General features: G+C 68.1%; 46 protein-coding genes. 27 read left to right on the forward strand and 19 right to left on the reverse strand.

Annotation, left to right across the window (positions count from 1 at the left end; genetic code table 11):
- The 3 genes from G3N64_RS17405 to G3N64_RS17415 form a co-directional block, all read left to right on the forward strand.
- The coding region (locus G3N64_RS17405; protein WP_205785043.1) for an ATP-binding cassette domain-containing protein at positions 1–516 on the forward strand (516 nt) is incomplete at its 5' end.
- A complete protein-coding gene (locus tag G3N64_RS17410) occupies positions 513–1,217 on the forward strand; it encodes an ABC transporter ATP-binding protein (protein WP_205785044.1) in 705 nt (234 codons plus the stop codon). The genes G3N64_RS17405 and G3N64_RS17410, both read left to right, overlap by 4 nt.
- 167 nt (positions 1,218–1,384) lie before the next feature.
- Positions 1,385–2,131 (forward strand): glucose 1-dehydrogenase, encoded by a 747-nt coding sequence (locus G3N64_RS17415; RefSeq protein WP_021162382.1) that lies wholly within the window; start codon positions 1,385–1,387, stop codon positions 2,129–2,131.
- Positions 2,132–2,166: 35 nt separating this feature from the next.
- Here the strand turns inward: G3N64_RS17415 and G3N64_RS17420 are convergent, their stop codons facing one another.
- The 5 genes from G3N64_RS17420 to iolC all read right to left on the reverse strand — a co-directional run bounded on the left by G3N64_RS17420 (position 2,167) and on the right by iolC (position 8,480).
- Positions 2,167–2,661, reverse strand: a complete 495-nt coding sequence (locus G3N64_RS17420; protein ID WP_205785045.1) for a heme-degrading domain-containing protein — start codon at positions 2,659–2,661, stop codon at positions 2,167–2,169.
- A gap of 82 nt (positions 2,662–2,743) precedes the next feature.
- Positions 2,744–3,562 carry a 5-deoxy-glucuronate isomerase gene (iolB, locus tag G3N64_RS17425; protein ID WP_205785046.1) on the reverse strand — a complete coding sequence of 273 codons (819 nt, stop codon included), beginning with the start codon at positions 3,560–3,562 and terminating at the stop codon, positions 2,744–2,746.
- Positions 3,563–3,606: 44 nt separating this feature from the next.
- Positions 3,607–4,536, reverse strand: a complete 930-nt coding sequence (gene iolE, locus G3N64_RS17430) for a myo-inosose-2 dehydratase (protein ID WP_205785047.1) — start codon at positions 4,534–4,536, stop codon at positions 3,607–3,609.
- A gap of 61 nt (positions 4,537–4,597) precedes the next feature.
- Positions 4,598–6,481, reverse strand: coding sequence for a 3D-(3,5/4)-trihydroxycyclohexane-1,2-dione acylhydrolase (decyclizing) (gene iolD, locus G3N64_RS17435; RefSeq protein WP_205785048.1), 1,884 nt, complete (start codon positions 6,479–6,481; stop codon positions 4,598–4,600).
- Between the two features lie 40 nt (positions 6,482–6,521).
- The gene (gene iolC / locus G3N64_RS17440; protein ID WP_205785049.1) at positions 6,522–8,480 is read right to left on the reverse strand and encodes a 5-dehydro-2-deoxygluconokinase; all 1,959 of its coding nucleotides are present in this window, start codon (positions 8,478–8,480) and stop codon (positions 6,522–6,524) included.
- A 317-nt stretch (positions 8,481–8,797) separates the two neighbouring features.
- Here iolC and G3N64_RS17445 point away from each other — a divergent pair, with 317 nt between their 5' ends.
- From G3N64_RS17445 to G3N64_RS17480, 8 genes are all read left to right on the forward strand, one after another.
- Positions 8,798–9,724, forward strand: a complete 927-nt coding sequence (locus G3N64_RS17445) for a sugar ABC transporter substrate-binding protein (protein WP_205785050.1) — start codon at positions 8,798–8,800, stop codon at positions 9,722–9,724.
- A gap of 68 nt (positions 9,725–9,792) precedes the next feature.
- Positions 9,793–11,367 (forward strand): sugar ABC transporter ATP-binding protein, encoded by a 1,575-nt coding sequence (locus tag G3N64_RS17450; protein WP_205785051.1) that lies wholly within the window; start codon positions 9,793–9,795, stop codon positions 11,365–11,367.
- 26 nt (positions 11,368–11,393) lie between these two features.
- A complete protein-coding gene (locus tag G3N64_RS17455) occupies positions 11,394–12,419 on the forward strand; it encodes an ABC transporter permease (protein WP_205785052.1) in 1,026 nt (341 codons plus the stop codon).
- A gap of 37 nt (positions 12,420–12,456) precedes the next feature.
- On the forward strand, positions 12,457–13,371 hold the full coding sequence (locus tag G3N64_RS17460) for a sugar phosphate isomerase/epimerase (protein ID WP_205785053.1): 915 nt from the start codon (positions 12,457–12,459) through the stop codon (positions 13,369–13,371).
- Between the two features lie 63 nt (positions 13,372–13,434).
- Positions 13,435–14,448, forward strand: coding sequence for a Gfo/Idh/MocA family oxidoreductase (locus G3N64_RS17465; RefSeq protein ID WP_205785054.1), 1,014 nt, complete (start codon positions 13,435–13,437; stop codon positions 14,446–14,448).
- Between the two features lie 32 nt (positions 14,449–14,480).
- Positions 14,481–15,407, forward strand: a complete 927-nt coding sequence (locus G3N64_RS17470) for a TIM barrel protein (protein ID WP_205785055.1) — start codon at positions 14,481–14,483, stop codon at positions 15,405–15,407.
- Positions 15,408–15,473: 66 nt separating this feature from the next.
- Positions 15,474–16,646, forward strand: coding sequence for a Gfo/Idh/MocA family oxidoreductase (locus tag G3N64_RS17475; protein ID WP_205785056.1), 1,173 nt, complete (start codon positions 15,474–15,476; stop codon positions 16,644–16,646).
- A 271-nt stretch (positions 16,647–16,917) separates the two neighbouring features.
- Positions 16,918–17,802: a MurR/RpiR family transcriptional regulator gene (locus G3N64_RS17480; protein WP_205785057.1), complete on the forward strand. Its 885-nt coding sequence runs from the start codon at positions 16,918–16,920 to the stop codon at positions 17,800–17,802.
- 59 nt (positions 17,803–17,861) lie between these two features.
- Here the strand turns inward: G3N64_RS17480 and G3N64_RS17485 are convergent, their stop codons facing one another.
- Positions 17,862–19,382: a CoA-acylating methylmalonate-semialdehyde dehydrogenase gene (locus G3N64_RS17485; protein WP_205785058.1), complete on the reverse strand. Its 1,521-nt coding sequence runs from the start codon at positions 19,380–19,382 to the stop codon at positions 17,862–17,864.
- A 108-nt stretch (positions 19,383–19,490) separates the two neighbouring features.
- Between G3N64_RS17485 and G3N64_RS17490 the strand changes: the two genes are divergently transcribed.
- From G3N64_RS17490 to G3N64_RS17520, 7 genes are all read left to right on the forward strand, one after another.
- The gene (locus tag G3N64_RS17490; protein WP_205785059.1) at positions 19,491–20,426 is read left to right on the forward strand and encodes a LysR family transcriptional regulator; all 936 of its coding nucleotides are present in this window, start codon (positions 19,491–19,493) and stop codon (positions 20,424–20,426) included.
- Between the two features lie 111 nt (positions 20,427–20,537).
- Positions 20,538–20,765, forward strand: a complete 228-nt coding sequence (locus G3N64_RS17495; protein ID WP_006402122.1) for a sulfurtransferase TusA family protein — start codon at positions 20,538–20,540, stop codon at positions 20,763–20,765.
- A 195-nt stretch (positions 20,766–20,960) separates the two neighbouring features.
- Positions 20,961–21,383: a peptidase gene (locus tag G3N64_RS17500; protein ID WP_205785060.1), complete on the forward strand. Its 423-nt coding sequence runs from the start codon at positions 20,961–20,963 to the stop codon at positions 21,381–21,383.
- 268 nt (positions 21,384–21,651) lie between these two features.
- On the forward strand, positions 21,652–22,356 hold the full coding sequence (locus tag G3N64_RS17505) for a response regulator transcription factor (protein WP_006490421.1): 705 nt from the start codon (positions 21,652–21,654) through the stop codon (positions 22,354–22,356).
- Positions 22,353–23,714, forward strand: coding sequence for a FecR domain-containing protein (locus G3N64_RS17510; protein WP_205785061.1), 1,362 nt, complete (start codon positions 22,353–22,355; stop codon positions 23,712–23,714). The genes G3N64_RS17505 and G3N64_RS17510 overlap by 4 nt, the downstream gene beginning before the upstream one ends.
- A gap of 10 nt (positions 23,715–23,724) precedes the next feature.
- Complete coding sequence (locus tag G3N64_RS17515; RefSeq protein ID WP_205785062.1) at positions 23,725–26,112, forward strand: CHASE2 domain-containing protein; 2,388 nt, start codon at positions 23,725–23,727, stop codon at positions 26,110–26,112.
- 37 nt (positions 26,113–26,149) lie between these two features.
- Entirely contained in the window at positions 26,150–26,764 is a 615-nt protein-coding gene (locus G3N64_RS17520; protein WP_205785063.1) for a DUF4136 domain-containing protein, read from the forward strand.
- Between the two features lie 52 nt (positions 26,765–26,816).
- On the opposite strand, the gene galU is transcribed toward G3N64_RS17520, so the two are convergent.
- On the reverse strand, positions 26,817–27,701 hold the full coding sequence (gene galU, locus G3N64_RS17525) for a UTP--glucose-1-phosphate uridylyltransferase GalU (protein ID WP_205785064.1): 885 nt from the start codon (positions 27,699–27,701) through the stop codon (positions 26,817–26,819).
- Between the two features lie 87 nt (positions 27,702–27,788).
- Positions 27,789–30,656 carry a valine--tRNA ligase gene (locus G3N64_RS17530; protein ID WP_205785065.1) on the reverse strand — a complete coding sequence of 956 codons (2,868 nt, stop codon included), beginning with the start codon at positions 30,654–30,656 and terminating at the stop codon, positions 27,789–27,791.
- Between the two features lie 213 nt (positions 30,657–30,869).
- On the opposite strand from G3N64_RS17530, the gene G3N64_RS17535 reads away from it, so the two are divergent.
- Both G3N64_RS17535 and G3N64_RS17540 read left to right on the forward strand, forming a co-directional pair.
- Complete coding sequence (locus tag G3N64_RS17535; RefSeq protein ID WP_205785066.1) at positions 30,870–33,233, forward strand: UvrD-helicase domain-containing protein; 2,364 nt, start codon at positions 30,870–30,872, stop codon at positions 33,231–33,233.
- Positions 33,230–34,027, forward strand: a complete 798-nt coding sequence (locus G3N64_RS17540) for a 5'-methylthioadenosine/adenosylhomocysteine nucleosidase (RefSeq protein ID WP_205785067.1) — start codon at positions 33,230–33,232, stop codon at positions 34,025–34,027. Before G3N64_RS17535 ends, G3N64_RS17540 begins: the two co-directional genes overlap by 4 nt.
- A 78-nt stretch (positions 34,028–34,105) precedes the next feature.
- Here the strand turns inward: G3N64_RS17540 and G3N64_RS17545 are convergent, their stop codons facing one another.
- Positions 34,106–35,344 (reverse strand): MFS transporter, encoded by a 1,239-nt coding sequence (locus G3N64_RS17545; RefSeq protein ID WP_205785068.1) that lies wholly within the window; start codon positions 35,342–35,344, stop codon positions 34,106–34,108.
- A gap of 423 nt (positions 35,345–35,767) precedes the next feature.
- Between G3N64_RS17545 and G3N64_RS17550 the strand changes: the two genes are divergently transcribed.
- Complete coding sequence (locus tag G3N64_RS17550; protein WP_205785069.1) at positions 35,768–37,441, forward strand: methyl-accepting chemotaxis protein; 1,674 nt, start codon at positions 35,768–35,770, stop codon at positions 37,439–37,441.
- Between the two features lie 21 nt (positions 37,442–37,462).
- Here G3N64_RS17550 and G3N64_RS17555 read toward each other — a convergent pair whose 3' ends face one another.
- Genes G3N64_RS17555 through G3N64_RS17570 form a run of 4 tightly spaced genes read right to left on the reverse strand, consistent with a single transcriptional unit; the run spans position 37,463 to position 42,359 of the window.
- Complete coding sequence (locus G3N64_RS17555) at positions 37,463–38,338, reverse strand: HlyD family secretion protein (protein WP_011351755.1); 876 nt, start codon at positions 38,336–38,338, stop codon at positions 37,463–37,465.
- 12 nt (positions 38,339–38,350) lie between these two features.
- The gene (locus tag G3N64_RS17560) at positions 38,351–38,554 is read right to left on the reverse strand and encodes a DUF1656 domain-containing protein (RefSeq protein WP_011351756.1); all 204 of its coding nucleotides are present in this window, start codon (positions 38,552–38,554) and stop codon (positions 38,351–38,353) included.
- The gene (locus tag G3N64_RS17565) at positions 38,551–40,752 is read right to left on the reverse strand and encodes an FUSC family protein (RefSeq protein ID WP_205785070.1); all 2,202 of its coding nucleotides are present in this window, start codon (positions 40,750–40,752) and stop codon (positions 38,551–38,553) included. The genes G3N64_RS17560 and G3N64_RS17565 overlap by 4 nt, the downstream gene beginning before the upstream one ends.
- Positions 40,753–40,766: 14 nt before the next feature.
- Positions 40,767–42,359: an efflux transporter outer membrane subunit gene (locus G3N64_RS17570; RefSeq protein ID WP_205785071.1), complete on the reverse strand. Its 1,593-nt coding sequence runs from the start codon at positions 42,357–42,359 to the stop codon at positions 40,767–40,769.
- A 157-nt stretch (positions 42,360–42,516) separates the two neighbouring features.
- On the opposite strand from G3N64_RS17570, the gene G3N64_RS17575 reads away from it, so the two are divergent.
- Together G3N64_RS17575 and G3N64_RS17580 are read left to right on the forward strand one after the other, a co-directional pair.
- Entirely contained in the window at positions 42,517–43,458 is a 942-nt protein-coding gene (locus G3N64_RS17575; protein ID WP_205785072.1) for a LysR family transcriptional regulator, read from the forward strand.
- Positions 43,459–43,575: 117 nt separating this feature from the next.
- Positions 43,576–43,728: a hypothetical protein gene (locus G3N64_RS17580; protein ID WP_006476208.1), complete on the forward strand. Its 153-nt coding sequence runs from the start codon at positions 43,576–43,578 to the stop codon at positions 43,726–43,728.
- Positions 43,729–43,788: 60 nt separating this feature from the next.
- Here the strand turns inward: G3N64_RS17580 and G3N64_RS17585 are convergent, their stop codons facing one another.
- From G3N64_RS17585 to wrbA, 4 genes are read right to left on the reverse strand one after another with little or no spacing between them, the layout of a single operon-like run.
- A complete protein-coding gene (locus G3N64_RS17585; protein ID WP_205785073.1) occupies positions 43,789–44,619 on the reverse strand; it encodes a metallophosphoesterase in 831 nt (276 codons plus the stop codon).
- Positions 44,620–44,644: 25 nt separating this feature from the next.
- Complete coding sequence (locus G3N64_RS17590) at positions 44,645–46,066, reverse strand: FAD-binding oxidoreductase (RefSeq protein WP_205785074.1); 1,422 nt, start codon at positions 46,064–46,066, stop codon at positions 44,645–44,647.
- Positions 46,067–46,084: 18 nt separating this feature from the next.
- On the reverse strand, positions 46,085–46,477 hold the full coding sequence (locus tag G3N64_RS17595; RefSeq protein ID WP_205785075.1) for a DUF2069 domain-containing protein: 393 nt from the start codon (positions 46,475–46,477) through the stop codon (positions 46,085–46,087).
- The gene (wrbA, locus tag G3N64_RS17600) at positions 46,474–47,094 is read right to left on the reverse strand and encodes an NAD(P)H:quinone oxidoreductase (protein WP_205785076.1); all 621 of its coding nucleotides are present in this window, start codon (positions 47,092–47,094) and stop codon (positions 46,474–46,476) included. Before wrbA ends, G3N64_RS17595 begins: the two co-directional genes overlap by 4 nt.
- A 146-nt stretch (positions 47,095–47,240) precedes the next feature.
- Here wrbA and G3N64_RS17605 point away from each other — a divergent pair, with 146 nt between their 5' ends.
- Positions 47,241–48,572 carry a YihY family inner membrane protein gene (locus G3N64_RS17605; protein WP_205785077.1) on the forward strand — a complete coding sequence of 444 codons (1,332 nt, stop codon included), beginning with the start codon at positions 47,241–47,243 and terminating at the stop codon, positions 48,570–48,572.
- A gap of 16 nt (positions 48,573–48,588) precedes the next feature.
- Here the strand turns inward: G3N64_RS17605 and G3N64_RS17610 are convergent, their stop codons facing one another.
- On the reverse strand, positions 48,589–48,906 hold the full coding sequence (locus G3N64_RS17610; protein ID WP_174912726.1) for an Mpo1-like protein: 318 nt from the start codon (positions 48,904–48,906) through the stop codon (positions 48,589–48,591).
- A 159-nt stretch (positions 48,907–49,065) separates the two neighbouring features.
- Here G3N64_RS17610 and G3N64_RS17615 point away from each other — a divergent pair, with 159 nt between their 5' ends.
- From G3N64_RS17615 to aroC, 3 genes are all read left to right on the forward strand, one after another.
- On the forward strand, positions 49,066–49,521 hold the full coding sequence (locus G3N64_RS17615; RefSeq protein WP_006755543.1) for a CBS domain-containing protein: 456 nt from the start codon (positions 49,066–49,068) through the stop codon (positions 49,519–49,521).
- Between the two features lie 139 nt (positions 49,522–49,660).
- Positions 49,661–51,595 carry an MFS transporter gene (locus G3N64_RS17620; RefSeq protein WP_205785078.1) on the forward strand — a complete coding sequence of 645 codons (1,935 nt, stop codon included), beginning with the start codon at positions 49,661–49,663 and terminating at the stop codon, positions 51,593–51,595.
- Positions 51,596–51,887: 292 nt separating this feature from the next.
- Positions 51,888–52,988 carry a chorismate synthase gene (gene aroC, locus G3N64_RS17625; RefSeq protein WP_205785079.1) on the forward strand — a complete coding sequence of 367 codons (1,101 nt, stop codon included), beginning with the start codon at positions 51,888–51,890 and terminating at the stop codon, positions 52,986–52,988.
- Between the two features lie 138 nt (positions 52,989–53,126).
- Here aroC and G3N64_RS17630 read toward each other — a convergent pair.
- Positions 53,127–53,253: 4Fe-4S dicluster domain-containing protein (locus tag G3N64_RS17630; protein WP_131931286.1), on the reverse strand; the 127-nt coding region annotated here is incomplete at its 5' end.

Raw genomic sequence — 53,253 nt, forward strand, 5'->3', positions numbered from 1 at the left:
CTCGGCATCGGCCGCAGCTTCCAGCAGACGAGCGCGTTCGCGCGACTGACCGTGTTCGACAACCTGCGCTGCGCGGCGCTGCATGCGCCGGCCGAACGGCGGCGCTGGTGGAACCGGCTGCGCGAATCGGCGGCGGTCGATCGCGCGGCCGGACGCGTGCTGCACGACATCGGCCTCGATGCGCTCCGCGACACGCCGGCCGCCGAGCTGAGCTATGCGGAACAGCGCGCGCTCGATCTCGGGATCGCACTCGCGAGCGGGGCGCGCACGCTGCTGCTCGACGAGCCGACGGCCGGCATGAGCCGTGCGCAGGCGGCGCGGATGATCGCGCTGATTCGTACGACGACACAAGGCCGCACGGTACTGCTGATCGAACACGACATGGATGCGGTGTTCGGCTTCGCCGAACGCATCACGGTGCTCGTGCGCGGCACGGTGGTCGCGACCGGCGCGCCCGATGCGATCCGCGCCGATCCGGCCGTGCGTGCCGCCTATCTGGGCGAGGGCAGCCTGTGAGCGCGCTGCTCGACATTCGCGACCTGCGCGCCTGGTACGGGCTGCAGCCCGTGCTCGACGGCGTCGATCTCGCGCTGGCGCCAGGCGAGACGCTCGCGCTGCTCGGCCGCAACGGCTCGGGGCGCTCGACGCTCGCGAAGGCCGTGATGGGGCTCGTGCGCACGGCCGGCTCGGTGCGCATCGCCGGCACCGAATGCGTGGGGGCGCGCACGTTCGAGATCGCGCGGCGCGGTGTTGCTTACGTCGCCGAAAGCCGCGACGTGTTCCCGCTGCTGACGGTGCGCGACAACCTGCGGCTCGGGCTGCGCGGCACCCGCGGTGCGGTCGAACGCGCGGCGCTCGAACGGCTGTTCGACCGCTTTCCGTTGCTGGCTGCGCGCGCGGACGTGAAAGCGGGGCGGCTGTCGGGCGGCGAGCAGCAGGTGCTCGCGCTGGTGCGGGCGCTGGCCGGCCGCCCGCGCGTGCTGATCGTCGACGAACCGGCCGAAGGGCTCGCGCCGCTCGCGGTCGACGAAGTCGGCGCGTGCCTCGCCGCGCTGCAGGCCGACGGCGTCGCGATCGTGCTGATCGAGCAGCGGCTGCAGTTCGCGCCGCGGCTCGCGCGGCGCGTCGCGGTCATGGGGCGCGGACGGATCGTCTACGACGGCGCGCTCGACGGCCTGGGCGGCGAGGTCGCGAACGCGTGGCTGAGCGCCGGGTGACGGCGCGCGAGCGATTGTTCGGAAAACGCCGCCAGTCAATTCGTGTCGAGCCGCTTTATCGCTGCCGCACCGCACCGTAAATTGCCAGTCATGCCGGTCGCCGTATCGACCCACCGTGCGGCAACCGGCGCCATCCATCGAGAGTCTTCTGACTGAGGAATGAAATCATGAGCAAGCTGGCAGGCAAGGTAGCGATCGTCACGGGCGGATCGAAGGGCATCGGCGCGGCGATCGCGAAGGCACTGGCCGCGGAAGGCGCGTCGGTCGTCGTCAACTACGCAAGCAGCAAGGCGGGCGCCGACGCGGTCGTCGGCGCGATCGTCGAAGCCGGCGGCCGTGCGGTCGCGGTCGGCGGCGACGTGTCGAAGGCAGCCGACGCGCAGCGCATCGTCGATACGGCGATCGACACGTACGGCCGTCTCGACGTGCTCGTCAACAATTCCGGCGTGTACGAATTCGCGCCGATCGAAGCGATCACCGAAGAGCACTACCGCCGGCAGTTCGACACGAACGTGTTCGGCGTGCTGCTGACGACGCAGGCCGCCGTCAAGCATCTCGGCGAAGGCGCGAGCATCATCAACATCAGCTCGGTGGTGACCAGCATCACGCCGCCCGCGAGCGCCGTGTACAGCGGCACGAAGGGCGCGGTCGACGCGATCACCGGCGTGCTCGCGCTCGAACTCGGCCCGCGCAAGATTCGCGTGAACGCGATCAACCCGGGGATGATCGTGACCGAGGGCACGCACAGCGCGGGCATCATCGGTTCCGATCTCGACAAGCAGGTGCGCAGCGAGACGCCGCTCGGCCGCCTCGGCGAGCCGGACGACATCGCGTCGGTCGCCGTGTTCCTCGCGTCGGACGATGCGCGCTGGATGACCGGCGAGCACCTCGTCGTGAGCGGCGGGTTGAACTGATCGTGCAGGGCGGCGCGCCTGCGCCGCCCGTGCCGTTACGCGTGCATCGCGAGCGCGTAACGGCCGACGTGCCACTGCAGGCTCTCGACCACGAGCGCGTGATTGTGTGCCGAGTCGAGCCCCGCGATCGTCATCGCGCCGACGATGCCGGCCCCGGCGATCCGCAGCGGCACACCGCCGCCGTCGAGCGCATAGTCGTCGTCCGACAGCCCCTGCGACTGCAGCGACCAGCCGGCGCGGCGAAAGCGCTCGCCGACCGCGAGCGAACTGAGGCCGAAGCGCAACACCGTGTTCTGTCGCCGGCGGATTGCGTCGCTGTCGCCGGCGTCGCTGCCGTCGAGCGCGCAGTAGAACAGCGGCGCCTGCTCGCCGACGATGCTCACCGCGATCGGCAGCCCGCGGCGCGACGCAAGGTTGACAGCGATTTCACCCATCCGGCGGGCGACCGCCGCATCGAAGCGCGGCAGCGCCGGGTTCGACGCGTCGTCGTCGATGACATGGGGTTCGAGGCGAAAGAGGGGCGTCACCATGGCGGCTCCGTGGCGTCGCCGGCGCTGGGTGCGCGTGCCGGGCGTCGCATCGTCACGGGCCGCGCGCGGGCCCGTCTTCCGTTCAGCGCTGCGGCGCCGCGTCGAGCATCCACTCGTGCGCGGGGTCGTTCTTGAACGCCCACGCGCGGCTCGGCCCGGCCATCACGTTCAGGTAGTACAGGTTGTAGCCGTGCGGCGCGACGACCGGGTGGTAGCCGCGCGGCACCATCACGACGTCGTGGTTTTCGACCGCGCAGGCTTCGTCGAGGCTGCGGTCGTCCGTGTACACGCGCTGGAACGCGAAACCCTGCGGCGGATCGATCCGGTGGTAATAGGTTTCCTCGAGCGACGTTTCTTCAGGCGCCGCGTCGCGGTCGTGCTTGTGCGGCGGATAGCTGCTCGAATGGCTGGCCGGCGTGACGACCTCGACCACGAGCAGCCGGTCGGCCGCCGGGTTGTCGCCCATCAGGATGTCGCACACGTAGCGCGTGTTGGTGCCTTGCCCGCGTACCGCGCGGCGCATCCGTTCGCCGTCGAGGCGTTGCACGGGCTTGTCGCCGCTCGCGTACGGCGCGGTGCACAGCGCGATTTCCGCATCGCGCGTCGCGACCAGCGTGACCGTCTTGCCGCCCGGCACGTACAGCGCGTCCGGCGACACGTCCTCGAAGACGCTGTCGCGCTTGCCGAGCGCATCGTAGGTGTTGCCGTCGACGTCCGCGCGCACCGTGCCGGTGAGCACGACGACGCACAGCTCGCGCGCGCCGGTGTCGAGCGTTTCGGTGTCGCCGGCCTTCAGGCGCAGTGCACGGAAACCGACGTGCTTCCAGCCGGCCGACTGGGGCGTGACGTTGCAGATTTCGCGGTCGGCAGAGGCCTTGACCAGCAGGGGAGAAATCGTCATGGGGTGGGGCTCCGCAACAGGGTAGGGCTCATGCGTTCGCGCGCTTACGCGCTCAACCGGTCGACGATCGCGCGCAGCGACTCGTAGCCTTTCTTCGCATACGCATAGCTCGGGGCGACGGCCGGATCCTGCTCGGCCTCGACGACGAGCCAGCCTTCGTAGCCGGCGTCCTTCAGCGTGCGCAGCGTCGCGTCGTAGTCGAGCGCGCCGTCGCCCGGCACCGTGAAGGTGCCGTTGATCACGCCGTTCAGGAAGCTCCAGCCGTCGTTGCGCGCCTGCGTGACGACCTGCGGACGCACGTCCTTGCAATGCACGTGGACCACGCGCGATACATGCTTCTTCAGCAGCGTCACCGGGTTGGCCGCGCCGCCGAAATACGCGTGGCCGGTATCGAACAGCAGGAACACCTTCGCCGGGTCGGTCAACGCCATCAGCCGGTCGACGTCGTCGGGCGACTCGACGTACGCGCCCATGTGGTGATGGTAGGCGAGCTTGATGCCGTACGTGTCGAGCAGGTGCGCGCCGAACGCGTCGAGGCGCGCCGCGTAGCGCCGCCACGCAGCGTCGTCGACGAAGCGCGGCCGCTTCGCGACCGGCATGTCGATGTTGCCCTGGATCGTGCCCGCGCATTCGCCGTAGACCACCACCTTCACGTCGTTGACCTGCAGCTTCGTCATGTGCGCACGGCAGCGCTCGATTTCCGCGGCGACCGCCTCGGCGTCGCTCAGGCCCGGCTCGACCTCGGCGAGGAAGCCCGAATACCAGCCCGACACGCACACGAGCCCGAACTCGGCGAGCTTCGCCTTCAGCTCGGGGCCCGTCTTCGGAAACTTGTTGCCGAGCTCGAAGCCCGCGTAGCCGATTTCGGCGCCTTCCTTCAGCGCCGTTTCGAGCGGCGTCTCGCCGCCGAGCGACGGCAGGTCGTCGTTCATCCACGACAGGGGATTGATACCGATGCGGACGTTCCAGCTCATGACGTACTTCCTTCGTTCGAATGGTTTTTTGCGGGGGCGGGTTCGTGGGCGGCGTGTGCTGTCAGCGACGCTGCCGGGTCTTCGCGTCGAGATACGCGCGGTGCGCGTCTTCGACACCAGCACGTGCGGATACTTGCGGCACGGCGACTTCCCACCACGCGCCGCCGTCGTCGGTCGTGCGCCGGTGCGTGGTGTCGATCACGAGCACCTGGCTCTTCGTCGCCGCGCGGGCACGCTTCATCTCGCTGCGCAGCTCGCCGATGTCGCGCACGTGCACGGCCTCGGCGCCCATCGCGCGCGCATGCATCGCGAAGTCGATCGTCGTGCGCTCGCCGCCCTCCGGCACGCAGTCGTCGAGCATGTTGTTGAAGCTCGCGCCGCCGCAATTCAGCTGCAGCCGCTCGATGCAGCCGTAGCCGCGGTTGTCGAGGATCACGACGATGAGCTTGCGGCCGAGCATCACGGACGTCGCGAGTTCCGCGTTGAGCATCATGTACGAGCCGTCGCCGACGATCACGATCACTTCACGTTCGGGCCGCGCGAGCTTCGCGCCGAGGCCGCCCGCGACCTCGTAGCCCATGCACGAGTACGCGTAGTCCATGTGGTAGTTGCCCGGCACGCCGCTGCGCCACAGCTTGTGCAGTTCGGCCGGCAGCGTGCCGGCCGCGCACACGACGAGGTCGTCGCGCGCGCTGTCGCGGCCCGCGTCGGCCGCGGAGTCGCGTACCGCGCCGATCACTTCGGCGTCGTAAGGGAGCGTGTCTTTCGGCACGCGCGTCGTCAGTTCGGTCACGCGCGCGTTCCATGCGGCGGCCTGGTCGCGGTTGCTTGCGGTCCATGCCGGATCGGCGTGCCAGCCGGCCAGTGCGGCCGACAGCTGGCAGAGGCCCGTGCGCGCATCGGCCACCAGCTGACGGCCGCGTTTCTTGCCCGCGTCGAACGGCTGCACGTTCAGGCTCAGCAGCGTCGCGTTGCCATAGAGCGCATGCGAGCCGGTCGTGAAATCCTGCAGCCGCGTGCCGACCGCGAACACCACGTCGGCCTGCGCGGCTGCCCGGTTCGCGGCAGGCGAGCCCGTCACGCCGATCGATCCGAGATTCAGCGGATGGTCCCACGCGAGGCTGCCCTTGCCGGCCTGCGATTCCGCGACCGGCACGCCGTGCGTCTCGGCGAACGCGCGCAGCGCGTCCCACGCCTGGCTGTACAGCACGCCGCCGCCCGCGACGATCAGCGGCTTCTTCGCGGCCTTCAGCACGTCGAGCGCATCGGCGAGCTCGAGCGTGTCGGCCGGCGGCCGGCGCATCCGGATCACCGGCGGCGCGAAGAAATCCTCCGGCCAGTCGTACGCGAAGGTCTGCACGTCCTGCGGCAGCGCGAGGCACACCGGGCCGCACTGCGCGGGGTCGGTCATCACCTGGATCGCGCGCGGCAGCGCGACGAGCAGCTGCTCGGGCGACGCGATCCGGTCGAAGTAGCGCGTGACAGGCCGGAAGCAGTCGTTCGCGCTGACGTCGCCCTGTTCGAAATCCTCGACCTGTTGCAGCACGGGGTCGGGCAGCCGCGACACGAACACGTCGCCGGGCAGCAGCAGCAGCGGCAGCCGGCCGACGTGCGCGAGCGCGGCCGACGTCAGCATGTTGGTCGCGCCCGGGCCGATGCTCGACGTCGCGGCCATCATCCGCTGGCGGAAATTCGCTTTCGCGAACGCGACGGCCGCATTGGCCATCCCTTGCTCGTTGTGGGCACGGAAGGTCGGCAGCCGGTCCTTTTCCGCGTGCAGCGCCTCGCCGAGCCCGGCCACGTTGCCGTGGCCGAAGATCGCGAACACGCCGCCGCAGTACGGCAGGATCTCGGTGCGGCCGTCGGGCTGGACGACTTCGGCGCGCAGGGCGGCCAGGTAGCGCACGAGCGCCTGGCTGACGGTCAGTCTTACGGTGGTGGTCATGTCGGTCGGTGAAGAGGAAAGGGTCATCGCAGGCGTCGCGTCAGGCCGCGGCGGCGCGCGCGGCCGCGGCACGGCGGCCGAGCCACGCGTCGACCAGTTGCGCGAAGTTGCCGGCGACTTCGTCGATCAGCGCCTGGTCGTCGATCCGGCCGGCGAACCAGTTCAGCGACGCATCGGCCCACAGCGTGCGCCCGACCATGAAGCCCTTGACGATCGGGTTGGTCGCCGAGCGGAAGCTGTCCACCAGGTATTGCAGCGGCTGGTTCAGCCCGAGGATCACCGCGCCGCGGCAGTGCGGGTCGCGCTCGGCGATCAGCGCGGCGAGCCGCGCCCAGCCGTCGGCGCTCAGCGGCGTGAGCTTCCACCATTCGGGCATCACGCCGAGGTTGTAGAAGCGCGCGATCGTGCGCAGCACCGCGTCGTCCTCGGTGCCGGCCGGCGTGACCACGCGCGGCGGAATCATTTCCAGCAGCAGCTCGTTGCCGCTGGCGCGCGTGGCTTCCCACAGTTCCAGCACACGCTGCTCCTGTTCGACGCGCAGGTCGACGTCGTCGTCGGGGTGATAGTGAACGAGGCACTTCACGACCTGTTCGGTGGGCCAGTGCGTGAGCGACGAGCCGACCGAGCGCGTTTCGTCGAAACGCAGCGGCCGCGAGCCCGGCAGCTCGACCGGGCGGCCGACCCACCAGCCGCGCCCGGTAGCCGACGCGAGTGCGTCGCTGCCGTAGCCGCCGCCGTCGATCAGCACGCCGACGTGGCCTTCGAGATGGCGATCGCGCTCGACCTGTTCGACCGCGCGCACGAGCAGGCGCTTCAGCGTCTTGATCCGTGCTTCGTCCGCACCGGCCTGCACCGCGAGTTCGTAGAACTGGCTGCGATGGTCGAACGCCATCACGCACAGCTCGTCCCATTCGCGGCGCGGCACCGTCACGCGATGCAGGTGCGCGAGCGTGCGGTCGGCGTCGACCACCGGATTGCGGCTGCCGTCGAACCAGTGCGCGAGTTCGGCCGGCGTCGGCATCGCGGCGGAGCATGCGTGACGCGACACGACGATCGCGCCGCACGCGTTCGCGATGCGCGTCGACTCGGCCCAGTCGCGGCCGCGCAGCAGCCCAGACAGCAGGCCCGACAGGAACGCGTCGCCCGCACCGAGCACGTTGAGCACCTCGACGCGTTCGCCGAGGAAGGTCGGCGCGTCGTCGATGCGGGCGGGAATGTCGCCTTCGATCACGCAGCAGCCGAGCGCGCCGCGCTTGACGACCAGCGTCGCATTCGTGATTTTGCGCACGGCCTGCAACGAGCCGATCAGGTCGTGCGGCATGCCGCCCGCGATCAGGAACTCCTCCTCGGTGCCGACCAGCAGGTCGAACTCGCCGAGCACCTGTTGCAGCTGCCGCGTCACCTGCGCGTCCGGTACGTAGCGGTTCTCGCCCGCGCCGCGCGCGGTCAGGCCCCACAGCACGGGCCGGTAGTCGATGTCGAGAATCCGCACGACGTCGTGACGGCGCGCATACCCGAGCGCGGTCAGCGACGCCTCGCGCGTGCCCGGCGTCGACAGGTGCGTGCCGGTGATCGCGAGCGCGCGGCAGCCGGCGATGAAGTCCTCGCGGATCTCGTCGGCGCGCACGGCCATGTCCGCGCAGTTCTCGCGCACGAACAGCAGCGGGAACGTGTCGCGATCCTTCAGCCCGAGCAGCACCAGCGCGGTGAGGCGTTCGCGGTCGGTCTGCAACTGGCTCGTGTCGCAGCCTTCGCGCTCGAGCGTCTCGCGCAGGAAGCGGCCCATCTGCTCGTCGCCGACGCGCGAGATCATCGCGGTCTTCAGCCCGAGCCGGGCCACGCCGAACGCGACGTTGCCCGACGATCCGCCCAGATACATCTGGAAGCTGCGCGCGTCTTCCAGGCGGCTGCCGTACTGCTGCGCATAGAGATCCACGGCCACGCGGCCGAGGCAGGCGAGATCGATGGGGCGGTCACTCGGAAAGTTCAGCAGGCTCATATCACGTGTCACGCTCGCGGCCGGCGTTCGGCGATGCCGGCGGATTAGGGGACCGATTCTCTGGCGATGATCCGCACCGTGTGCTGCACGACGCGGGACTGCCTGCCGCAAGGAATCGGGCTACGGAACGGAGTCTAGACTTTTTGGAAATCCAGTTCCCTAGGTGAAATCACGTAGAAATAAATTTCCAAATGTTCGAGGAAGTGATCTACAGTTTCATCCGGATGCTTCAGTCCGCGTCGGACTCGATCGGACTGGGCCCGGCGGCGCGCAACGCGCCGTCTTCCGCCCCCCGGAGATGAGGAGACAGATTGATCATGAAGACCAAGCTGATGGCCGTCGCAGCCGCCGCGATCCTGGCTGCGCCGCTCGCGCATGCCGAGAAGATCGGCGTGACGATGGCGTCGTTCGACGACACGTTCCTGACCATCCTGCGCAACAGCATCGCCGATTCGGCGAAGAAGGACGGCGCGACGGTACAGATCGAGGACGGCGGCAACGACGTCGGCAAGCAGTTGAGCCAGGTCCAGAACATGATCGCGCAGAAGGTCGACGCGATCATCGTGAACGCAGTCGATACCGACGCGACGCCGAAGATCACGAAGATGGTGACGGCCGCGAAGATCCCGCTTGTTTACGTGAACCGCAAGCCGGTCGATTTCGACAAGCTGCCGGCCGGCGTCGCGGTCGTCGCGTCCGACGAAAAGCAGTCGGGCACGCTGCAGGCGCGCCAGGTGTGCAAGCTGCTCGGCGGCAAGGGCGACCTGCTCGTGCTGATGGGCGAGCTGTCCAACGAATCGGCGCGCGCCCGCACCAAGGACATCGAGGACGTGATCGCGACGAAGGATTGCGCGGGCATGAAGATCGTCGACAAGCGCGAAGGCAAGTGGAGCCGCACGCAGGGCCAGGACATCACGATGAACTGGCTGAGCTCCGGGACGAAGTTCGACGCGATCGTGTCGAACAACGACGAGATGGCGATCGGCGTGATCAACGCGCTGAAGGCCGCGCGCAAGCTGACGCCGAAGACGGTCGTCGCGGGCATCGACGCGACGCCGGACGGTCTCGCGGCGATGAAGAGCGGCGAGCTGAAGGTGTCGGTGTACCAGAACGCGGCCGGGCAGGGGCAGCAGGCCGTCGCGGCCGCGCTCAAGCTTGCGAAGAAACAGCCCGTCGACCGCTACGTGAACGTGCCGTTCGAGCTCGTGACGCCCGAGAACATGAACCAGTACGCGAAGCACTGACCGGTGATCCGTTGAACTGCGCGGGCCCGGCATGGCCGGGTTCGCGCGCGACTCGTCGAGGAACGTCCATGTTTACAGCCAGGATCGCGCGCCCGATGGCCGGCGACGATGCGCCGGCCGCTTCGTCCGGCTCGTCGGCCCCGCCGGCTTCTTCCGCGGCCGACTGCGTGCTCGAGGTGCGCGGCGTCGGCAAGTCCTTTCCCGGCGTCGTCGCGCTCGACGGCGTGCAGTTCCGCGTGCGCCGCGGCACCGTGCATGCGCTGATGGGCGAGAACGGCGCGGGCAAGTCCACGCTGATGAAGATCATCGCCGGCGTCTACACGCCCGACCAGGGCGAGATCCTGATCAACGGCGAGCCCGTCGTGCTGAACGGTCCGCTCGATGCGCTCGACCGCGGCATCGCGATGATCCACCAGGAACTCAACCTGATGCCGTACATGACGGTCGCGGAGAACATCTGGATCCGCCGCGAACCGAAGAACCGTTTCGGCCTGATCGATCATGCGGCGCTGCGCCGCCAGACGGCCGAGCTGTTCGAGCGGCTGTCGATCGACATCGATCCGGAAACCGACGTGCGCACGCTGACGGTCGCGAGCCGCCAGATGGTCGAGATCGCGAAGGCCGTGTCGTTCGACTCGGACGTGCTGATCATGGACGAACCGACCTCCGCGCTGACCGACAAGGAAGTCACGCACCTGTTCCGGATCATTCGCCAGCTGCGCGAGCAGGGCAAGGGCATCGTCTACATCACGCACAAGATGAACGAGCTGTTCGAGATCGCCGACGAATTCTCGGTGTTCCGCGACGGCAAGTACATCGGCACGCATGCGTCGAGCGACGTCACGCGCGACGACATCATCCGCATGATGGTCGGGCGCGAGATCACGCAGATGTTCCCGAAGGAGGAAGTACCGATCGGCGACGTCGTGCTGTCGGTGAAGAACCTCGGCGTCGACGGCGTGTTCCGCGACGTGAGCTTCGAGCTGCGCGCGGGCGAGATCCTCGGCGTGGCCGGCCTCGTCGGCTCGGGACGCTCGAACGTCGCGGAGGCGCTGTTCGGCGTCGTGCCGGCCACGTCGGGCGAGATCCGGATCGACGGCAAGCCGGTGCGCATTGCGACGCCCGCGCAGGCGATGAAGCACGGGATGGCCTTCCTCACCGAGGATCGCAAGGACACCGGCTGCTTCCTGAATCTCGACCTGCTCGCGAACATGGAGGCGGCGGTGCTCAGCAACCGCTACGTGACGTTCAATTTCGTGCGGCAGGCACAACTGAAGCGCGACTGCGAGGAAATGAGCCGGATGCTGCGCGTGAAGTCGCCCGGGCTGCACGAGGAGATCCAGAACCTGTCGGGCGGCAACCAGCAGAAGGTGCTGATCGGCCGGTGGCTGCTCACGCAGCCGCGCATCCTGATCCTCGACGAACCGACGCGCGGCATCGACGTCGGCGCGAAAGCCGAGATCCACCGGCTCGTCAGCGCGCTCGCCGGCAAGGGCGTCGCGGTGCTGATGATCTCGTCGGAAATGCCGGAAGTGCTGGGAATGAGCGATCGCGTGATGGTGATGCACGAAGGGCGCATGACCGGCATCGTCGATCGCAAGGACGCCGACCAGGTCCGCATCATGGATCTCGCGTCGCGCTGAGCCGAAACAAGATTGGAGACAAAGAAATGGGCAACCTGAACCCGGTCGCGGATGTGCAGACCATGACCATCAAGGCGCGGCACGCGAAGTGGCCGCCCGAGCTGAGCATCTTCCTGGTGCTCGTCGGCATCAGCCTGTTCTTCGAGATCGTGGGCTGGATCGTCGTCGGCCAGAGCTTCCTGTTCAACACCGAGCGGCTCGAGATCATCGTGCTGCAGATGGCCGTGATCGGCATCATCGCGGTCGGCGTGAACCTCGTGATCATCACCAGCGGGATCGACCTGTCGTCGGGCTCGGTCGTGGCCGCCGCGGCGGTCGTCTCGGCGAGTCTCGCGCAGGTGTCCGACTTCCCGCGCGCGGTGTTTCCGCACCTGACCGACCTGCCGATCATCTGGCCGGTGCTGGCCGGCGTGTGCGTCGGGCTGCTGGTCGGCCTGCTGAACGGCTCGCTGATCGCGATGACGGGCATCCCGCCGTTCATCGCGACGCTCGGCACGATGGTGGCCGCGCGCGGCTTCGCGAAGTGGTTCACCAACGGGATGCCGGTGTCGATGCTGACCGACCCGTTCGCGGCCATCGGCGCAGGCGCCAATCCGGTGATCATCTTTCTCGTGATCGCCGCGATCTTCCACGTCGTGCTGCGCTACACGCGCTTCGGCAAGTACACGTATGCGATCGGCGCGAACCGTCATGCGGCCGTCGTGTCGGGCATCAACGTCACGCGCCACCTGATCTTCGTCTACGCGATCGCGGGCCTCCTGAGCGGGATCGCCGGCACCGTGACGGCCGCGCGTGCGATCTCGGGCCAGTCGGGCATGGGCGTGATGTACGAGCTCGACGCGATCGCGGCCGTCGTGATCGGCGGCACGTCGCTGTCGGGCGGCCTCGGCCGCGTGACGGGCACCGTGATCGGCGTGCTGATCCTCGGCGTGATGACGTCGGGTTTCACGTTCATCCGCATCGACGCGTATTACCAGGAGATGGTCAAGGGCGCGATCATCGTCGCGGCCGTGATCGCCGACCAGTACCGCAACAAGAAGAAGCGCCGCTGACCTGCCACGACCGAATACGAAACCGACCGGGAAGAAGATGAAGATCGCGCTGGATCCCTACATGATTCGCCACCTGCCGCTCGACCGGCTGCCGCATGCGGTCGCCGAGCTCGGCTACGACCAGATCGAGTTGTCGCCGCGCAGCGACTTTCTCGACTGGTGGGTGATGCCGCGCGCGACGCGCGAGCGCATGGCCGCGTTCCGGCACGCGCTGCGCGCAAGCGGCGTGGGCCTCGCGTCGCTGCAGCCGATGTACCGCTGGGCCAGCCCGTTCGAGGACGAGCGCCAATGGGCGGTGCGCTGCTGGAAGAAGGCGATCGAGGTCGCGCTCGAGATGGCGTGCCCGCTGATGGTGTCCGAGTTCGGGCGCGGCGCGTCGCCGGAGCGCTCGGTCGGCGAGCGGCCGGGCGCGAACCCTCAGGCGCTGTGCGAGGCCGCATGGTTCCGTTCGATGGACGAGCTGCTGCCGATCCTCGAGCGCGAACGCATCGTGCTGTCGGTCGAGCCGCATCCGGAGGACTGGATCGAGCAGCTGCAGCCGGCGATCGACATCGTCACGAACATCGGCTCGCCGTCGCTGAAGCTGTCGTACATCGCGCCGCACACGTTCTACTACGGCGACGACATGGCCGCGATGATCGCGCAGGCCGCGCCGATCCTCGCGCACGTGCGCGTGGCCGACACCTTCGACCACCGCAAGAGCAGCCAGCTGCGCTACATCGTGAACCCGCCCGGCTCGAACCAGATCCGCGTGCACCAGCATCTCGACATCGGGCAGGGCGAGATCGACTGGGACCTGTTCTTCCGCGCGCTCGGCGAGGCCGGCTTCGACGGCGTGATGTCGTCGTGCGTGTTCGCGTGGGAGGACCGCGCGGAAGCGTCGTCGCGCTACATGCGCGAGACGATCCAGCGCTACGTCGAGCGCCATTTCGAGCGTGCCGCGGCGCGCTGACGCATGACTGACCGGTGCGGCATGGGCCGCGCCGTTGCTGAACGACAGACTGGAGATATCCGGATGACCTTGCAAATCGGCGTGATCGGCTGCGGCGCGATCGGCCAGGACCATATCCGCAGGCTCACGCGCACGCTGTCCGGCGCGCGCGTGGTGGCCGTCAACGACATCGATCCGCAGCAGGCGCGCGACGCGGTGACGAAGGTCGGGCTCGACGCGGAAATCTACGGCGACGGCCACGAAGTGGTTGCGGCCGCCGACGTGCAGGCCGTGCTCGTCACGTCGTGGGGGCCGACCCACGAAGCGTTCGTGCTCGACGCGATCGCGCACGGCAAGCCGGTGTTCTGCGAGAAGCCGCTCGCGGTGACGGCCGACGGTTGCATGCGGATCGTCGAGGCCGAGGTCGCGCACGGCCGCCGGCTCGTGCAGGTCGGCTTCATGCGGCCGTACGACGAAGGCTATCGTGCGCTGAAGCGCGTGATCGACAGCGGCGAGATCGGCGCGCCGCTGATGCTGCATTGCGCGCACCGCAACCAGTCGGTCGGCGAGCGCTACACGACCGACATGGCGATCACCGACACGCTGATCCACGAGCTCGACGTGCTGCGCTGGCTGCTCGGCGAGGACTATGCGAGCGCGCAGGTCGTCTATCCGAAGAAGACGCGCCACGCGAGCGCGCATCTCGCCGATCCGCAGATCGTGCTGCTCGAAACCGCGAGCGGCGTGCGCATCGACGTCGAGATCTTCGTCAACTGCCAGTACGGCTACGACATCCAGTGCGAGGTGGTCGGCGAGAACGGCATCGCGAAGCTGCCCGATCCGCCGGCCGTCGGGCTCAAGCACGCGGCGCGGCAATCGGTCGAGATCATGACCGACTGGAAAGAGCGCTTCATCGCGTCGTACGACGTCGAGCTGCAGGCATTCATCGACGGCGTGCGGCAGGGTGCGCTGACCGGCCCGTCCGCATGGGACGGCTATGCGGCGGCGGTTGCAGCCGACGCCTGCGTGCGCGCGCAAAAGAGCGGGGCGGCCGAGCCGATCGCGATGGCCGAACGCCCGGCGTTCTATCGCGGCTGACCCGCAGCCGCTTACCTGCCGGACTGACCGACATGACGATGAAGATTGGCTGCGCGCCCTGCTGCTGGGGCGTCGACGACGTGAACAACCCGCACCTGCCGCCGTGGCGGCACGTGCTCGCCGAGGCTGCACAGGCCGGCTACTCGGGCATCGAGCTCGGGCCCTACGGTTATATCCCGCTCGAGCTCGACGTGGTGAGCGCCGAGCTCGACCGGCAGCGCCTGAGCATCACCGCGGGCACGATCTTCGACGACCTGGTGTCGCCGGAGAACCTGCCGAACCTGCTGCGCCAGACCCGCGAAATCTGCGCGCTGATCACACGGCTGCCGAAGTTGCCGACGCAGCACGGCCAGCGCTACGCGGCGCCGTACCTGGTCGTGATGGACTGGGGCCACGAGGAGCGCGACTACGCGGCCGGCCACGCCGATCGCGCGCCGCGGCTGTCCGACGAACGCTGGGCGCGCATGGTCGACCATGTCCGCCAGATCGCGACCATCGCACGCGACGAATTCGGCGTGCGCGCGGTGATTCATCCGCATGCGGGCGGCTACATCGAGTTCGCGGACGAGATCGACCGGATCGTCGCCGACATCGCGGCCGATACGGCGGGCCTCTGTCTCGACACCGGCCACCTGTACTACTCGGGGATGGATCCCGAAACGTGGCTGCGCCGACATGCGGCGCGGCTCGACTATGTGCATTTCAAGGATATCGACGCGGCCGTATACGACGCGGTGATGGGCGAGCACATCGCGTTCTTCGCGGCCTGCGCGCGCGGCGTGATGTGCCCGATCGGCGACGGCGTGCTCGACTACCGCGCGATCCGCTGCGCGCTCGACGACATCGGCTATGCGGGCACCATCACGATCGAACAGGAGCGCGATCCGCGCAACGCCGGCACGAGCCTGCGCGACGTCGCGGCGAGCCGCGCGTTTCTCGCGTCGGCCGGATTCGCGTGAACGACCGACGGTTTGCGCTCCTGAACACACCATGAACACCTGAATACACTCCGGAACACGACAATCATGATCGACGGACAGATTCTGCTCGGGCATTCGATTCCCTGGGGCATGGTCGGCGGCGGGCTCGGCAGCCAGATCGGCTACAGCCACCGGTCGGCTGCATTGCGCGACGGCAGCTTCCAGCTGGTCGCCGGCGCGTTCGACATCGATGCCGAGCGCGGCCGGCAGTTCGGCGTGAAGCTCGGCGTCGACGCCGAGCGTTGCTATCCCGACTACCGGACGATGTTCGAGGCCGAGGCGACGCGCGCCGACGGCATCCGCGCGGTGTCGATCGCGACGCCGAACAACACGCACTTCGAGATCTGCCGCGCGGCGCTGAGCGCGGGGCTGCACGTGGTCTGCGAGAAGCCGCTGTGCTTCACGACGGAGGAGGCCGAGGCGCTGCAGCGGCTGTCGGTCGAGAAGAACCGCATCGTCGGCGTCGCGTACGGCTATTCAGGGCACCAGATGATCGAGCAGGCGCGCGAGATGATCGCGCGCGGCGATCTCGGCGAGATCCGCATCGTCCAGATGCAGTTCGCGCACGGGTTTCACAGCGAGGGCGTCGAGGCCGCGAGCGCGGCCGCACGCTGGCGCGTCGACCCGAAGTTCGCGGGCCCGAGCTACGTGCTCGGCGACATCGGCACGCACCCGCTGTACATCTCGGAAGTGATGGCGCCCGAGCTGAAGATCCACCGCCTGATGTGCTCGCGGCAGAGCTTCGTGAAGAGCCGCGCGCCGCTCGAGGACAACGCGTTCACGATCATGGAATACGACACGGGCGCGATCGGCTACGTGTGGTCGAGCGCGGTGAACGCGGGCTCGATGCACGGGCAGAAGGTGCGCGTGATCGGCTCGAAGGCGAGCGTCGAATGGTGGGATGAGCATCCGAACCAGTTGCGCTACGAAATCCAGGGACAGCCCGCGCAGGTGCTCGATCGCGGAATGGGCTATCTGCATCCGCACGCCTTGCGCGAAGACCGCATCGGCGCCGGGCATCCGGAAGGGCTGTTCGAAGCGTGGTCGAACCTGTATGCGCGCTTCGCGCTCGCGATGGATGCGGCCGACCGCGGCGACGTGCAGGCGTTGAAGCACATCCGCTTTCCGGACGTCCACGCCGGCGTCGAGGGCGTGCGATGGGTCGAGAACTGCGTGCGGTCCGCCGATGCGGGCGGCGTGTGGGTCGACTATCGGTGAGCGAGGCAGGCCGGTGCGCCGCATCGGCCGCCGGCGTCGAGCCTCGGTAGACACCCTAATCTTTACGGCGCGACAAGGGCGTTGGAAAATCGTTTCCAGTATCGCTGTGGAGCGTGTGCAGGTGATGATCGAGCGCGTGGGAGCGAGCGTGCGGCACGGGTCGAGCCGCAAACGTGATTAAATTCGCCCTTCATGCATGTCTACAGGTGAGTCCCGGGCCGCGTCCGTCAGTATCGCGCACGCATCGGGGCCGTCAACTTCGCGCTATCCGATGAGCTCATCCGAGAAACCACCCGCCACCGTCGAGCAGTTCCTGCAGCATCTGACGCAGGAATACGACGGCCTCAGCAATCGCCTGAAGGTGATTGCGCGTCACGTGGAAACGCATCGGGACCAGCTTGGCCTGGAAGGCATCCAGTCGCTCGCGGAGGCGTGCGGGGTCCAGCCGTCGGCCGTCGTGCGGTTCGCGAAGCATTTCGGCTTTTCCGGCTTCTCCGAGATGCAGCGCTTGTTCCGCGAGGGCCTGGCCCAGCAGATCGCGCCGGGCCGCGCGTACAACCTGCGCTTGCGCGACGTGATCGAGGCGGGCTCGTCGAGCCTGCAGCCCGAGCAGATCGCCGACGAATTCATCAAGGGCAGCATTGCCGGGATGCAGCAGCTGCGGCAGACGCTCGACCCGCAGGCGCTCGCGCAGGCCGTCGACCTGCTCGCCGACACGCAGGCGATCTGGATCGCCGGGTCGCGCCGCGCGTTTCCGATCGCCGTGTATCTCGACTATGCACTGCAGCACACCGACAAGCGCATCGGCCTGTTCAGCGCGCTCGGCAGCATGCATCTCGGGCAGATCCGGTCGGTGCGCGAGGGCGACGTGATGATCGTGATCTCGTTCATGCCGTATGCGGAAGAGACGGTGCAGGTCGCGCAGCAGGCCGTGCAGCGCGGCGCGCGCCTGATCGCGATCACCGACAGCCGGATGAGCCCGCTCGCGCGGGAGGCCGAGGTGACGCTGATGGTGCAGGACAGCGCGACGTTCGGGTTCCGCGCGCTGACCGCGACGATGGGCCTCGCGCAGAGCCTGTTCGTGGCGCTCGCCTACCGGCTCGAGCTGTCGTATCTGCCGACCACCGACGGCGCGCACGGTACGCAGGCAGGCTGACGCGTCCTGCCGGCGCACCGCCCGCGCGACCGATCGGCGGGCGGTATGCCTGCAGGCGGTTACTTCGCGGTCGGCATCGCGAATTCGGCACCCTTGCCGATGCTCGACGACCAGCGCTGCATCACCGACTTCTGGCGCGTGTAGAAGCGCACGCCTTCCTCGCCGTATGCGTGCATGTCGCCGAACAGGCTCTTCTTCCAGCCGCCGAAGCCGTGCCACGCCATCGGCACCGGAATCGGCACGTTGATGCCAACCATCCCGACCTGGATGCGCCGCGCGAACTCGCGCGCGATGCCGCCGTCGCTCGTGAAGCACGACACGCCGTTGCCGAACTCGTGCGCGTTGATCAGGTCGACCGCCTCGCCGAAATCCTTCACGCGCACGCAGCCGAGCACGGGCCCGAAGATTTCTTCCTTGTAGATCCGCATGTCGGGCGTTACGTGGTCGAACAGCGTGCCGCCGGTGAAGAAGCCTGCCTCGCGGCCCGGCACGCGCAGCCCGCGGCCGTCGACCACGAGTTGCGCGCCTTCGTTCACGCCTTGCTCGATATAGCCTTCGATGCGCTTGAGCGCCTCGCCGGTGACGATCGGGCCCATCTCGACTTCCGGCGACATGCCGTCGCCGATCACCAGCTTGCGCGCGCGCTCGGCCACCAGCGGCACGATCTGGTCCGCGACGTCGCCCACCAGCACCGCGACGCTGATCGCCATGCAGCGTTCGCCGGCCGAGCCGTACGCGGCGCCGATCAGCGCGTCGACGGCCTGCTCGAGGTTCGCGTCCGGCATCACGACCAGATGGTTCTTCGCACCGCCGAGCGCCTGCACGCGCTTGCCGGACTGCACCGCGCGCTGCTGCACGTAGGCCGCGATCGGCGTCGAGCCGACGAAGCTGACGGCCTGCACGTCCGGGTGGTCGAGCAGCGCGTCGACCGCGCCCTTGTCGCCCTGTACGACGTTGAACACGCCGGCGGGGAGGCCGGCCTGCGTGAGCAGGTCGGCAATGAACAGCGCGGCCGACGGGTCGCGCTCGCTCGGCTTCAGCACGAACGTGTTACCCGTCGCGATCGCGACCGGGAACATCCAGCACGGCACCATGCACGGGAAGTTGAACGGCGTGATGCCCGCGACGACGCCGAGCGGCTGGCGCATCGTCCAGTTGTCGATGCCGGTGCTGACCTGGTCGGTGAAGTCGCCCTTCAGCAGCTGCGGCACGCCGCATGCGAATTCGACGATGTCGATGCCGCGCGCGACTTCGCCCTGCGCGTCGGAGAACACCTTGCCGTGCTCGGCGGTGATGATCGCCGCGAGTGCGTCGCGGTGCTCGTTCATCAGTTGCAGGAAACGGTGCAGCACGCGCGCGCGGCGGATCGGCGGCGTCGCGGCCCAGGCCGGGAACGCGGCGTGGGCCGACGCGACGGCCCGCTGCACTTCGCTGTCGTCGGCGAGCGCCACGCGGCGCACCGCGCGGCCGAGCGACGGGTTGAGGACGTCCTGGAAGCGGCCGCTGCGGCCGGCAACGGGCGCGCCGTCGACGTAGTGGCCGACGTCTGCGTCGGACGTGTACGCGGGAACCGGATTCATCGTGTCTCCTGGGGATGAGGGGGAACAGGATCCAGTCTAGGGAAACCGGCAGGGCGGGAGAAGGCCGCGCAGCTTGATTCACTGTTCAGAATTCTGAATAATCAGTGGATGAATCAGCAAAATGTCCAGGCGCTCTGGCCGCATATCCATTCGCTGACGGTGCTGGCCGCGGCCGGCAGTTTCACGGCCGCTGCGCAACGGCTCGGCATCAGCAAGGCCGCGATGAGCCAGCGCATCGCCGATCTCGAAAAGGCGGCCGGCGTGCCGCTCGTGCGCCGCACGACACGCAGCGTGCGGCTCACCGATGCGGGCCAGACGCTCGTCGACAGCACGCGCGATGCGTTCGAGTCGATCGGGCAGCATTTCGCGCGCGTGAAGGATCTGGCCGGCGAGCCGCGCGGCCTGCTGCGCCTGACGGTGCCGGTCGCGCTCGGCCGCCAGCAGGTCGTGCCGCACCTGCCCGCGTTCCTGCGGCAGCATCCGGGCGTGCAGATCGAGCTCGACCTGTCGGACCGGCTGCATTCGCTGACGCAGGAGGGTTTCGACCTCGCAATCCGCCATACGACCACCGCGCCGCAGACCCACGTCGCATGGAAGCTGTGCGACACGCGCTCGCTGCTGGTCGCGAGCCGCGACTATCTCGACGCGCGCGGCGCGCCGCGCCATCCGAACGAACTCGTCGATCACAGCTGCCTGTGCTACCTGCGCGACAACGAGCCGGCCGCCTGGAGCTTCGAGTTGCAAGGCCGGCGGCGCGAGCGCGTGAGCGTGCCGGTGCGCGGCAGCTTCGCGGCGAACAACAGCGAGGCGATGCGCGAGGCCGCGCTCGGCGGGCTCGGCATCGCGCTGCTGCCGGATTTCAGCGCGCAGCGCGATCTCGACGCCGGCCGCCTGATCGCGTTGCTCGACGGCTGGCGGCCGTCGGGCGCGTTCGGCGACCACATCTTCGCGATCCGCCCGTACAGCCCGGTCGTGCCGAGCGCGGTGCGCGCGCTCGTGCGGCACCTGCGCGAACGGCTTGCGGGCGGGTTTTCGGGCATCTGAGCCCGGTGTCCGCGGGCGCCGGGCCGCGGGCGGCACGGGCGGCGGCGCTGCGGTAAAATCCCCGCTTCTTTCCGCGCCTTGGATGGCGCGTCATTCGAAGGTCGACAGCCGATGCAGATTCACAAGGAAGTGGACGCGCGCGGGCTCAATTGCCCGTTGCCGATCCTGCGCGCCAAGAAAGCGCTCGCCGATATGGAAAGCGGGCAAATCCTCAAGGTGCTCGCGACCGATCCGGGCTCGCAGCGCGATTTCGCCGCGTTCGCGAAGCAGACGGGCAACGAGATCGTCGAATCGACGACGCAGGACAAGACTTTCGTGTTCCTGATGCGCCGCCGCTGACGGCCCGCATCACGGTGCTGGCCGCCCCTGATACCGGCGGCGCTTCTCTGACAATTCTTAAACCTCGCTTCACGACCGGCTGCGTATACTGACCCGGCCGGTCGTCCGCTCCCAGCGGATGCGCCGGCCACGGTACGTCTTATGGCGGGCACGGGGGCCATGCCTGACGCTACCGTCGTACAACGGGGAGAGGACATGTCCTTCAGACCAGGGACCATTCGAAGTCCGTCCGGAGCGGAACGCAGCGTATCGGGGCTGAGCCGTATCGAGCTCGACCCGCAACAGGATCGCCACGCGCGTGCCGCGCTGGAGGCCTACGCGGATTCGGCCGCGGCCGAGATGCCGTGGCTGGCCGAGTGGCTCGACGAACGGCTGCGCGATGCCGCGCAGCACGACGGCTCGGGCCTGACCTACTGCGGTGCGACGATCGAGCGTGTGTTCGATCTGGCGCAGGCGTGGGCGGCGAGCCAGCCGGACTACGCGGCTACTTCGTGGGAGCGCGTGCGTGCTCAGCTGCAGCGGATGCTCGTACAACCGGCGCGTCCGGAACCGCTGTCGCGGTGGGTGTCGGCCGACGATGTCGCCGAGCCGGTGACCGGTATCGCGGGCGTCGATTAGGCGCTCGAATGCGCGGCGGGAAGGATTATTCGAAGAAAAGACGGTAGTCCGCGCAATTTATTGGCGAATTTCATACTACTATGATGAAATCGCCGGTTCGTCCGTGCCCCGTTTTTGAGATATTTAGCCGGGGTCGCCGGTTTGCGCAGGTGGCGCGAGCGGCGAACGACGGCTCGCCGGCCGGTATCCGGAAGCCGCGCGCGTGCTGCGCGGCAGGGTGAGGGCGGGGAGCCGAACTGGACGAATCGATTTCGATTTGCGGGGTGCTATGAGAATTGCTGTACTGGATGACGATCCGGCCCAGACGGATTTCGTCAGTCAAACGCTGACGGCCGTTGGCCATACGTGCTATGCGTTCAAGGAAGGCAAGGCCCTGAAGAAGCGTCTGCAGCGCGAGACGTTCGATCTGCTGGTGCTCGACTGGAACGTGCCCGACATGTCCGGCGAGGAAGTGCTGAAGTGGGTGCGTGCCAATCAGACCGAGCACAGCCTGCCGATCATCTTCATGACGAGCCGCGACGACGAGGCGGGGATCACGCAGATCCTCAACGCCGGCGCCGACGATTACGTGGTCAAGCCCGTGTCGGGCCCGATCCTGCGCGCGCGCATCGGTTCGCTGCTGCGCCGCGCGTATCCGGTCAACGCCGAGGCCACCGTTCGCGAATTCGATCAGTTCCGTTTCGACGTGAACCTGAAGCAGGCGTACGTCGGCGACAAGGCCGTGAGCCTCACGCAGAAGGAATTCGAGCTCGCGCTGCTGCTGTTCCAGCATCTCGACCGGCCGCTGTCGCGCGCGCACATTCTCGATCTCGTGTGGAAGCAGGCGACCGACATCCCGTCGCGCACGATGGATACGCACATTTCGATGCTGCGCACCAAGCTCGGCCTGCGGCCCGAAAACGGCTATCGCCTCGCGCCGATCTACGGCTACGGTTACCGGCTCGAGCGGGTCGGCCAGGGAGAACCGGAGTGACCGCGGGAATCACGCAGCGCACGGCGAATCTGCGCACGGCGGCGCTGCGCGTGTCCTGCGCGGTGGCGTTTGCGTTCGCCGCGCAGCATGCGGCCGCGCAGCCGCCGGCTGCCGCGGGCAAGATGATCGTCTACCGCACGCAGGCGGGCGACACGCTGTACGACGTCGCCGCGCGCTACCTGCAGGGCGCGGACGACTGGCAACTGCTTCAGCAGATCAACGGCGTGCCCGCGCCGAAGCACCTGCAGCCCGGCATCGCGCTGAAGCTGCCGGTGGCGCGTCTGCGCAAGGAAAAGCTGACCGCGCGCGTCGTCGCGGTGCAGGGCACGGCCGAACGCGCGTCCGGCGACGCTTACGCGCCGCTCGCGAACGATGCGACGCTCGCCGAGGGCGATCGCGTGCGCACGGGCCCGAACGGCTTCGTGACGCTCGAGCTCGCTGACGGCACGCACATGAGCCTGCCCCCCGACAGCCAGCTCGACCTGAAGGCGCTGCGCCGCACGGTGCTGACCGGCACGCTCGATCGTGAGTTCGAACTCACGCGCGGCTCGGTCGACAGCGAGGTCACCCATCTGAAGAAACGCGACGACCGCTTCCAGATCCGTTCGCCGTCGGTCGTGGCCGGCGTGCGCGGCACGCGTTTTCGCGTGAATTACGACGCGGCCGGCAATGCGTCGACGCGCGTCGAAGTGCTCGACGGCACGGTCGGTGTCGCGGGCGGCCGGCAGCCGGCCGACCCGACGCTCGTGCATGCGAATTTCGGTAGTGTCGCGACGTCGTCCGGCGCGGTCGGCGCGCCCGTCGAGCTGCTGCCCGCGCCGGCGCTCGCGCATCCCGACAAGGTGCAGGACGAGCCCGACGTCGCGTTCGACGTCGCACCGCTCGCACAGGCGCATGCATACCGCGTGCAGCTCGCGCACGATGCGGGGCTGCTCGACCTGTTCCGCGAAACGCGTACCGATTCGCCGCGCGCGGTCTTCCGCGACGTGCCGAACGGGAACTACTTCGTGCGGGTCGCCGCGATCGATGCGAACGGCCTTGAGGGCCGGCCCCGCACGTACGCGTTCGAGCGCCGCGTGATGGGGCTCGACGCGAGCGCGTCGCCGGGTGCCGGCGGCTACGAGTTCCGCTGGTCGCCGAACGGTGCGGGCAAGGATGCGCGCTACCGGTTCGTGCTGTCGCGCTCGAAGGACCTGAGCGCGCCGGTCGTCGACCAGGTCGGCTTGAAGGCGCGTCAGATCACCGTCGCGCACCTGCCGCCGGGCGACTATTTCTGGGCCGTGACCGTCGAGGAGTTCGAAGGCGGCAAGTTCTACGAGAAGACCAGTCCGGTCAGCGCGTTCACGCTGTCGCGCTGATCCGCGGCGCATGAAACCCGACACCGTTTCCCCGCGGCGGCGCCTCGGCCGCCGCTTCCTGATCGAATGGATCGCGATCGGCTGCCTCGGGATCACCGTGATTCTCGCGTGCGCGCTCGGCCGCCTGTCGTCGAGCGTCGACGGCCTGATCTACGACCGGCTGCTGATGCTGCGCAGCCTGCCGCTGGCGCCCGACGTGGTCGTCGTCGACATCGACAACCAGAGCGTGTCCGCGCTCGGCCGATGGCCGTGGTCGCGCGACGTGCATGCGCGGCTGCTCGACACGCTGGCGCGCGCGCAGCCGGCCGCCGTCGTCTACGACGTGCTGTTTACCGAACCGTCGCCGGAAGATCGCGCGTTCGCGGACGCGATGAGCCGCGTGCCGACCTTCCTGCCCGTGCTGCTGAGCCCCGAGCAGGCGGACGGCACGCGCGCGGTCGATCCGCCGGTGGCCGCGCTCGCGGCGCGTGCGGTCGGGCTCGGCCACATCAACCTCGAAGTCGACCGCGACGGCATCGTCCGCAGTGTCGCGCTGTTCGAAAGCGACGGCCGCGTGCGCTGGCCGCAACTGATGGTGCCCGTGTATCGCGCGATCCAGGGCGGCCGGCTGCATCCGGTCGGCGGCGCACCCGGCGCGCATGCGCACGACCTGTCGCGCGACGCGGCGGGTGAGGGGCGCTACCTGATCCCGTTCAGCCGCAGCACGCCCGCATACCCGACGCTGTCGTTCGACGACGTGCTCGAAGGGCGCGTGAAGCCCGACGCGCTGCGCGGCAAGATCGTCGTCGTGGGCGTGACGGCATCGGGCCTGTACGACCGCTTCGCGACGCCCGTGTCCGGCGAGTTCGGGCCGCTTGCCGGCGTGTATATCCATGCCAACGTGCTCGACATGCTGGCGACCGGCAGTGCGATCTCGCCCGTGTCGCGCGCCGGGCTGTTCGTCGCGTCGCTGCTGCCGCTCGCCGTGCTGCTGGGCGGCTTCCTGATGCTGTCGCCGTGGCGTGCGCTGCTGCTGACGCTGAGCCTGGCCGTGCTCGCTGTCGTCGCGAGCCTGGCGCTGCTGTTCGAGGCGCGCATCTGGCTGTCGCCGGCCCCCGCGATCTTCGGGCTGATCGCCGTCTACCCGATCTGGAACTGGCGGCGCCTGGAAATGACGATGTCGTACCTGCGCCGCGAGCTGCAGCGGCTCGCCGACGAGCCGCACCTGCTGCCCGAGGCGCCGCGCACGCGCAGCGTCGGCGGCGACGTGCTCGAGCGGCAGATGGCGCTGATGGCGCAAGCCGCGCAGCGCGTGCAGGACATGAAACGCTTCGTGTGGGACAGCCTCGACAGCATGCCCGAGCCGATCTTCGTGACCGACCTGGCCGGCACCGTGCTGATCGCGAACCATGCGGCCAAGCGCTACGGGTCGCGCCTGTCGCTGCCGCTGCCGGAAGGGCGGCCGCTGCGCACCGCGCTCGGCGAGCTGACCTTCATGAAGACCGTCGACGGCAATGCCGAACACGATGTAGCGATCCGCGAACACTGGCCGGCGGTGCTCGACCCGACGCTCGAGGCCGAACACGACGCGATGGCGCGCGGCATCGAGGTGCGCGATCGCGACGGGCTCGACCATCTGCTACGCTACGCGGCTTGCACGAACGCGCAGGGCCGCGTGACGGGCTGGATCGCCGGCCTCGTCGACGTGACCGAATTGCACGCGGCCGAGCGGCAGCGCGAGGAAGCGCTGCACCTGCTGTCGCACGACATGCGCTCCCCGCAGTCGTCGATTCTCGCGCTCGTCGAGATCGAGCGCGACCGCGCCGAGACCGACGCGATGCGCGGGCTGCTCGCGCGGATCGAGCGCTACGCGCACCGCGCGCTGTCGCTGGCCGACGAGTTCGTGCAGCTGGCGCGCGCGGAGTCGCAGGTGTACCAGCTCGAGGTGACGAGCCTCGTCGACGTGCTGATCGATGCGAGCGACGAGGTGTGGCCGCAGGCGCAGGCGAAGCACATTCGTGTCGACACCGACGTCGGCACCGGCATGTGCTGGGTGCGCGCGGATCGCTCGCTGATCACGCGCGCGTTCGTGAACCTGTTGAACAATGCAGTCAAATACAGTCCGTCCGATACCGTGATCACGTGTACGCTGGCGGTCGAGCACGCGTCGAAACGGTTGTTCTGTACGATTCGCGATCAGGGATACGGCATTGCGCCGGAGGATCAGCGGCATCTGTTCGAGCGTTTCAAGCGGTTCCATGCCGGCGAGCGGCCCGAAATCTCGGGTTCCGGGCTCGGCATGGCATTCGTGAAGACGGTCGTCACGCGCCATGGGGGCAGCGTGTCGGTCGACAGCGAGGTGGGTGTCGGCACTGCGGTGACGGTGTCGCTGCCTGCGATCGACGAGCCGTCCGCCTGACAGGGCCGGGCACGACGGCAGGTATTTGGGGAAAGCCATGAGAAAGGAATGGGCAGCGACCGCACTGGCGGCGTCGCTGTTGACGGGTTGCGCCGGCGTGACGAGCGGCGTCAGTGCGGTCGGGCAGCCGAACGCGTTCGCATCCGACGCGCAGGGCTACGATTTCGTTCGGACGGCCGCGCAGGCCGACGATGCCGAATACCGGCAGATCGAGACGCTCGTGCGCGACGAACTCGCGCACCGCGGCTTCGACGCGAAGCCGCTCGCGGCCGCGCGCTACCGGCTGTCGATCGCGTACGCGACGCAGCCGGCCTCGGTGGCGGCGAGCGCCGACGGCTGCGGTGCCGCGAGCAGCGCATGCGTGACGGTCGACGGGCCGGCGCCGTTCGCGCTGCCGTTCATGGGCCGCGTGTATCGCCATGTGCTGACGCTGCGTTTCGTCGACGCGAAATCGGGCGCCGACGTCTACCGCGTATCGGCCGCGCTGCGCGATCGCGACCCCGGCACGCAGCAGGCCGCACCGGCGCTCGTGAAGAGTGCGCTCGCGAAGGTGCCGTTCGGCGACGGCGGCGGCTGGCTCGTCAAGACGAAAAAAGACGACGCGGGCGGGATGCCGGGCGTCGTCTCGGTGAAGCCGGCCGAAGCGCGCTGAGCGGCGGCCGGTGAGGTGAGGGCGGGCACGCCGGAGCGAGCCCTTGCCGCGTTTACTCGGCCGGGCGTGCGTTGCCGCGCGCGCGCAGGTATGCGTCGAATTCCGCGCCGACTTCCGCATGGCGCAGCGCGAATTCGACCGTCGCCTTCAGGTAGCCGAGCTTGCTGCCGCAGTCGTAGCGCGTGCCCTGGTACTTGTAGGCGAGCACCTGTTCGTCGGCGAGCAGTGCCTGGATCGCGTCGGTGAGCTGCAGCTCGCCGCCCGCGCCGGGCTTCAGCGCGCGCAGGTGCTGGAAGATCCGCGGCTTCAGGATGTAGCGGCCGACCACGCCGAGGTTCGACGGCGCGACTTCCGGCGCCGGCTTTTCGACGATCGCCGACATCTTGACGATCGACTCCTCCCACTCCTTGCCGTCGACGATCCCGTACGACTTCGTCTCCGACGGCGGGATCTCTTCGACGCCGATCACCGAGCTGTGATAGTGGTCGAACACGTCGACCATCTGCTTCATCACGGGCGGGTTGCCGTCGAGCAGGTCGTCGGCGAGGATCACCGCGAACGGGTTGTCGGCCACGAGCTTTTCCGCGCACAGCACCGCATGACCGAGGCCGAGCGCTTCCGGCTGGCGCACGTAGAAGCAGTCGACATGGCTCGGCTTGATGCTGCGCACGAGCTCGAGCAGCTTTTCCTTGCCGCGCGCCTCGAGTTCGGCTTCGACCTCGTACGACTTGTCGAAGTGATCCTCGATCGCGCGCTTGCTGCGCCCGGTGACGAAGATCATCTCGGTAATGCCGGCGGCGATCGCTTCCTCGACTGCGTACTGGATCAGCGGCTTGTCGACGACCGGCAGCATCTCCTTCGGGCTCGCTTTCGTTGCCGGGAGGAACCGCGTGCCGAGACCGGCCACGGGGAACACTGCCTTGGTAACTTTCAACATGATCGAACCTTTATTCCTGTAATCGACTTGTCAGACGGTCTATGTTCACGTTCGCATTATAGTGAACGCAAATGACCTTACCCTTTGTTACGCAGGCAACCGATCGAGCTGCGCGCGCAGTTTCTCGAGCGTGCTCTGGAATTCCGCGACGCGCTTCTGCTCCTGTTCGACCACGGCCGGCGGGGCCTTCGCGACGAATGCCTCGTTGCCGAGCTTCGCGTTGCACTTCGCGATTTCGCCCGTCAGGCGCGCGATTTCCTTCGACAGGCGCTCGCGTTCGGCCGCAACGTCGATCTCGACCTTCAGCACCAGCTTGTTCGGCCCGACGATCGCGATCGGCGCGCCGTGCGCTTCCTTGTCGAGCGTCGCTTCGTCCGCGAGGATCTGCACTTCCGACAGGCGCGCGAGGGCCTGGACGTACGGCGCGAACGAGCGCAGGCGCTCGGCATCGCCGGCTGCGAGCAGCGGCACCTTGGTTGCCGGCGACAGGTTCATCTCGCCGCGCAGGTTGCGGCACGCGTCGACGATCGCCTTCAGGTCGGCCGCCCACTGCTCGGACGTCTCGTCGATCTTCTGCAGGTTCGCGACCGGGTACGCCTGCGTCATCAGCGACGCTTCGCCTTCGGCCTTGCCTTGCGGATAGCGGCCCGCGAGCGGCGCAACCTTCTGCCAGAGCGCTTCGGTGATGAACGGGATGACCGGGTGCGCGAGGCGCAGCACCGTCTCGAGCACGCGCAGCAGCGTGCGGCGCGTCGCGCGCTGCTGTTCCGGCGTGCCGTTCTGGATCTGCACCTTCGCGAGTTCGAGATACCAGTCGCAGTACTCGTCCCACACGAACTTGTAGATGCTGCTTGCGACGTTGTCGAAGCGGTAATCGGCGAAGCCCTTCGCGATGTCGGCTTCGGTACGCTGCAGCAGCGACACGATCCAGCGGTCGGCCGCCGAGAAGTCGAGGTAGCCGCCCGGGCCGCAATCGCCCGCGCCGCAGACTTCCGGCTTGTCGCTGCCGCAGTCGTGGCCTTCGCAGTTCATCAGCACGAAGCGCGTGGCGTTCCACAGCTTGTTGCAGAAGTTGCGATAGCCTTCGCAGCGCGCGAGGTCGAAGTTCACGTTGCGGCCGAGCGTCGCCATCGATGCCATCGTGAAGCGCAGCGCGTCGGTGCCGAACGCAGCGATGCCGTCCGGGAATTCCTTGCGCGTCTTCTTCTCGATCGTCGCGGCCTGCTTCGGGTTCATCAGGCCCGTCGTGCGTTTTGCGACCAGCGTGTCGAGGTCGATGCCGTCGACGATGTCGATCGGGTCGAGCGTGTTGCCCTTGCTCTTCGACATCTTCTGGCCTTCCGCGTCGCGCACGAGGCCGTGCACGTAGACGGTGTGGAACGGCACCTGGCCCGTGAAGTGCGTGGTCATCATCACCATCCGGGCAACCCAGAAGAAGATGATGTCGAAACCCGTGACGAGCACGGACGACGGCAGGAAGTGCTTCAGTTCAGGCGTTTCGTTCGGCCAGCCGAGCGACGAGAACGGCACGAGCGCCGACGAGAACCACGTGTCGAGCACGTCCTCGTCGCGCTTCAGCGCACCCGCATAACCTTTCGCGGCAGCCTGCGCGCGCGCTTCTTCCTCGTTGCGCGCGACGAACACCTCGCCGTTTTCGCCGTACCACGCGGGAATCTGGTGGCCCCACCACAGCTGGCGCGAGATGCACCAGTCCTGGATGTTCTCGAGCCACTGGTAATAGGTGGTCGTCCAGTTTTCCGGGACGAACTTGATCTGGCCGCTGCGCACGACGTCGAGCGACGTTTCCGTGATCGACTTGCCGGGATTGAACGTGCCTTCCGGCGCCGGCTTCGTCATCGCGACGAACCACTGGTCGGTCAGCATCGGCTCGATCACGACGCCCGTGCGGTCGCCGCGCGGCACCATCAGCTTGTGCGGCTTCACCGAATCCAGGAAGCCCTCTGCGTCGAGGTCGGCGACGATCGCCTTGCGCGCGTCGAAGCGGTCGAGGCCGCGATACTGCTCGGGGCCGTTGTCGTTGATCTTCGCGTCGAGCGTCAGGATCTCGATCGGGGCGAGCTTGTGGCGCTGGCCGACCTGGTAGTCGTTGAAGTCGTGCGCGGGCGTGACCTTCACGACGCCCGTGCCGAACTCGCGGTCGACGTAGTCGTCGGCGATCACCGGGATCTCGCGGCCCGTCAGCGGCAGCGTGACGAGCTTGCCGATCAGGTGCGCGTAGCGCTCGTCTTCCGGGTGGACCATCAGCGCGACGTCGCCGAGCATCGTTTCCGGACGCGTCGTTGCAACGGTCAGCGAGCCGGAGCCGTCGACGAGCGGGTAGCGGATGTGCCACAGGTGGCCGTTTTCCTCTTCGCTCACCACTTCGAGGTCCGACACGGCGGTCAGCAGCACCGGATCCCAGTTGACGAGGCGCTTGCCGCGGTAGATCAGGCCCTGTTCATGGAGCGTGACGAACACGTCGCGCACGGCGGCCGACATCTTGTCGTCCATCGTGAAGTATTCGCGCGACCAGTCGGTCGATGCGCCGAGACGGCGCACCTGGCCGGTGATCGTCGAACCGGATTTTTCCTTCCATTCCCACACGCGCTCGACGAACTTCTCGCGGCCGAGGTCGTGGCGCGATACGCCCTGCGCGTCGAGCTGGCGCTCGACGACGATCTGGGTCGCGATCCCGGCGTGGTCGGTGCCGGGCACCCACAGCGTGTTCTCGCCGAGCATCCGGTGGTAGCGGGCGAGGCCGTCCATGATCGTCTGGTTGAACGCGTGGCCCATGTGCAGCGTGCCCGTCACGTTCGGCGGCGGCAACTGGATCGAGAAATCGGGGCGGGCCGGGTCGAATGCCGGGGCCGCATAGCCGCGCTTTTCCCACTCCGGCCCCCATTGGGACTCGATGGTGTGGGGCTCGAAACTCTTCGCAAGCGTGTTGTCGCTCATGTTGGAAATCTGCCGAAAAATGCGTGAATTGGATGCCGAATCCGACAATTATAAATGGATGCACATCGACCAGCCATCGCCTTGCCCGCGCGGGCCCGTCGCGACGCGGCCGCCACGCGCTCGCGACGGTCGGTCGAACGGATCGGGAGCGGCATCGCTCGGCCGACTTATAATGTCGGGTCCGCATTTTTCTCGCCCGTTCGCTGCCGCTCCATGCCCGACCTGCTCGCCAATCTGAACCCCGAACAACTCGCCGCCGTCACGTTGCCGAACGAACCGGCGCTGATCCTCGCAGGGGCGGGCAGCGGCAAGACCCGCGTGCTGATCACCCGCATCGCGTGGCTGATCCAGCAGGGCTACGCGTCGCCGCCCACCGTGCTCGCCGTGACCTTCACGAACAAGGCCGCGCGCGAGATGATGGCGCGCCTGTCGGCGATGATGCCGATCGACACGCGCGGGATGTGGATCGGCACGTTCCACGGCCTGTGCAACCGGATGCTGCGCACGCACTGGCGCGACGCCGGCCTGCCGCAGACCTTCCAGATCCTCGACACGGCCGACCAGCTGTCCGCGATCAAGCGGCTGATGAAGGCGGCGAACGTCGACGACGAGAAGTACCCGCCGAAGAACGTGCAGTACTTCATCAACAACGCGAAGGAGCAGGGGCTGCGCCCCGACAAGGTCGACGCGACCGACAACTTCAACCGCAAGTTCGTCGAGCTGTACCAGGCGTACGACCAGCAGTGCCAGCGCGAGGGCGTCGTCGATTTCCCCGAGCTGCTGCTGCGCTGCTACGAATTGCTCGCGTACAACGCGCCGCTGCGCGCGCACTACCAGGCGCGCTTCCGGCACATCCTCGTCGACGAGTTCCAGGACACCAACAAGCTGCAGTACGCGTGGCTCAAGATGCTCGCGGGCGGCGAGAACGCGATCTTCGCGGTCGGCGACGACGACCAGTCGATCTACGCGTTCCGCGGCGCGAACGTCGGCAACATGCGCGACTTCGAAGACGAATTCCGCGTGCGCAACCTGATCAAGCTCGAGCAGAACTACCGGTCGCACGGCAACATCCTCGACGCCGCGAACCAGCTGATCTCGAACAACGCGCACCGCCTCGGCAAGAACCTGCGCACCGACGCGGGCCACGGCGAGCCCGTGCGCGTGTACGAGGCGAGCACCGATTCGCAGGAAGCCGGCTGGATCGTCGAGGAGATCCGCTCGCTGATCAACACCGGGATGGCGCGCAGCGAAGTGGCCGTCCTGTACCGCAGCAACGCGCAGTCGCGCTCGATCGAGCACACGCTGATGTCGTCGGGCATCCCGTACCGCGTGTACGGCGGCCTGCGCTTCTTCGAACGTCAGGAAGTGAAGCACGCGCTCGCGTACCTGCGCCTGATCGACAACCCGAACGACGACACCGCGTTCGTGCGCGTCGTGAACTTCCCGACCCGCGGGATCGGCGCGCGCTCGATCGAGCAGTTGGCCGACGCCGCGCGCCTGTACGGCTGCTCGATGGCTGCCGCGATTCCGTACGTCACGGGCAAGGCCGGCACGAGCCTCGGCGGGTTCGCGAACCTGGTCGCGAAGATGCGCGCCGATACGCAGCACATGAACCTGCCCGACACCGTCGAGCACATCGTGCGCGCCAGCGGTCTCGCCGATTTCTACCAGGGCGAGCGCGAAGGCCAGGACCGTCTCGAGAACTTGCAGGAACTCGTGAACGCGGCCACCGCGTTCATCGCCGAGGAAGGCTACGGGCTCGACACGCCGGCCCGTTCGATTCCGCTGCGCGCCGGCGCGATCGCGGCGCCCGAGCTCGGCACCGCGACGGACGATCCGGCGGTCGACGTCCTCGATCCGGTATCGCCCGCCGACCCGGCACAGAACCCCGACACGATGACGCCGCTCGCCGGCTTCCTGTCGCATGCGTCGCTGGAGGCCGGCGACAACCAGGCGCAGGCCGGGCAGGACGCCGTGCAGCTGATGACGGTGCACGCGGCGAAGGGGCTCGAATTCTCGGCCGTGTTCATCACGGGCCTCGAGGAAGGGCTGTTCCCGCACGAGAACAGCGTGCTCGAATCGGACGGCCTCGAGGAAGAGCGCCGGCTGATGTACGTCGCGATCACGCGCGCGAAGGAGCGGCTCTACCTGTCGTTCGCGCAGAGCCGGATGCTGCACGGCCAGACACGCTACAACGTGCGCTCGCGCTTCTTCGACGAGCTGCCCGAACACGTGCTCAAGTGGCTGACGCCGAAGGTCGAGGCCGGTTCGCGCTGGGGCGGTCGGTCGGACAACGCCGGGTACGGGCGCGACTGGTTCGCGCGGCCCGGCGGCGGCAGTCGCGAGCAGATCGTCGACCCCGCCGTGTCCGCGCCGCTGCCCGCGTTCGCGAACAAGCAGCGCGCGGCCGATGCCGGCTTCCGGGTCGGCCAGCAGGTGTTCCATACCAAGTTCGGCGAAGGCACGGTCACCGCGCTCGAAGGCAACGGCACCGATGCGAAGGCGCAGGTGAAATTCAAGCGGCACGGCGAGAAGTGGCTCGCGCTTGCGGTCGCGAAGCTGCAGGCGGTGGAATGATGGGCATCGGCATGGTGGGGACGGCTTCGCCCCGTCCGCTCGGCATTCTGGCCGCGTTGCCCGAGGAACTCGGCGACCTGATCGCCGCGATGCGCGCCGACGGCGCGATGAAGACGGTCACGCTCGGCCGCCGCGATTATCACGTCGGCACCGTGCACGGCGCGGCCTGCGTCGTGACGCTCGCACGGGTCGGCAAGGTCGCGGCCGCCGCGACGGTCAGCGCGCTGATCCACGTATTCGGCGTGGCGGGCGTCGTGTTCACCGGCGTCGCGGGTGGCGTGTCGCGCTCGGTTCGCGTCGGCGATGTCGTCGTGGCCGATACGCTGCTGCAGCACGATCTCGATGCGTCGCCGCTCTTTCCGCGCTACGAGGTGCCGCTGCTCGGCATCACGCGTTTCGCGACCGACGCGGCCCTGACGGCGCGCCTGCGGGCCGCGTGCACGGCATTCGTCGCGGAAGAGGGCGCGCAGTTCGCCGCGCGCTTCGGCCTGGCCGGTGCGGCGCTGCATGCCGGGCTCATCATCAGCGGCGATCGCTTCGTGTCGAGCGAGCGCGAGGTCGTCGCGCTGCGTGACGCGCTGCCGGATGCGCTCGCGGTCGAAATGGAAGGGGCCGCGATCGCGCAGGTGTGCGCGGAGCACGAGGTGCCGTTCGCGCTCGTGCGCACGATCTCCGATACGGCCGACGATCACGCGACGCAGTCGTTCTCGCACTTCCTGTCGGCGATCGCGAGCAGCTATTCGTCCGGCATCCTCAAGCGTTTCCTGACGCTGCATGCGACGACGGCGGCCTGAAGCCGCCGTCGTTTTCCCGATTCCTTCATTCGAGCCGGTCGACCGGCCGCGCGCGGCGCGTACGCCGCGGCCGGTTCGTCACGCCTTCTTGCGCCGGCTGCTTTCGAGGTTCGGCAGGAACACCGTCAGCACGCCGATCAGCGGCAGGAACGAGCACACCTTGTAGACGAACGTGACGCTCGTCGCGTCGGCGAGCTGGCCGAGCACGGCCGCGCCGACACCGCCGAGGCCGAACGCGAAGCCGAAGAACAGGCCCGCGACCATCCCGACCTTGCCGGGCATCAGCTCCGTCGCGTAGACGAGGATTGCGGCGAACGCCGACGCCAGAACGACGCCGATGATCACGGTCAGCACGCTCGTCCAGAACAGGTTCGCGTACGGCAGCAGCAGCGTGAACGGCGCGACGCCGAGGATCGACACCCAGATCACGTACTTGCGGCCGATCCGGTCGCCCACCGGCCCGCCGATCAGCGTGCCCGCCGCCACGGCCGCGAGGAACACGAACAGGTGGATCTGCGCGGCCTGCACCGACAGGTGGAACTTGTCGATCAGGTAGAACGTGAAATAGCTGTTGATGCTCGCGAGGTAGAAGTACTTCGAGAACACGAGCAGCACGAGCACGCCGATCGCGCCCATCACGCGGCCGCGCGACAGCGTCGGGTGGCCGGCCGCAGCCGCCTTCTTCTTCATCGACGGATGCTTCTTGTACCAGTGGCCGATCTGCGTGAGCACGATCATCGCGACGAGCGCGGCCGCCGAGAACCACGCAATGCTGTGCTGGCCGTGCGGAATGATCACGAGTGCGGCAAGCAGCGGCCCGAGCGCGGAACCCGCGTTGCCGCCGACCTGGAACACCGACTGCGCGAGCCCGTGGCGGCCGCCCGACGCCATTCGCGCGACGCGCGACGATTCGGGGTGGAACACCGACGAGCCGCAGCCGACGAGTGCCGCGGCCACCAGCAGCATCGGGAAATTCGACGCGGCCGACATCAGCAGCAGCCCCGCGAGCGTGAAGCCCATGCCGACCGGCAGCGAGTACGGTTTCGGACGCTTGTCGGTATAGAGACCGATGAGCGGCTGCAGCAGCGATGCGGTGATCTGGTAGGTGAGCGTGATCAGGCCGATCTGCGCGAACGACAGCGCGAACTGGCTCTTGAGCATCGGATAGATCGCGAGGATCAACGACTGGATCATGTCGTTGAGCATGTGCGAGAAGCTGATCGCGCCGAGCACCGGATAGACGGTGCCGGTGACGGGGGGCGCGGACGGCTGCGCGGCGGCTGCGCCGGCGGAGCCGGTGTCGAGGCTGGTTTCCATGTGAGAGCTGAACGAGTTGAGGTGGCGGGCGCGCTCTGCTGGGGATCGGCGCGTCTTGAATCGTTGCTGCGTCAAAGAAGTGTAATGTGGCGTATCGAGAATGTCCGGACAAGTTTTATCGTGAATCGGACATTCATCCGATGGATCGTCCGATGCCCGTTTTTTTGACCGGGTATAACGCTGGCGGCGCGCGTGCCCGTCAGCGGGGGCCGCGCCCGGGGCCGGTGCGTGGTTTCCCGGACTCAAGAAACGGCGGTGGCGGCCGTAGAAGGACCCAATGACAACAGGCGCACCGCGCCCGGCACCGGCTATCCGCCGTGCGGGCGCAGGACGCGCGGCATGGCCAGCCATCGCGGGAATGCCGGAGCGCCGGACCGCCGGAACCGACCTTTCCGGCCGCGTGATCAATACGGGGATAGTTCGATGAAAGCAGCATCTTTGCATCCACAGCCGGGTGCGGCCGCCGCCGCGCCGGACGTTGCCGCCGGTCGCGCCGCCCGGCGCCTGCGAGCGGCACGTCGCGAGCACCGGCCATGGACCGTCAAGGCGACGTTGCGCGCCGCATTCGCGATCCTGCTCGCCGGCACGCTGGCGATCGGCATGTTCTCGCTGTGGCAGATCAGCCGGCTGAATGCGTCGATCGCGTCGGTCTACGCGCAGGGCCACGTCGCGAGCCGCGCGGCCGAGGAGGTCCGGGCCGAAGTGCTGCGCGCGAGCCGTGCCCAGAAGATGCTGCTGACTGCGACCACCGCGAAGGAGCGCGACGAACTGGGCGCCGAGGTGGACGCGGGGCTCGCGTCGATCGGTCAGGCGCTCGGCACGCTGCAGCGCTACGCGGATCCGGCCGACGTCGACGATTCGGCGCGGCTGCATGCATTCTCGACAGCAGTCGGCACGTGGAGCGCGCACCTGCGCGATTTCGTCGCGCTCGTGCGTGCGCAGCCGCTCGACCTGTCGCAGATGAACTGGCAGGTCGGCACGCAGGACGTGTCGCTGCTGGTCGAGACCGGCAAGCTCGAGAAACTCGTCGCCGAACTCGTGAAGACGCGCGGCGCGAAGTCGAAGGCGACGCTCGATGCGTCCGCCACCATTTTCTCGTCGTCGTTCGCGATGATCGCGGCGATGACGGTCGCGCTGATCGTGCTCGCGATCGCGATCGCCGAGCGCGTCGTGCGCCGTCTCGCGTCGCAGCTCGGCGGCGAGCCCGCGCACGCGAAGGCGATCGCCGCGGACATCGCGCGCGGCGACCTGACGCGGCCGATCAAGCTGGGCCGGCACGACCGCGACAGCATGGTGCGTGCGCTGGCCGAGATGCAGACGGGGCTCGCGGCGACCGTCGGCGAGATCGCTGTCAGCGCCGAGGCGATCGCGGCCGCGTCGGGCGAGATCTCCACCGGCAATCTCGATCTGTCGAAGCGCACCGAGCAGCAGGCCGTCGCGCTCGAGCGCACCGCGGCCAGCATGGAGCAGCTCACGTCGACCGTCCGGCAGAACGCCGAGAACGCGCGGCAGGCGAGCGCGCTCGCGGCCAATGCGTCGGTCGTCGCGGAGACGGGCGGGGAAGTCGTCGGGCGCGTGGTGGCGACGATGAGCGAGATCGACGACAGCGCGAAGAACATCCGCGACATCATCGGCACGATCGAGGGGATCGCGTTCCAGACCAACATTCTCGCGTTGAACGCGGCGGTCGAAGCCGCACGCGCCGGCGAGCAGGGGCGCGGCTTCTCGGTGGTTGCGGGCGAGGTTCGCCTGCTCGCGCAGCGCGCGGCGACCGCGGCGAAGGAGATCCGCGCGCTGATCGGCGCGTCGGTCGAACGCGTCGCGAACGGTGCGGCGCTCGCGCACGATGCGGGCCGCACGATGGGGGACGTCGTGCGTGCGGTCAAGCGCGTGACCGACATCATCGGCGAAATTTCCGCCGCATCGGACGAGCAGAGCGCCGGGATCGACGAGATCGGCCGCGCGGTCACGCAGATGGACGCCGGCACCCAGCAGAACGCGGCACTCGTCGAGCAGGCGGCCGCCGCGGCGAACGCGCTCGACGAGCAGGCGCAGGCGTTGAAGTCGCTGGTCGGGCGCTTTCGCATCGCGGCCTGAGCGCGCCCGGCCGTTCGGTCGTTACGACTTCTTCTGCTTGTCGGGATCGATGATGACCGTGCAGGTCGTGCCCGCCGACAGCACCACGTCGGCCGGCACGTCGTCGATCTTGATGCGCACCGGTACCCGCTGCGCGAGGCGCACCCAGTTGAAGGTCGGGTTCACGTCCGCGACGAGGTCGCGGCTTTGCGGGTTGTCGCGATCGTAGATGCCGCGCGAAATGCTTTCGACGTGGCCCTTCATCACGCCGCCGCTCATCAGCCGCATCTCGGCCGGCGCGCCGATCTTCACGCGCGGCAGCTTGGTTTCCTCGAAGTAGCCGTAGACCCAGAACGAATGGCTGTCGACGATCGCGAGCTTCGCCTGGCCGGCCACCGCGTAGTTGCCCTTGAACGTCTGCAGGTTCGTGATGTAGCCGTCGACCGGTGCGACGACGCGCGTGCGCTCGAGGTTGAGCTTCGCGGCATCGAGCGCGGCGATCGCCTGCTGGTACTGCGCATCGGCGCTCGACGCGCTGTGCGCGGCGTTCTCGCGGTTTTCCTTCGACACGACGAGCGCATCGAGATCCGCGCGGCGGGCTGCGTCGTCGCGGCGCATCTGCAGTTCCGCGCGGCGGGCGGCGACAGCCGCCTGCGCCTGCTCGACCGCGATCTGGTAGTGCGACGGATCGATCTGCATGATCAGGTCGCCCTTTTTCACGAGCTGGTTGTCATGCACGGGCAATTCGACGATCGCGCCCGACACGTCCGGCGCGACGTTGACGATCTCGGCGCGCACGCGCCCGTCGCGCGTCCACGGATCGTCCATGTAGTGCACCCACAGCGAGCGCCCGATCAGGATCGCGACGAGAAGAATGACGGCGGTCGCGACGAAGCCGAAGAGTTTTCTGAGAATCATGATGGTTCGGAATCAACGGTAAACGGCAAGACTCAGTCCGCCGCAAATGCAGACGAGAAGGCAGGCCCGGAACAGCGACGGGTGCCAGACGAGACGGTAGAGGCCCGTGTAGGCGAGCAGGCGGTCGACGGCCCAGGTCGCGAGCGCGCCGAGGACGAACATCAGCACCACCGTGGGCATGTAGGCATCGAGAATGGCGATTTCACGCGGCATCATGACGAGGCTCCTGGTTGGGGACGCACGGGGCGGTTGCGGTTGAGCGCGGCGAGCGGCGATTCGGGATCGAGCAGGGCCGTGCGCACGAAATGCAGGTGGCTCAGGATGCGCTGCAGCCGGTGGCGCTCCTCGCGCGTCGGCGTGAACGCGTCGAGCGCCTGCCGGGTCGCGTCGATCGCATCGTTGACCGCGGCGAGCGTTGCATCGAAGCGCTCGGCGTCCGGACGGGTGAACAGCGACGACAGCGCGGCGCGCATCGTCTCGATCGCGCGTCGCCACGGCGTCGTCGGCGCATAGCGCGGGTCGGGCGGCAGCGTTGCCAGCTCGTGGCGCAGGTCGATGGCCGCGTTGCCGGTTTCGAGCACCACGAACATCCAGCGCAGCGCGTCGCGCTGCACGTCGGGCTGGTCGGCCGACAGCGTGTGCGCCTGGTACATCAGGTCGCGCGCGCCGCTCTCGAAGCGCGTGCGCAATCCGGCGAGCCGCGCGTGGCAGGCCGCGACGGCCTGGTGGCGCAGGTCGGCGAACAGCCGCTTCTTGAGCCACGGCGCGGTCGGCGGGAACAGCACCGCGAACGCGATCGCCGATACCAGCATCGACAGCAGGAGCGCGAGCGCGTCGTTCATGAAGCTCGTCGGATCGTAGTGCGTGATGCTGTCCGGGCCGGCGAGGAAGCAGAAGAAGATCAGGTAGCCCATCCCGTAGCCCGCGAGCTTCGGCTTCAGCGTCATGTAGATGCCGATCGCGAGCAACGGTGCGAGCGCCGCGCACAGCAGGACGAAGCCGTCGATTCGCGGGTAGATGCCGAACATCAGCAGGAAGCCGGTGCAAACGGCCAGCGCCGTGCCCATCCCCATCTGCGCGGCCATCGCGGTCGGGCGGGGCGCCGACGATGCAAGTGCGCAGGTCGCCGCGGCGTTCAGCACCAGCATCACGCCGCTCGGCCACGCGGTCTCGATCCAGAACCAGCCCAGCGCGAGAATCACCGTCGCAGTGCGGATCCCCGCGATCGTGGCGGCTGTCCGGTTGGTACGCGGCTCGTAGCGCTCGATCCAGCGTTCGCGCTCGTGCGTCGCGGTCGCGAGCGACGCATAGGTCGCCGCGTATTCCTGCAGGTCGGTGATGAAGCGGTACAGCAGCTCGGCGGCCGTATCGAAGTCGAGCAGCGGGAAGTCGGGCCGCGTTTCGAGTTCCGCGCGCGTCGCGCGGATGCGGCGCGGCAGCGCGTCGCGCCACGCGAGCAATTGCTCGGCCGAATGCGCGGCGTCGATCGACGTGCGCACGGGTTCGCCATGCCGCGTGAGCAGCGGCGCGATTTCGCGGAAATACGGTTCGATCGCATCGATCGCGGCCTGCGCACCGGCCGCGTGCAGCCGGTTCATCAGCTGGTGCAGCGCGTGAAAGCGGCTCGATGCGCTCATGAACTCGCTGTTCAGCCGTGCGAGGCGGCCGCTGCGCATCCGCGTGTCCGGATCCTCGAACACGGCCATGCTGCGCGCGGCCTCGAAACCGACCACGTCGGCGACGAAGCGCGTGTGAATGGTCTCGATGTGCGCGCGGTCGAGCTGGCCCGACAGCGCCGACGCGACGTAGTCGACGAAGCTGCCGAAGCGTTTGCGCACCGTCGTGCGCATCTGCTCGCCCGTGTACTGCGGAAACACGAGCGCGCTGACGACGCCGGCCGACACGATCCCGATGATGACTTCGGAGACGCGCGTCATCGCGCTCATGAATGCACCGTCAGGGTGTTGCGACGCGGGCAGGCCGATCAGCGCGGTCGTATAGCCGGCGAGCAGGAAGCCGTAGCTGCGGAAGTTGCGGTTGCGCGCGGCGCCGGCGGTGCACAGCGCGATCCACAGCGCGATCGCCAGCAGGAACAGCTGCGGCTGCTGCGGGAACAGCCCGACGAACGTGAGCGTCGCGATGAGCCCGAAGATCGTGCCGGCAACCCGGTAGAAGCTCTTTGCGAGCACGGCGCCGCTTTGCGGCTGCATCACGATGAAGACGGTCGTCATCGCCGTCTTCGGCGCCGGCAGGTCGAGCCGCATCGACACGCCGAGCGCGATGAAGGCCGCGAGCAGCGCCTTGAACAGGTAGAGCCACGCGGCGCCGTCGGTGCGGGCCCAGTCGCCGAACGCGGCGGTCCAGGCGGCGAACGGACCGCCGGCGGGCGTGGAAGCGGGGGAGGAGGCTGACATGGCGTCGCTCCGCGTTATCGTGCGGCCGGCACGCCGGACGCACCGGCGGCCGCGACCTGCGCGGACCGGGCGACCGCTGCCACGGGCTTCGCACCCGACGCGGCGGCAGGCGCGGCGGCGCCCGCGGCGGATTCATCGCCCGACGGATGGCCGCCCGGCACGTCCGTACCCGTCTCGACGCCGCCGCCGAGCGCGGCCATCAGCTGCGCGTGCGCGGCGAGGCGTTCCGCATCGATGCGGGCGGCCGTCTCCTGCGCGCGTAGCAGCTGCTGCTGCGCGATCAGCACGTTCACGTAGTCGGTCAGCCCGCGGCGGAAGCCTTCGCGCGACAGCTGGTAGCTGCGGTCGTTGGCGGCCACCGAGCGGGCGGCGTCCTTCTTCTGCGTATCGAGCGACCGGATCCGCACGACCTGGTCGGCGATGTCCTTGAGCGCACCGACGATCGTCTGGTTGTAGCGCTCGACCGCCTGGTCGTAGCCGGCATTCGCCGCGCCGAGCTGCGCGCGCAGCCGGCCGCCTTCGAAGATCGGCAGCGACAGCGCGGGGCCGGCCGTCCAGCCGCCGTTCATCGCGCGCAGGAAGTCGGTGAACGGCGCGGTCACGCCGAAGCCGCCGACCGTCGCGAGCAAGTCGATGTTCGGGTAGAACGACGCCTTCGCGACATCGATGCCGCGCGCCTGCGCGTCGACCGTCCAGCGCGCCGCGACCACGTCGGGGCGGCGGCCGAGCAGGTCGGCCGGCATCGCCGACGGCAGGCCGGCCGGTGCGTCGAGCGACAGCTGCGGCCGCTTGATCGTGTCGCCCGCGCCCGGGCCCTTGCCGGCCAGCGCGGCGAGCTGGTGCCGCGCGAGCTGGATCGCTTCCTCGTAGCTGTCGATCTGGCGCTCATAGTCGGGTAGCGTCGATTCCGCCTGGCTCACTTCGAGCTGCGTGCCGAGGCCGGCCTGCAGCCGCTTGCGCGCGAGATCGGCGAGCGAGCGCTGGCGTTCGAACGTTGCGTGCGCGAGGTCGAGCAGCGCATAGTTCATCGACATGCCGACATACGCGCGCACCACGTTGACTTCGAGCTCGAGCTTCGCCGCACGCGCGTCGGCGGCGGTCGCATGCGCGGTGTCGAGCGCGCGCTCGGTCGCGTTCTTGTCCTTGCCCCACAGGTCGAGGTGGTACGACAGGCCGAGTGTGCCGGTGTTGTTCCAGGTATCGGCGTTCGCGAGCGGGCCGGGGCCGTAGTACACGTTGTCCGGCCAGTGCTCGCGCATCAGCGAGAGGTTGCCGTTGATCTGCGGCAATTCGGCCGAGCGGGCCACGCGCGCCATTGCCTGCGCTTCGCGCACCCGTGCCTCGGCGGCCGCGAGCGTCGGGTTGCCGGCCTGGGCGTTGGCGATCCAGGCGTCGAGTTGCGGATCGCGGTAGGCGCGCCACCAGTCGGCCGCGGGCCAGCCCGCGTCACGGTCGGCCGCCCGGATCGCGGCGCCCGCGTCGAGCGCGTTCGCCTCGATGCGGGCCGACTGCGGCTTGTTGTCGCCCATGCTCGCGCACCCGGCCATTATTAATGAGACTGCAAGAACCGCCAGTGCGAGCGTCCCTTTTGTCGCCGGAGACTGCACGATTTTCTCCCTTTCGGATATAGATGAGTCGGATGCGATTATATTTTTCAGTGATTCCTGAATAAATGGACAAGGGTGCAAGTCATTTTTACGAATCCTGAGACAATACTTGTTCGCCTCTGTGCAACAATCCCTCCGGATTCAAACGGGTAATGGGATGGATACGTTACAAAACATGCGGGTGTTCGTCCGCGTGGTCGACGCGGGAAGCTTTACCGCGGCCGCCCAGCAGATGAATTCGACCACCGCCTACGCGTCACGCGCGGTCTCGGACCTCGAGGCGCACCTGCGCACGCGCCTCCTGAACCGCACGACACGCCGGATCGCGCTGACCGAAGCCGGCGAGCGCTACCTGCAGCGCTGCGAGCAGATCCTCGCGTATGTCGACCAGGCCGAAGCCGAGGCGGGCGACGCGCACGCGCGCCCGTCGGGCAAGCTGAAGGTGCATTGCTTCACGAGCCTCGGCCAGCACTACCTGGTGCCGGCCATCGCGCGCTATCGCGAGCGCTATCCGGACGTGCACGTCGAGCTGACGCTCGCGCAGCGGATGCCCGACCTGCTCGACGAGGGGTATGACGTCGCGATCGTCGTCGGCCGCGACCTGCCGGATTCGGGGCTCGTGTCGCAGCGGCTCGGGGAGAGCTACAGCGTGGTGTGCGCGTCGCCCGGCTATGTCGACGCGCACGGCGCGCCGCATACGCCGGCGGATCTCGGGCAGCACGTCTGTCTCGGGATGGTCGCGCCGGGCTTTCACTTCGACGAGTGGGCGCTGTCGGGGCCGCACGGCGACGAGGTGATTCCGATCACGGCGCCGCCGTTCCGCGTGAACGTCGCCGAGGCGCTCGCGGTGGCCGTGCGGGAAGGGATGGGGATCGGCGGGTTGCCGCTCTACTCGGCGATCGGCGGGCTGCGCAGCGGCAACATCGTGCGCGTGATGCCCGAGTACCGGTCGCACGTGATGAACATCTACGCGCTGTATCCCTCGCGCCAGTACCTCGACGCGAAAATCCGCACCTGGGTCGATTTCCTGCGCGACGAGCTGCCGGCCACGCTCGAAGCCGACGAAGCCGCGCTCGCGCAGTACACGCATGCGACATGACGGCGCGGTGGACTGCAATCTGACGAGATTTGTCCTTCACGCAACATTTTTTTACGAACGCGTGTCAGACAGTTTGATACTGTGGGAATTAACGAGATACGCAACCCCGGAGCAGCAATGGATACGCACCTGATGATCGGCCTTGGAGTCCTGCTTGGCGCGGCTGCGGCCGCCGCGGCGACCCGCGACCTGCTGCGCGCGATGAAGGCGAAGGCGCAGATGAAGCCGGTGCCGGTGCGAGTGCGCGAGCCGCGCCGCCCCGGCCGCTGATCCCGCGGCCACGCTCCGGGTCGGAACAGGCCGCGCAATGCGGCCGGGCGGGCTCGGCGTTCAGCCGAGCTCGACGACCTTGTCCCACGCGAACGCGGTATTTTCCAGTTCGCCGGTGCGCCGGTGGATGTAGCCGCGCGGATTGCACACCACGCGTGTGCCGCCGTCCGCCACATAATCGAATGATGTATGCGTGTGGCCGTGGAGCCACAGATCTACCGGCGGCTGCACCAGTTCCGCCATGTCCGTGACGAATCCCGCCGACGCAAGATCTTCCGCATAGCGCTCCGCCAGCGAGCGGCGGTGCGGCGCATGGTGGGTGACGACGATCGTCCGGCCCGCGAACGGCGTCGCGAGCTGCGTTTCCAGCCACGCTCGGCCGCGTCGATGCAGCGCGATTGCGTCGGCCGGCGAGAAATCCCGTTCCGGGGTACCCGGCGCCACATGCAGCGCCGCGTCGTGCGGCCAGGTCACCTGGATCAGTCCCTTGAAATCGAGCATCACGCGAAGCCCGGCCTCGATTGCGCCCGCGACGCTGGCTTCGTCGGCGCCGAACAGCGAAAAATCGGCCCAGAGCGTCGTGCCGAGCACGCGGAACCGCTGCCCGGGATCGACGTAGACGTCGTTGTTCAGGTAATGCACGTTGTCGAGCGCCTGCGCTGCATCGCGCATCGCCGTCTCCAGCGCGCCGAATTCCCCGTCGTAGTACTCGTGGTTACCCGGCACGTAGATCACCGGCACCGCGGGATCGAACGTTTCGGCGGCCCAGCGCAGGCCTTCCGCATGATTGTGGATGTCGCCGGCCAGCACGACGAGATCCGCGTCGGCATGCGGGATCGCGTCGGGCAGGTTGCTTTCGAGATGCAGGTCTGACAGGACGCGGACTTTCACGGGCGTGGCTCCGGAGTGGGCGGCTTCAGCGCAGGACCTTGCCGGGATTCATCAGGCCGCGCGGGTCGAGCGCGGTCTTCAGCGTGCGCATCAGCGCCGTTTCGACCGGCGACTTGTAGCGTTGCGCGTCGTCGATCTTCAACTGGCCGATGCCGTGCTCCGCGCTGATCGTGCCGTGGTGGCGGTGCACGTTGTCGTAGACGATCCGGTTGATCGGCGCCTGAAAGGCGGCCAGGAACGCTTTCGGATCGCCGCCTTCGGGCATCTGCACGTTGTAGTGGAGATTACCGTCGCCGAGGTGGCCGAACGTGACCATCCGCGCGCCCGGCGCGGCCTGCTGGATCGCCGCGTCGGTCTCGTCGATGAAGCGCGCGATCGACGAAATCGGCACCGCGATGTCGTGCTTGATGTTGAGTCCCTCGTCGGCCTGCGCGAGCGGGATGTGCTCGCGCAGGTCCCAGAACGCGCGCGACTGCGCGAGATTCTCCGCGACCACCGCGTCGACCACGAGCCCGGCCTCGAACGCTTCTTCCATCAGTTTCTCGAACAGCCCGCGCGCATGCGCTTCGCTTTCGTTGTCGGACAGTTCGAGCAGCACCGTCTGCGCATGCGTCTGCGCGAACGGGTAGCGCAGTTGCGGGTAGTGCTTGCCGACGAGCTGCATGCAGAAGTCCGACATCAGCTCGAAGCCGGTCAGCAGCGGCCCGGCCGCGCGTTGCGCGAGGGCGAGGAAATCGAGCGCCGCGTGCGGCGATTCCAGCGCGGCGAGTGCCGTGACCTGCGCGGCCGGCAGCGGATGCAGTTTCATCACGGCCGCCGTGATGATCCCGAGCGTGCCTTCCGCGCCGATGAACAGGTCGCGCAGGTCGTAGCCGGTGTTGTCCTTGCGCAGGCCACGCAGGCCTTCCCAGATTTCACCCTGCGGCGTGACGACCTCCAGCCCCAGACACAGCTCGCGTGCGTTGCCGTAGCGCAGCACCGCAGTGCCGCCCGCATTGGTCGACAGGTTGCCGCCGATCGTGCAGCTGCCTTCCGCCGCAAGGCTCAGCGCGAACAGCCGGCCGCCGGCGCGGGCGCGCGCCTGCACGTCGGCGAGGATCACGCCGGCTTCGACGGTGATCGTGTTGTTGTGCGGATCGAGCGCGCGCACGCGGTTCAGGCGCGCGACGCTCAGGACGGCCTGGCTGCCGCTCGCGTCGGGCGTGGCGCCGCCGGCAAGGCCCGTGTTGCCGCCTTGCGGCACGAGCGCGATGCCGTGTGCGTTGGCCAGCTTGACGAGCGCGGCGACTTCGGCCGTGTTCGCGGGCCTCAGCACCGCGCACGCGGCACCCTTGTAGCGGTGGCGCCAGTCGGTCAGGAACGGTTCGGTATCGTGCGGGTCGGTCAGTACATGGTCGGCGCCGATCGCATCGCGGCACGCGGAAACGAAAGCTTCGGAGGACATCATCACCTTGTCGCGTAAGGGTCAGGACGCGGCGCGCGACTTCTTTGCCGCGCGCTTGTACGGCGCGACGTACGCCAGCGCCGCCACGAAGAAGCCGACGGCGAGCGCGGTTTCGCACCAGCCGAGCGTTGCGGACAGCCCGCGATCGGACATGCCTCGCACGACGCCTTCGGCGAAATAGACGAGTATCAGCATGCTCGCCCACTGCATCGTATAGATGTTACGCCGCCAGACGCCGGGCAGCGCGAGCGCGAGCGGGATGGCCTTCAGCATCAGCGCGGAGCCGCCCGGGCGCAGCGGCGCGAGCCACAGCTCCCACGCGAGCGACAGCGCGATCAGCGCGACGAGGCACGCGATGGCGATCAGCGCGTAGCGCGGCCGGGCCGCGACGGCGGGGCGGGCGGGGGCGTTCATGCGGCCTCGGCGGCCTGGGCGCTGGACAGGGCGGCCGCCGCGCGCGCGAGCCGCACGCCGAGCGCGGCCGCGAGCGCCTTTTCGTCCGCCGACAGCCCGGCGGTTGCCGAGCGATCGTGCTGCGCGACGTGCGACGCGCCGTACGGCGTGCCGCCCGTGCGCGTCGTGGTGAGCGCGGATTCCGTATACGGGATCCCGACGATCATCATCCCGTGATGGAGCAGCGGCAGCATCATCGACAGCAACGTCGATTCCTGGCCGCCGTGCAGGCTGCCCGTCGACGTGAACACGCTGGCCGGCTTGCCGGTCAGCGCGCCCGACAGCCATTGCGGCGTGGTGCCGTCGAGGAAATACTTGAGCGGGGCGGCCATGTTGCCGAAGCGGGTCGGCGAGCCGAGCGCGAGGCCCGCGCATTCCTCGAGATCGCGTAGTTCCGCGTACGGCGGGCCGTCGGCGGGGATGTCGGGGGCGGTGGCTTCGCAGACGGCCGACACGGGCGGCACGGTGCGGATGCGGGCCTGCATGCCCGGCACGCTGTCGATGCCGTTCGCGATCGCGAGCGCGAGATCGCGCGTGGCGCCGTGACGGCTGTAATAGAGGACGAGGATGTCTTTCATGGGCTACGGAAGCCGCGTGCGGCCGCGCGCGTGCCCGGTGCAGTCGGCCCCTGCTGGAATCGAGCGGCTATTATAGGGGCTGAAGCCGTCGCGCAGCGCGGCGGCGGCGCGCCGTCGGGCGCGCGGTATCAGGAAGGAGAAACCGTTTGCCGAAGTTGAGCGTCGATCTCGACACCCTCAAGCGCCTGGCGCAGTTCGCGGCCCGGCGCAGCGCCGAGGATCGCATCCCGCAAGTGGCGGGCAGCCTGACGTTCACGACGATGCTGGCGCTCGTGCCGCTCGTGACGGTCGCGTTCGCGCTGTTCACCGCGTTCCCGATGTTCGCGTCGTTCCAGATCTCGCTGCAGGGGTTCCTCGCGGATCACCTGATGCCCGCGCAGTTCAACATCCAGATCTTCAAGTACCTGAACCAGTTCGCATCGAAGGCGAAGGGGCTGACGACGGCCGGCCTGATCGTGCTCGTCGTCACGTCGGTGATGACGATGATGACGATCGAGTCGGCTTTCAATCTGATCTGGCGCGTGCGCAAGCCCCGGCCGTTCGCGCAGCGCGTGCTCGCGTACTGGGCGCTGATCACGCTCGGCCCGCTGCTGTTCGGCGTGAGCCTGTCGATCTCGTCGTACCTGTTCACGCAGTCGCTTGCCTTTACCGGCGCAGCACCGTCGACGTCGATCGTCGAGTGGCTGCTCGCGCTCGTGTCGCTGCCGCTGACGGTGCTCGCGTTCACGCTGCTGTACGTGTACCTGCCGAACTGCACGGTTGCGTGGCGCGACGCGGTGATCGGCGGGCTGTTCGCGGCCGTCGCGTTCGAGCTCGCGAAGCGCGGCTTCGGCTACTACGTGCGGCGCATCCCGACCTATACGGCCGTCTATGGTGCGTTCGCAGCGCTGCCCGTGTTCCTGCTGTGGGTGTACCTGAGCTGGTTCATCGCGCTGCTCGGCGCGATGGTGGCCTCCGCGCTGCCGGCGATCCGCGTCGGCCAGTTCCACCGCATCCACTATCCGGGCAGCGACCTGCTCGACGCGCTGGAAATGCTCGCGCGACTCGCCGAAGCACGCACGGCCGGCAAGCGCGGCTACACGGCGATGCGGCTCGCGACCATGCTGCGCTGCGACATGGAAACCGCGCAGCGCCTGTTGACGACGATGGAGGAGCGGGAATGGGTTGCGCGGCTGGATGGTGGCGGCGAGACCACACCGCGCTACATCCTGCTCGCGAACCCGGAGCAGCTGACGCTCGCGCAGCTGTTCGACGTGCTGGTGATCGACCGCACGGAGCTCACCTACCAGCTGCAGCGGCGCCGCAGCCATGTCGATGGCGCGGCGCTGCTCGCGGTGCTGTCGAGCGACCGCTTCGACGTGTCGCTCGCGTCGCTGATCGCCACGCACCGGCTCGCGGGGGCGCAGCCGGCGGGAGTCCCAGGGCAGGCGCCGGGCGCCGTGTCGGATCCGCACGCGCGGCCGCCGCGGACCGCGTGAGCGGGGCGCCCGGCCGTTACAACGGAATCTTGCCCGTGCAAATATCCTTGAACATCACCCAGTCGCCCATCAGGCTGTAGATCGGGTGCCGGAACGTGGCCGGGCGGTTCTTCTCGAAGAAGAAGTGTCCGACCCACGCGAACCCGTAGCCGCAGACGATTGCTGCCGGCAGCCACAGCCAGTCGCCGGTCGCGATCGCCATCGCGACGCAGCCGATCACGCCGAGCGAGCCGATGAAATGCAGCCGCCGCGACGTCAGGTTCTGGTGTTCGTTCAGGTAATACGGGTAGAAATCAGCGAAGCTGGCGAATTGCTCCGAATGCGTATGCGCCATGGCCGTCTCCTCGGGCCGCTGTTCATGAGGCCATTGTGCTGCCGGCGGCCCGCTTCCGCAAGCGGGGGGACGGCCCGCCGCGCGGGCACGCGCTTTCCTTTTGACAGGCTTTCCGATAGGATCGAAAGAGGTTTTGCATTCAAGCAAGAGGGGACTACGATGCGCGTCAGCGATATTCTGAAAGTGAAGGGCAACACGCTGTTTACGGTGACGCCCGATAAGCCGCTGCGCGAAGCGGTCGATACGATGGCCGAGCACGACATCGGTTCGCTCGTCGTGATGGAGTACGGCGATCTCGTCGGGATGCTGACGTTCCGCGAGATCATCCTGCGCCTGCACGTGAACGGCGGCGCGATCGGCGACGTGCAGGTGCGCAAGGTGATGGACGAGCCGCTCACGTGCACGCCGGAAACGGACGTCAACGAAGTGCGCCGGATGATGCTCGAGCGCCACGCGCGCTACATGCCGGTGCTCGACAAGAAGGTGCTGATGGGCGTCATTTCGTTCTACGACGTCGCGAAGACGGTCGTCGAGGCGCAGAGCTTCGAGAACCGGATGCTGAAGGCGTACATCCGCGACTGGCCGGAATCGGAAGCCGAAGCGCACAAGTCGTGAACCACGCCGCGCCCGTCGCCGTCATGCGCGGGCGCCGCCACCCGGCATGCGGCGGCGCAGGTTTGTCCTGCGCCGCCGTTTTTCCAATGACCACACGAGGCCCGCGCAGCGCTGCCCAGACAACGCGCGCGTATTCCGCATGAGCGATCAAACGCAAGCCACTTCCGGGCGGCGTGACGAACGGCGCGCGCACGCGTCGCAGTTCGACCTGCTGCGCGAGCGCCGTTTCGCGCCGTTCTTCACGACCCAGTTCCTCGGCGCGCTGAACGACAACGTCTTCAAGATCGGCTTCACGTCGCTCGTCACCTATCACACCGCGCGGTTCTCCGGCGTCGATGCGAAGACGGCGGCCTTCCTGATTTCCGCGATCTTCATCCTGCCGTTCGTGCTGTTCTCGGCGACGTCCGGCCAGATCGCCGACAAGTACGACAAGGCGACCCTCACGCGCTTCGTGAAGTCCTTCGAGATCGTGCTGATGCTGGTCGGCGCGGCCGGCTTCGTCACGCACAGCGCATCGCTGCTGTATCTGTGCACGTTCATGATGGGGATGCACTCGACGCTGTTCGGGCCCGTCAAGTATTCGTACCTGCCGCAGCATCTCGGCGAGCATGAACTGGTCGGCGGTAACGGCCTCGTCGAGATGGGCACGTTCATCGCGATCCTGATCGGCACGATCATCGGCGGCGCGGCGGCAGGTATCGAAGGCAGCGGCGAGCGCGTGCTCGCGGTGAGCGTCGTCGTCATTGCACTCGCGGGGCGGCTCGTCGCGCAGCGCGTGCCGTCCACGCCGGCGCCGCAGCCCGATCTCGTGATCAACTGGAATCCGGTCAGCGAGACCTGGCGCAACCTCGGGCTCGCACGCCAGAACCGCACCGTGTTCCTGAGCCTGCTCGGCATCTCGTGGTTGTGGTTCGTCGGCGCGACGTTCCTCACGTCGTTCTTCAATTTCGCGAAGGACGTGCTGTCCGCGAGCCCCGACGTCGTCACGATCCTGCTTGCGACGTTCTCGGTCGGCATCGGCCTCGGCTCGCTGCTGTGCGAACGGCTGTCACAGCGGCGCGTCGAGATCGGCCTCGTGCCGCTCGGCTCGATCGGCATCAGCGTGTTCGCGATCGAGCTGTATTTCGCGAGCCACGCGCTGCCGTCGCCCGGCCATCTGCTGTCGGTCGGCGAGTTCCTGGCCGGCGCGCGCCACTGGCGCATCCTGGCGGACCTGTTCCTGCTCGCGATGTTCGGCGGCTTCTACAGCGTGCCGCTGTACGCGCTGATCCAGAGCCGCAGCGCACCCACGCACCGCGCGCGGATCATCGCGGCGAACAACATCCTGAACGCGCTGTTCATGATCCTGTCGGCCGTGATGGCGATGGGGCTGACCAAGGCCGGCGTCGGCATCCCGGGGCTGTTCCTCGTCACCGCGCTGTTGAACGTGATCGTGGCCGCGTACATCTATCTGCTCGTGCCCGAGTTCCTGCTGCGCTTCGTTGCGTGGGTGCTCGTGCATACCTTCTACCGGATTCGCCTCGTGCACGCGGAGCGGATTCCGGCGGAAGGGGCGGCCGTGCTCGTGTGCAACCACGTCAGCTACGTCGATGCGCTCGTGCTGGCTGCTGCGAGCCCGCGCCCGATCCGTTTCGTGATGGATCACCGGATCTTCAAGACGCGCTTCGCGAGCTGGGTGTTCCGGCACGCGAAGGCGATCCCGATCGCGCCGCGTCACGAAGATCCCGCGATGCTCGCGCGCGCATACGACGCATGCGAGGCTGCGCTGAAGGACGGCGAACTCGTGTGCATCTTCCCCGAGGGCAAGCTGACGAAGACGGGCGACATCAATACGTTCCACCACGGCATCACGGAGATCCTGAGCCGCACGCCGGCGCCCGTGATTCCGATGGCGCTGCGCGGGCTGTGGGGCAGCTATTTTTCGCGGCATTCCGATGCGCGGATGCCGCGACCCATCAAGCGCGGCGTGATGAGCCGGCTGACGCTGGCGGTCGGCGAGCCGATCCCGGCGTCGGTCGCGACGCCCGAGTCGCTGCAGGCCGCGGTAACGGAACTGCGCGGCGCGCGGAAGTAAGGGGCAGGCGGTGCCGCGTCTGGCGGGTTTGCGCCGGTCGATGGCTCCGAGCGGTAGTGGATTCAGGCGTCCCCACGTGATTGCCCGTCCACGCGAGGGGCGGCGTGCTTGTGCCTCGGCGGGTGGCGGCCACGACGCATGGCCTGTGGCGATGTGCCGGGTAGGTCCCGCGCTGCCGGGACGACTGGCATAATATAGGCCTGTCTATATTTCACGACTTGCAAGATATAGGCCTGTCGATATTTCGGCAGGCCTGTACTGGTCTGTCCATTTCTTATTCGGCGGTTCCATCATGTCCGGCAATACCCTCGGCACGCTTTTCACTGTCACGACCTTCGGCGAATCGCACGGTCCCGCGATCGGTTGCGTGATCGACGGCTGCCCGCCGGGAATGGGGCTGACCGAAGCCGACATCCAGGTCGAGCTCGATCGCCGCAAGCCCGGCACGTCGCGGCACGTGACGCAACGGCAGGAGGCCGACGAGGTCGAGATCCTGTCGGGCGTGTTCGAAGGCGTGACGACCGGCACGCCGATCGCGCTGCTGATCCGCAACACCGACCAGCGCAGCAAGGACTACGGCAATATCGTCGAGACGTTCCGTCCGGGCCACGCCGACTACACCTACTGGCAGAAGTACGGCATCCGCGACTACCGCGGCGGCGGCCGCTCGTCCGCGCGCCTGACCGCGCCGATCGTCGGCGCGGGTGCGGTCGCGAAGAAGTGGCTGCGCGAGCGCTTCGGCGTCGAGGTGCGCGGCTACATGAGCGGCCTCGGCGAGATCGACGTGCCGTTCGTCGACTGGTCGTACGTGCACGAAAATCCGTTCTTTTCGCCGAATGCGGCGGTCGTGCCGGAGCTCGAGGCGTACATGGATGCGCTGCGCAAGGACGGCGATTCGATCGGCGCGCGCATCGACGTCGTCGCATCGGGTGTGCCGGTTGGCTGGGGTGAGCCGGTGTTCGACCGGCTCGATGCGGACATCGCAAAGGCGATGATGAGCATCAACGCGGTGAAGGGCGTCGAGATTGGTGCAGGCTTTGAAAGCGTCGCGCAGCGCGGCTCGGTGCACGGCGACGAGCTGACGCCGGGCGGTTTCGTCGGCAACCATGCGGGTGGCGTGCTCGGCGGGATTTCGACGGGGCAGGACATCACCGTATCGATCGCGATCAAGCCGACGTCGAGCATCCGCACGCCGCGCCGGTCGATCACGAAGGCCGGCGAAGAGGCGACGGTGGAAACGTTCGGTCGTCACGATCCGTGCGTCGGCATTCGTGCGACGCCGATCGCCGAGTCGATGCTCGCCCTGGTGCTGATCGATCATGCGCTGCGCCATCGCGCGCAGTGCGGGGACGTCGAGACACCGACGCCGAAGATCGCGGGCAGCGCGACCTGACGCAAGCGGGCGGGGCGCTGGGCGTCTCGCCCGGCAGTTGCGCGGAGAATGCAAAACGGGGCGCTGCTTCAGGCAGCGCCCCGTTTCGTTTACGGCAGCCCCAAAAAACGCGCCGCTCGTGGCGGCGCGCTCCGGCAATTACATGTTCGGGTAATTCGGCCCGCCACCGCCTTCCGGCGTGACCCACACGATGTTCTGCGTCGGGTCCTTGATGTCGCAGGTCTTGCAGTGCACGCAGTTCTGCGCGTTGATCACCAGGCGGTCG

The organism is Burkholderia sp. Ac-20344, assembly GCF_017104975.1.
Taxonomy (GTDB): domain Bacteria; phylum Pseudomonadota; class Gammaproteobacteria; order Burkholderiales; family Burkholderiaceae; genus Burkholderia.

Coding starts and splice junctions, on each gene's coding strand:
- G3N64_RS17455 (WP_205785052.1), top strand. CDS start 11,394: ATGGGCAACCTGAACCCGGTCGCGGATGTGCAGACCATGACCATCAAG.
- G3N64_RS17595 (WP_205785075.1), bottom strand. CDS start 46,477: ATGAACGCCCCCGCCCGCCCCGCCGTCGCGGCCCGGCCGCGCTACGCG.
- iolE (WP_205785047.1), bottom strand. CDS start 4,536: ATGAGCTGGAACGTCCGCATCGGTATCAATCCCCTGTCGTGGATGAAC.
- G3N64_RS17490 (WP_205785059.1), top strand. CDS start 19,491: ATGAATCAGCAAAATGTCCAGGCGCTCTGGCCGCATATCCATTCGCTG.
- G3N64_RS17465 (WP_205785054.1), top strand. CDS start 13,435: ATGACCTTGCAAATCGGCGTGATCGGCTGCGGCGCGATCGGCCAGGAC.
- G3N64_RS17535 (WP_205785066.1), top strand. CDS start 30,870: ATGCCCGACCTGCTCGCCAATCTGAACCCCGAACAACTCGCCGCCGTC.
- G3N64_RS17495 (WP_006402122.1), top strand. CDS start 20,538: ATGCAGATTCACAAGGAAGTGGACGCGCGCGGGCTCAATTGCCCGTTG.
- G3N64_RS17580 (WP_006476208.1), top strand. CDS start 43,576: ATGGATACGCACCTGATGATCGGCCTTGGAGTCCTGCTTGGCGCGGCT.
- iolC (WP_205785049.1), bottom strand. CDS start 8,480: ATGAGCCTGCTGAACTTTCCGAGTGACCGCCCCATCGATCTCGCCTGC.
- G3N64_RS17575 (WP_205785072.1), top strand. CDS start 42,517: ATGGATACGTTACAAAACATGCGGGTGTTCGTCCGCGTGGTCGACGCG.
- G3N64_RS17560 (WP_011351756.1), bottom strand. CDS start 38,554: ATGATGCCGCGTGAAATCGCCATTCTCGATGCCTACATGCCCACGGTG.
- G3N64_RS17475 (WP_205785056.1), top strand. CDS start 15,474: ATGATCGACGGACAGATTCTGCTCGGGCATTCGATTCCCTGGGGCATG.
- G3N64_RS17480 (WP_205785057.1), top strand. CDS start 16,918: ATGAGCTCATCCGAGAAACCACCCGCCACCGTCGAGCAGTTCCTGCAG.
- aroC (WP_205785079.1), top strand. CDS start 51,888: ATGTCCGGCAATACCCTCGGCACGCTTTTCACTGTCACGACCTTCGGC.
- G3N64_RS17620 (WP_205785078.1), top strand. CDS start 49,661: ATGAGCGATCAAACGCAAGCCACTTCCGGGCGGCGTGACGAACGGCGC.
- G3N64_RS17545 (WP_205785068.1), bottom strand. CDS start 35,344: ATGGAAACCAGCCTCGACACCGGCTCCGCCGGCGCAGCCGCCGCGCAG.
- iolB (WP_205785046.1), bottom strand. CDS start 3,562: ATGACGATTTCTCCCCTGCTGGTCAAGGCCTCTGCCGACCGCGAAATC.
- G3N64_RS17590 (WP_205785074.1), bottom strand. CDS start 46,066: ATGATGTCCTCCGAAGCTTTCGTTTCCGCGTGCCGCGATGCGATCGGC.
- G3N64_RS17615 (WP_006755543.1), top strand. CDS start 49,066: ATGCGCGTCAGCGATATTCTGAAAGTGAAGGGCAACACGCTGTTTACG.
- G3N64_RS17420 (WP_205785045.1), bottom strand. CDS start 2,661: ATGGTGACGCCCCTCTTTCGCCTCGAACCCCATGTCATCGACGACGAC.
- G3N64_RS17520 (WP_205785063.1), top strand. CDS start 26,150: ATGAGAAAGGAATGGGCAGCGACCGCACTGGCGGCGTCGCTGTTGACG.
- galU (WP_205785064.1), bottom strand. CDS start 27,701: ATGTTGAAAGTTACCAAGGCAGTGTTCCCCGTGGCCGGTCTCGGCACG.
- G3N64_RS17565 (WP_205785070.1), bottom strand. CDS start 40,752: ATGTCAGCCTCCTCCCCCGCTTCCACGCCCGCCGGCGGTCCGTTCGCC.
- G3N64_RS17485 (WP_205785058.1), bottom strand. CDS start 19,382: ATGAATCCGGTTCCCGCGTACACGTCCGACGCAGACGTCGGCCACTAC.
- G3N64_RS17460 (WP_205785053.1), top strand. CDS start 12,457: ATGAAGATCGCGCTGGATCCCTACATGATTCGCCACCTGCCGCTCGAC.
- G3N64_RS17550 (WP_205785069.1), top strand. CDS start 35,768: ATGAAAGCAGCATCTTTGCATCCACAGCCGGGTGCGGCCGCCGCCGCG.
- wrbA (WP_205785076.1), bottom strand. CDS start 47,094: ATGAAAGACATCCTCGTCCTCTATTACAGCCGTCACGGCGCCACGCGC.
- G3N64_RS17415 (WP_021162382.1), top strand. CDS start 1,385: ATGAGCAAGCTGGCAGGCAAGGTAGCGATCGTCACGGGCGGATCGAAG.
- G3N64_RS17515 (WP_205785062.1), top strand. CDS start 23,725: ATGAAACCCGACACCGTTTCCCCGCGGCGGCGCCTCGGCCGCCGCTTC.
- G3N64_RS17540 (WP_205785067.1), top strand. CDS start 33,230: ATGATGGGCATCGGCATGGTGGGGACGGCTTCGCCCCGTCCGCTCGGC.
- G3N64_RS17555 (WP_011351755.1), bottom strand. CDS start 38,338: ATGATTCTCAGAAAACTCTTCGGCTTCGTCGCGACCGCCGTCATTCTT.
- G3N64_RS17610 (WP_174912726.1), bottom strand. CDS start 48,906: ATGGCGCATACGCATTCGGAGCAATTCGCCAGCTTCGCTGATTTCTAC.
- G3N64_RS17450 (WP_205785051.1), top strand. CDS start 9,793: ATGTTTACAGCCAGGATCGCGCGCCCGATGGCCGGCGACGATGCGCCG.
- iolD (WP_205785048.1), bottom strand. CDS start 6,481: ATGACCACCACCGTAAGACTGACCGTCAGCCAGGCGCTCGTGCGCTAC.
- G3N64_RS17470 (WP_205785055.1), top strand. CDS start 14,481: ATGACGATGAAGATTGGCTGCGCGCCCTGCTGCTGGGGCGTCGACGAC.
- G3N64_RS17505 (WP_006490421.1), top strand. CDS start 21,652: ATGAGAATTGCTGTACTGGATGACGATCCGGCCCAGACGGATTTCGTC.
- G3N64_RS17445 (WP_205785050.1), top strand. CDS start 8,798: ATGAAGACCAAGCTGATGGCCGTCGCAGCCGCCGCGATCCTGGCTGCG.
- G3N64_RS17500 (WP_205785060.1), top strand. CDS start 20,961: ATGTCCTTCAGACCAGGGACCATTCGAAGTCCGTCCGGAGCGGAACGC.
- G3N64_RS17530 (WP_205785065.1), bottom strand. CDS start 30,656: ATGAGCGACAACACGCTTGCGAAGAGTTTCGAGCCCCACACCATCGAG.